Here is a 53920-nt window from a genome sequence, read left to right on the forward strand (position 1 = left end):
GCGTGCCGGCCGCGCTGGCGATGGTCTGGACGATATTGTTCTCAAGAATCGACGATCCGCTGAATTGGCGCAGGATCGCCATAGAAATCACCGCTGCCGGAATCGACGTCGCGAAGGTGAGCCCGACCTTGAGGCCGAGATAGACGTTCGCCGCGGTGAAGAGCAGCGTGATGATCCCGCCCAGAATGACGCTGCGAAGCGTGAGTTCGGCGAGCGGCTTGGCAGGGTCGGTCATCCACCCGGTGTTGCACAATATTGCTGAAGCGCAAGGAAAAGACAGATGGCAAACTGCGCCAAACTTTGGCGTGACGCACTTTGGAAAACTCGCGCGTCGATACTCGGCAACGTGTAAGACACTCACAAATCAGGATAAACTGATTTGGCACGGTAGGTGCAGTGCGTTTGGCATGGCGGCGGAGGCCGTGCAAAACGATGGAGCCGAACATGACCAGCCAGACTACCAAGCTTGCCGCCCCCAAGGACAATCTGCTCGGCATCTGCAATGCGCTGGGGGAGGATTTCGGCTTCAACCCGCTCTGGCTTCGACTTGCGCTCGGCTGCGCCTTCGTCATTCAGCCGATCAACGTCGTGATCGGCTATCTGGCGCTCGGCCTCATCGTCCTCGTGTCGCGCCTGGCGTTCCCGGAAGCGCGCACGTCGACATTGCCAGAACGGGCACGCGGCGAGGCTCTTCCTGCATCGACCGATCCCGTCGACGAGGACTTCGTCTTCGCCAAGGCGGCGTAAAAAAAGGCCCGGCAATCCTTCGCGGTTGCCGGGCCAGTCACCCCCGCGCTTTGTTCGGGGGCTTGGGTCGCAGCCCCGTGATGCAATGGGCACACCCCGTCCGCATCCCCCGGGCGGGGGGAGGCGTCCAAATCTCGTCGATCGAGGCCTTGCACCGCCCTATCGACAGCGCTTCTTCGACCCCGTAGGCGCTTGGCCGCGCAGATCAAGGGGGCGGCATGGCGGACGCGTTGCGAGTAGCATTGGCGGGATTGGGCACCGTCGGCGGCGGCGTGATCCGCGTGCTTGAAGCCAACCGCGATCTCATCACCCGTCGCGCGGGGCGACCGATTGAGGTCGTCGCGGTATCGGCGCGTGATCGCCACAAGGATCGCGGCATCGACCTGTCGGGCTTCGAATGGGTCGATGATACGACGGCGCTCGCGCGGTGCGACGCCGACGTGGTCGTCGAGCTGGTCGGAGGTGCCGATGGCCCGGCACTGGCGCTGGCGCGTGCCACGCTGGCGGCGAACAAAGGTTTCGTCACCGCCAACAAGGCGATGCTGGCGCACCATGGGCTGGAACTGGCGCAGGCGGCGGAACGCGTCAGCGTGCCGCTCAAGTTCGAGGCGGCGGTCGCCGGCGGCATCCCGGTCATCAAGGGGTTACGCGAGGGCGCAGCGGCGAATGCGATCAGCCGCGTCTATGGCATCCTGAACGGCACGTGCAATTTTATCTTGAGCAAGATGGAGGCCGAAGGACGCGACTTCGCCGACGTGCTCGTCGAGGCTCAGGCGCGCGGCTTTGCGGAGGCCGATCCGTCGTTCGACATCGACGGGGTGGACGCCGCGCACAAACTGTCGATCCTGTCGTCGATTGCGTTCGGCACGCAGCCGGCCTTCGGCTCGGTAGCGGCAAGCGGCATCCGCCATGTCATCGCGGCCGACATCGCAGAGGCGGCGGCGCTGGGTTATCGCGTTCGTCTGGTTGGGATCGCGGAAGCGAACGGGCGCGGGTTGTTCCAGCGCGTCCATGCGCATCTGGTGCCCAACGATCATCCGCTGGCGCACGTCACCGGATCGACCAACGCGGTGGTAGCCGAGGGCAATTTCGTCGGCCGGCTGCTGTTTCAGGGCGCGGGGGCGGGTGACGGGCCGACCGCGAGCGCGGTGGTTGCCGATCTCATCGACATCGCGCGCGGCGAATACGGCCCGCCCTACGCGATGCCCGCCGCCTCGCTTGCCGACATGCCCGCGGCGGCGGAGGGCGAGCGTCGCGGGCGCGCCTATCTGCGCTTCACCGTCGCCGATCGCGTCGGCGTGCTGGCCGAGATCGCAGCGGCGATGCGCGACGCCAACGTGTCGATCGAGAGCCTGATTCAGCGCGCGGCCGCGGCGGACGGCACCGCGCTGGTCGCGATCGTCACGCACGAGGCACCCGAGGCGAACGTCGCGGTGGCGCTGGAACGGCTACGCGGGTCGCAGAGCCTGGCGGGTGAGCCGCTGTGGATGCATATCCTCGATTGAAGGTGGCCGCCGGGCCGATCAGCTGCGCCCGGCGAACATGAACGCCGCGGCGCCGACGAGGCAGGCGAACGCGCCCGCATGTCGCCAGCTGAGCTGCTCGCCGAGCACGGCGACCGAGAAGACGCCGAAGACCAGCAGCGTGATTACCTCCTGCGTGATCTTGAGCTGGCCGCCCGTCCAGCCGTGCGCGAAACCGATCCGGTTGGCCGGCACCGCAAAGCAATATTCGACGAAGGCGATGCCCCAACTGATCAGGATCACGATCGGCAGCGGTTTCGCCATCCCGCCTTTCAGATGCCAGTACCACGCGGTCGTCATGAAGACGTTCGATATGACGAGCAGCGCGAGCGTTGGCATCGCCGCGGCTTAGCGCGCTTCGCGGCGGCGGAACAGCGGCGCTAGAGGAAGCTGTAGGGATCGACGTCCACCGCGACACGTACCTTGGCGGGCCAGTTGAGCCCGCCTAGCCAGCCACGGATGACGTCCTGCACGTCGAGCGCGCGGCGCGCGTGGACGAGCAGCCGGAAGCGATGGCGACCGCGCAGCATCGCAAGCGGGGCGGGGGCGGGGCCGTAGACGTGCATGCCATCGACCTGCGGCGCGGCGCGGCCGATCGCCTGCGCGACGTCCTTCGCGCAGCCCTGATCCTCGCTCGACACGATGATCGCGGCGTAGCGGCCGAACGGCGGCGCACCGGCATCCTGCCGCGCCTCGATCTCGGCGGCGTAGAAGGCGTCGGCGTCGCCGGTAATCAGCGCCTGCATCACCTGCGCGCCGGGGCTGTGCGTCTGGATGAAGACTCGGCCCGGCTTCTCGCCGCGTCCGGCACGGCCCGATACCTGGCGGATCTGCTGGAAGGTTCGCTCGGCGGCACGCAGGTCGCCCCCCTCAAGCCCGAGATCGGCGTCGATCACGCCAACCAGTGTCAAATTGGGGAAATGATAGCCCTTGGTGACGAGCTGCGTGCCGACGACGATGTCGATCGCGCCAGCCTCCATCCGGCCGACGAACTCGGCGGCCTTGGCCGGCGACCAGATCGTGTCCGACGTGACGATCGCGACGCGCGCCTCGGGGAACAGCGCAGTCACCTCGTCGGCGATGCGCTCGACGCCCGGCCCGCACGCGACCAGGCTGTCCTCCTCGCCGCATTCGGGGCAGGCGCGCGGGATCGGCTCGATATGGCCGCAATGGTGGCACGCGAGCCGGCGCGTCAGCCGGTGCTCGACCATCCACGCGGTGCAATTGGGGCATTGGAAGCGATGGCCGCAGTGCCGGCAGAGGGTGAGCGGCGCGTAGCCGCGGCGGTTGAGGAAAAGCAGCGACTGCTCGCCGCGCGCGAGCGTCTCCTCGAGCGCGACGACGAGCGGCGGCGCGATCCACCGCCCACGATCGGGCTTGTGCTCGAGCAGGTCGATCGGCTCGATCGCAGGCAGTTCGGCCGCGCCGTACCGACCGGGCAGTTTGACTTCGGCGTAATTGCCGAGTGTGACCTGCTGGCGCGTCTCGATCGCCGGCGTCGCCGAGGCGAGGATGACCGGACATTCCTCGAACTTGCCGCGCATCACTGCGACGTCGCGCGCATGGTAATGGACGCCGTCCTCCTGCTTGAAACTCGTCTCGTGCGCCTCGTCGACGACGATAAGGCCGAGATTGGCATACGGCAGGAACAGCGCCGATCGCGCACCGACGGTGACCAGCGCCTCGCCGCTCGCGATCGCGCGCCACGCGCGGCGACGCTGGGTGGAGCGCAGGCCCGAATGCCACGCGACTGGCTCGCAACCGAAGCGATCGTGGAAGCGCTTGAGGAACGGCTCGGTCAGCGCGATTTCGGGCAGCAGCACCAGCACTTGGCGCCCGGCGCGGATCGCCTCCGCCACCGCTTCGAAATAGACCTCGGTCTTGCCCGATCCCGTCACCCCGTCGAGCAGCGTCGGCCGAAACGCGCGCGCAGCGACGTCACGGGCGAGCGTCTCGGCGGCAAGCTGCTGATCGTCGGACAGCGTCGGCGGCGCATGATCGGGATCGGGCACGGGATAGGGGCTGTCGATATCGACCTCGACCGGTTCGATCGCGCCGATCTTGCACAGGCCGCGGATGACGCCGTCAGACACGTCGGCGATCGTCGCCAGTTCGCGGATCAAGCCCTGGCGGTCGCCGATACGTTCCAGCGCCTGCGCGCGCTGCGGGGTCAGCCGATCGGGAACGAGGCCGGTCGCGCGATATTCGGTGACGACGCGCGCGCCTTCGAGCGCGGAGGTCGACGACAGCGCCATGCGCACCACCGCGGCGGGCGGCGCGAGATAGTAATCGGCGGTCCACTCGACCAGCCGGCGCAGCGCCGGGCGCAGCGGCGGCACGCTGGCGACGCCCATCAGGTTGCGCAGGCGGTTGTCGCCGACCTCCGCGTCCGACGGCAACCGCTCGGGCTCCCATACCACGCCGAGCAGCTGGCGCGGCCCGAGCGGCGCGACCACGATCGAGCCGGGCTCGACCGCCATGCCGTGTGGCACGCGATAATCGAGCGGACCGAGGGCGGAATTGAGAACGAGAACACGGGCGCGAGACATCGCACGGGCATATGGGGCGCAGGCGACTCGGAGGAAAGGCAATGGTAAACCCCGCCGCGTGGAAGATCTGCCCGACCTTTATGCTGCTCACTTGCTGCGCGATCGCCGCCGCTCGGTTCACACCGTCCGCGCCTATCGCGCCACCGCGGCGCGGCTGATCAGCTTTCTTGGTAACCACTGGGGGGGCGGCGTCGATCGCGCAGCGCTGTCGGCGACTACCGCGTCCGATCTGCGTGCCTTCTTGGCGCAACGGCGCGGCGATGGCCTGTCGAACGCGTCCGCGGCGCGCGAGCTGTCGGCGGCGCGCGATTTCCTCGGCTGGGCGAACGGAGAGGGCGGGCGGCCGGCGTTGAAGGGGCCACGCGTGCGCAAGGGCGTGCCGCGGCCGATCGCGCCGCACGAGGCGATCGCGCTCGCCGAAGAAGTCGCCGCCGGATCGCGCGTCGATTGGGTCGGCAAGCGCGACTGGGCGCTGCTGCTGCTCCTTTATGGTGCTGGTCTGCGGATCGGCGAGGCGCTCGCGCTCACCGCGTCGGTGCTGCCGCTCGGCGAGACGATCACCGTGACAGGTAAGCGCGACAAGATGCGCATCGTGCCGCTGCTGTCGCAGGTTCGCGAAACGATCGAGGCGTATGTCGCGGCGATGCCGTGGCCGCTGGCGCGCGATACCCCGCTGTTCCTCGGGCTGCGCGGGGGGCCGCTCGCGCCCGGCGTGGTGCGCGCGAGTGTGCGGACGGCGCGTGCGTCGCTTGGCCTCTCCGATCGCACGACGCCGCACGCGCTGCGCCACTCGTTCGCGACGCACCTGCTGGGGCGCGGCGCGGATCTGCGCGCGCTGCAGGAACTGCTCGGCCATGCCAGCCTCGGCTCGACCCAGATCTACACCGCGGTCGATGCGGCGCATCTGCTCGACGTCTATCGCGGCGCGCACCCGCGCGCGTGATCGGTCGCGCCCTCTGGCAAGCGCAGCACTGCGCCGCTATGTGGTTTCACCTGATACCAGGAGACAGTGATGCGCGTCGGCGTGAACAAGGAAATCAAGAATCACGAATATCGCGTCGGCCTAACCCCCGGTGCGGTGCGTGAATATGCCGCGCACGGCCATGAGGTGCTGGTCGAGACCGGCGCCGGCACTGGCATCGCCGCGGACGACGCGGCCTATGTCGCCGCTGGCGCGCGGATCGTGCCGACGGCGCAGGAGGTGTTCGCCGAGGCGCAGATGATCGTCAAGGTCAAGGAACCGCAGCCCAGCGAATGGGTACAGCTGCGCGAGGACCAGATCCTCTTCACCTATCTCCACCTCGCTCCCGATCCCGAGCAGGCGAAGGGCCTGATGGCGTCGGGCGTGACCGCCGTCGCGTATGAGACGGTAACCGACCGCTTCGGCGGGCTGCCGCTTCTCGCGCCGATGAGCGAAGTCGCCGGCCGCCTGTCGATCGAGGCGGCGGGCGCTGCGCTCAAGGCGTATAACGGCGGACGCGGCGTGCTACTCGGCGGCGTTCCAGGCGTTGCGCCGGCGCGCATCGTCGTGCTCGGCGGCGGTGTGGTCGGCACGCATGCGGCACGCATGGCGGTCGGCCTGGGCGCGGAGGTGACGATCGTCGATCGCTCGATCCCGCGGCTGCGCCAGCTCGACGAGCTGTTTCAGGGCCGCGTGCGTACGCGTGTTTCGACGCTGGAGGCGATCGAGCACGAGATCAGCGAGGCTGATGCCGTGATCGGCGCAGTGCTCATCCCCGGCGCCTCCGCGCCGAAGCTGGTGACGCGCGCAATGCTCGGTCACATGAAGCGCCGAGCGGTGCTGGTCGATGTCGCGATCGACCAGGGTGGCTGTTTCGAGACGAGCCATGCGACGACGCACGCCGACCCGACCTACGAAGTCGACGGCGTGATCCACTATTGCGTCGCGAACATGCCCGGCGCGGTGCCGCTGACGTCGAGCCACGCGCTCAACAACGCAACGCTGCCCTATGGTCTGGCGCTCGCCGACAAGGGTGTGGCGGCGTGCGACGACGATCCGGGATTGAAGGCGGGCCTGAACGTGCAGGGCGGCCGTATCGTCAACGAGGCGGTGGCCGAGAGCCTGCGCTGATCGCGGCATTCCTCACCGCTCTTCGACGGGCATTAAAAAAGCCTCGATCCGGCATGCCGGATCGGGGCTTTTTGCTGAGCCTGCTGTCGGCAGATCCGTTGGCAGCTCAAAGTGGCCCGGCCTTGCGCGCCGCCCGTCTAGCCACGGGCCGCTCGCCAAACCGGGCCTGAACTTAAACCCTTACCAGGGCTTCAGTTCGGTGCCGTAGATCAGCGCGAGAATGAAAGCGAGCATGACGAACTCCCTAGGTTTTTTAGCGCCGGTTGGCGCATATCTGAGTTAACAAGATATTTACCTTTTCGCAATCGGTTGTTCGCGCACGCCGCCGTGCCGCAGCGGGACGACGTGCTTAAGAGTATCTTCAATCTTCGCGCGCTAGCGTCGCTTCTATGTCGGTCCCAGGATCCATCGCCGTCGTCGCCGCGCCTCAGCGGCGTGCGGGCATCGCGCCGCAGAAAACCGCGGCCTATCGCCCGACGTGGCGATTCCTGGTGCTCGCGGCGATCGACAATTTCGCCGCGCTCCGGCGGCATGTCGGCTGCGCCCGCGCCGAGACCTTGGTGGGCGACGTCACCAATCGCCTCGGCGCCGCGATGCCGGGCTTGCGCTTCGCGCTGGCGGGACGCGATCTGATCGAGCTCTCGTTCGAGGGCGACTTCGCCGAGGAGGTTGATCGGACTATCGATGCGCTGCGCCGCGCGTGCGAGCCGCCATTCGACCTCGATGGCGAGCAGCATCGGCTCGAGATCGTCTTCGGCGCCGCGATCGGCCGCGCGACTCAGGTCGACGAGGTGCGGCTGATCGAGGAAGCCGAGGCCGCACTGTCGGAGGCGCGCGCACTGCAGTCGCCGGTTACGCACGACGTCACCGGACCGGGCGGGCGCGAGGCGCGCCGGCTCGTCGACGAGCTGCGCGTCGCAGTCGACGAAGATCAGTTGCTGCTCCTCTATCAGCCGAAGATCAACGTGCGACGCCAGGAGGTCTGCAGTGCGGAAGCGCTGCTTCGCTGGCGCCATCCGGAGCGTGGCCTGGTGCTACCGGGAGATTTCATCGCCGCTGCCGAAGATGGCGGGGTAATCGACCTCTTGACCTTGTGGACGATCCGCCGCGCGATCGCCGATCAGCGACGTCTGCAGGCGGGCGGCCACGATCTGCGGATCTTCATCAATATCTCCGGGCAGCTGCTCTCAGACGCCGCCTTCGTCCAGGCCGCCTGTCGGCTGGTGGCGGAGGCCGACGCCAAGCTCGGGTTCGAGGTGACCGAAACCTCGGTGATCCGCGATCCGCAATCCGCGATCGCGAACCTGCAGCGCTTCGCCGACATCGGCATCGTCATCGCGATTGATGATTACGGCGCCGGCCTGTCGAGTCTTGCCTATCTCAAGCAGCTTCCCGCGCGCGAGCTGAAGATCGACAAGCTGTTCGTCACGCAACTGACCAGTACGAATCGCGACCCGCTGATCGTTCGTTCGACGATCGATCTGGCGCACGCGCTGGAGATGGAGGTTGTTGCGGAAGGGGTAGAGACGCATGCATCGCTCGCCCTCCTCACCGTCATGGGCTGCGACATGGTGCAGGGCTTTCTGATCAGCCGACCGATCGCGATCGATGCGCTGGAAACCTTTTTGGACGAAGATCGGCACCACCAGGCGCCGCAGGACACGCGCGCTTCGTTTAATCGGCTCGCCACGGTATGGAAGCGCGGGTGAGGTCGCGCCGCCTGCGTCTGGCAGGTCTGCTAGTGATACCGCTATTGCTCGCGGCGGCCCCCGTTTCTCGCGCTGGGACGGACCAGCGCTTCGAGGCGATGACGGCGAAGATCAAAGCCCAAATGCTGGCCGATCCCAACCAGGCAATCGCCGGCGCGCGCGAGGCCCTGACGTACGGAAAGCGTGCTGGATCGCCGCAAATGGAAGCGACGGCATTGTGGCTGCTGGGCGAGGGATATAGCCGCATCGTCGAACTGGAGCGCGCCCGCCCTCTGCTTGCCTCGGCGCTGAAGCTGGTCGAAGTTGCCGCGCCCGGCTCGCAGCTGCATGCTGACATTCTCCTGTCCGAAGGCGGCGTGCTCAGCGCCGCTGGCGCGGTGGCGCGGGCGTTGGCTGATTTGCGGCAGGCTCATGACCTGTTCGTCCGCTCCGGCGACACGCGCAGTCAGGCCAAGGCGCTGATCATGATTGCGCTCGTCCACGCCAATGGCAACGACCACGAGGGAGCGCTGCGCTACTTCAGCGAGGCAATCGAGGCTTATCGCGCCGATCGCGGGCTGCTGGTGGCGATCCACAATGGTCGCGGCACGGCGCTCAAGGAACTCGGCCGCCTGCGGGAGGCGTCGATCGAGCTGGAGCGGGCTCTGGGCATCGCGCGCGAGATGAAGAGCCCGCTGCTCTACGCGCTGATCCTTAGCAACGTCGCCGACGTGCGGCTTGCGCGCCGCGACCTGCGTGCTGCCGACCGGACGATCGCGCAGGGGCTCGATCTCACCAATCGGCCTGACGCCGCGGCGTATCGGCCGATTTTTGTCGCGCTTGCAGCGCAGGCGGCGTTCGAGCGCGGGCAGATCGCGCGGGCGCGGCAGCTGATTGAGCAGCGCTTCGCCAAGACCGATCTCACCGCCACGCTGCTGCCCGATCGGCCGGCGCACGACGTCGCCTACCGCATCTATGCCGGGCTTGGGCTCAGCGATCGCGCCTTGCCGCATCTCGCCGCGTTGAAGCGGCTCGACGATCAGGCGACGGCCACCGTTCGCTCGACCGCCGCGGCGATCGCGGGCGCGCGCTTCGATTTCGCCAACCAGGAACTGCGCATCTCAGAGCTGAAAGCCGCGGACCTGCAGAAGAGCGTTGCCTTCGAACAGGCGCGTGCGCGAACCCAGCGCCTGATTTTCCTCGGCGTCGCGGGCGCGACGGCGCTGATCATTGCCCTACTCGGCTTCGGCCTTTTCACGCTGCGTCGCAGTCGCGACGCGCTCGCGGTGTCGAACACCAAGCTTGGCAAGGCGCTGGCGGCAAAGACCGAGTTCCTCGCCACGACGAGCCACGAGATCCGCACCCCGCTCAACGGCATCCTCGGCATGACGCAGGTGATGCTCGCCGATCCGAAGACCGACAGCGCGACGCGCGATCGCCTGTCGGTCGTCCACGGCGCCGGCGTGACGATGCGCGCGCTGGTTGACGACATCCTCGACGTCGCCAAGATGGAAACGGGGAGGATGACGATCGAGCAGGCGCCAGCCGACGTGCGCCGCACGATCGCGGAGGCGGCGCGGATGTGGGAGGATCAGGCACGCGCCAAGGGGCTGTCGTTCACGCTTGATCTGTCCGCCGGGCCCGACTGGGCGGTTACGGACCCGACGCGGCTACGGCAGATCGTGTTCAACCTCCTGTCGAACGCGGTGAAGTTCACCGCGGCGGGCACTATCGTCGTCCGGGGAGTGATCGACGGCGGTCGCTGGCGCCTGTCGGTGGCTGACACCGGAATCGGCATCGCCCCCGACAAGCACGAGCTGATCTTCGAGGCGTTCCGGCAAGCGGACGCCGGAACGACGCGGCAGTTCGGCGGGACGGGGCTCGGCCTGTCCATTTGCCGCAACCTGTCGCGTGCGATGGGCGGCGACGTTTCGGTGACGAGCCGCGAAGGCGAGGGAGCGACCTTCGTCCTCGATCTGCCGTACGAGGCGGTCGTCTCCCCCGATGTTGCGCCCGCCAATGACGCCGCCGGCATCCTCGTCGTCGACCGCAACCCGATCAGCCGCGCGATGTTCAAGGCGCTGTTCGGCCCCGTCGCCGGCAGCGTCACCTTTGCCGCGACGAAGGTGGAGATCGACGACGCGCTGCGCGTCGCCACGCCGCGGACGATCCTGTTCGACGATGCGACGCTGCGCGCCGGCGCCGATCCGGCCGCGTTGGTCGCCGATGTTGCTGCGCAGTACCCTCGAACGACGCTGGTCCTGCTCGGGCCAGCGCTCGACGGCGACGAGCGCGCGACGCTGGCCGCCGCCGGTATCGACCGCTTCATCGCTCGTCCGATTAGTAAAAATCTACTAGTGGATGCGGTGTTTGGCGACGAACCGAGTGAGTCATCGCTTGTGCACAAAGCGGCTTGAGACGATAATAGTGACGGCCATGAAACGAATAGCTGCTCCTGCCGGCCAACGGCGATGAACGTGCTCTTCATCGAGGACGATCGGATGAACCGCCGGGTCGTTCGCGATATGCTCGACGTGGCCGGCGCGTCGATGACCGAAGCGGAGAGTGCGGAGGAGGGGCTGCGGATCCTCGACACGCAAGATTTTGACATGCTGCTCGTCGATCTGCGCATGCCCGGCATGGACGGCATTACCGCGATCAAGCACATCCGCGCGCGCGGCGATGCCAAGGGGCGGGTGCCGATCATCGTGGTCACCGCCGATATCGCCGCGGATCTGCGCGAGCGGTGTCTCGCCGCCGGCGCGAACGACGTGATCTTCAAACCGGTGGCGATGGACAATCTGTTCGACGCGATGGGGCGCGTTCTCGCCGCCAGCGACGACGATATGCTCGCCTGATCGCGAACGACCGCGGCGATCAGTAGCCGCGGTCGAGATCGGCAACGTTCTCCATCGGCGCGCCGGCGCGGAACGCCTTCAGATTGCGCAGGAACAGCGCGGCGGCGCGCTGGAACATCTTGGTCTGGCTGCGTCCCGACAGATGCATGGTGATCATGCAATTGGGCGCCTTCCACAGCGGGTGATCCGCCGGCAGCGGCTCGGGCGCGGTCGGATCGAGGAACGCGCCGCCTATCGTGCCACCGTGCAGCGCTTCGAGCAGCGCGGCGTCGTCGATCATGTCGCCGCGCGCGATGTTGATCAGCCACGCCTCCCGCTTCATCGCGGAAAGCTCGTCGCGTCCGATCATCGCCTTCGTCTCGCCCGTGGATGGGGCGGCGAGGATCACCCAGTCATAGTCGCCAAGCGTCGCGCGCCACTTGTCCGGCGTCAGCGTGCCGTCGCTGCCCGACCGGGTAACGCCGGTCACCGTAATGCCGAAGCCTTGCAGACGCTCGCCGATCGCCCGGCCGATCGCACCGTAGCCGACGATCAGCGCGCGCGTTTCGTACAGTTCGATCTTGCCGGGCGAATCGGTGAGCCATTCCGCCCGATCGTGCGCGCGTACCACCTCGTCGAAGCGTTTTGCCGCGGCGAGCACGCCCAGCACCGCATATTCCGCCACGGCATAGGCGTTGATGCCGACACCATTGGTGACGATCGCACCCTTTTCACGCAGCACGTCGAGCGGAAACGCGTCCAGCCCGGCGAAGATCGTGGACACCCATTTGAGATTGGGGCCGGCGCAGCGAATCGCCGCGTTGACGCGCGCGGCGGTATTCATGTCGACCCAGGCGATATCGGCGTCTGCGATCATCGCGTTGGCTTCCTCCGCATTGCTGAACCAGCCGACCGACAGATCGTCAGGAAGATGCGGGGCGAGAAGCGGGCGCGCGAGCGCGGGAAGGACGGCTATCATGCGGCGACGATAGCGTGCCCGGCGACACTCGCCTATGGGCTGCTGCGTGTTTGCCGTTCTGCTGCTCGCCGCCGCGCCCGCGCCTTCCGCGGGTCTCGATGCTCCCGCGCTGGAGGCGCTGCGCGCGATCGATCTGCGGCTCGCGACGATCGCGCACCGGCTGATGATCGGCAATGTCACGCTGTGCCGTGATCGCGCCCCCGCCACTGGCCTCGTGCTTCACGCGGTCACCCAATATGACGCAGCGACAGTCGCCGCGGCGCGTGCGACCTTCGGCTTCGCGGCGCCGATCGCAGTCGAAGCCGTCGTCGCCGGTTCGGCGGCCGCACGCGTGGGTATCGCCGCGAACGATGGCATCGCTGCGCTCGGCGGGGACAAGCTCACCGCCACTGCCACGCCGCCGTCGAGCGTCGATCGCGATCGGGCGCTCGACATACTCGAGCGGGCGGACAGCCCGGTACGCGTTACCATCGATCGTGCCGGCGCGCAGCGTGCCGTCGCGATCGATGCGCCGCGGGCGTGCCGCGCCCGCTTCGAGGTGTTGCTCGGGCCGGAGATGACGGCGCAGTCGGATGGGCGCATCGTCCAGATCGGCGTGCGCTTCTTCGAACGCTATCGCGACGAAGAGGTCGCGGTGGTCGTCGCGCACGAACTGGCGCATACGATTCTGCGCCACCGCGTGCGGCTCGAGGCAGCCGGGGTGAAGGGCGGGCTGCTCGGCGAGTTCGGCCGCAACGCGCGGCTCGGCCAGCAGGCGGAAACCGAGGCTGACGAACTCGGCGTCGCACTGCTGCACAATGCGGGATACGACGTCGCGTCGGCGGCGCGCTTCTGGCGCGAGCGTGGCGGCGACATCGACGGCGGGCTGTTCCGCAGCCGCACGCATCCGGCGACGAAGCAGCGCATCGCCGCGATCGAGCGCGCCGCCGCCGCGGTACCGGCGCGCCGCCCCTATCTATCCGCGATACTCGCCGCGCGCGATCAGCCGTTCGGCAAGTAGCGGCGTCTCACAACGCGACGCGCCAGTCCCAGCCGAGCGGATCGCCGTCCATCACCTCGACGCCCTGCGCGATCAGCGTGTCGCGGATCGCATCGGAGGTTGCGAAGTCCTTCGCCTCGCGGGCCGCGCGCCGCGCCGTTAGGCTCGACTCGATTGCCGCTTCGTCGATCGCCGTGTGAGCAGGGCGGACGCGCAGATCACGCCGCGTCAGCCGGTCGAGCGGTAGCCCGAGAACCTCGGCGAAGTCCGCCAAGGCTGCCAGCCGCGTGCCCGGTGACAGCTTCTTGTCCGCCACCAGCGCGTCGAGGACCGGCAGCGCCTTGGGCGTGTTGAGATCGTCTGACACCGCCGCGTCGAGCTGCACGCGATAGGCCGTCGCGTCACCCTTCGCCGGCGCGTCGGCGCGCGCGCGCAGCCCCTCGATCGCCTGAACGAGCCGCTTCAGCCGCACCTGTGCCGCGGCAAGATTGTCCCACGAGAATTCGAGTTCACTGCGGTAATGCGCCTGAAGGCAGAGCATGCGATACGCCAAGGGGTGGAACCCGCGATCGGTCAGCGCCTTTAGCGTCAGGAACTCGCCTGAAGATTTGCTCATCTTTCCCGTGCGATCGACGAGGAAGTTGTTGTGCATCCAGAAGGCGGCGCCGCTGTCGGCGCAGCCGCAATGCGCCTGATTCTGCGCGATCTCGTTCGGATGGTGGATCTCGCGGTGATCGATGCCGCCGGTGTGGATGTCGAACGACGCGCCGAGATACTTCTGGCTCATCACCGAGCATTCGAGATGCCACCCCGGCGCGCCGCGGCCCCATGGCGAATCCCATTCCATCTGGCGATCCTCGCCCGGCGGGCTGGTGCGCCAGATCGCGAAATCCTGCGGGTGCCGTTTGCCTGCAACGGGATCGATCCGACCTTCGCCGGCATCATCTGCCGACCGGGCAAGCCGGCCGTAATCTGGCACGGTGCTGACGTCGAAGTAGAGGCCGCTCTCCAACCTGTAGCAGTGGCGCGGCTCGATCGCGGCGGCGAAATCGATCATCTCCGCCACGTGATCGGTGGCGAGCGGCAGATGCGTCGGCGCGCGAATGTTGAGGTCGTTCAGGTTCTGCTTGAAGGCATCGGTATAATGCCTTGCAATTGCCCAGATATCGCGGCCGCTACTTCTCGCCGCCGCTTCCATCTTGTCGTCGCCCGCATCCGCGTCGGATGTCAGATGGCCGACATCGGTGATGTTGATGACGTGGGTGAGCTCGAGCCCCTTCCACGTCAGGACCCGCGACAACGTGTCGGTGAAGACATAGGCGCGCAGATTGCCGACGTGCGCGTAATTGTAGACCGTCGGCCCGCAGGAATAGACGCGCGCGCCCAGCGCAGGATCGCGCGGCGAAAAGGGGCGGGACGTGCGCGAGAGACTGTCGTAGAGCATAATCGGCGTCATTTGCGAGGCTCTAGCTGGGGTGCGTGTGTATCGCAAAGGGGCTGCCCAGGCGCGAACGGGGGGGATTTGCTGCTGCGCCGCGCAGGTGAAGCTGCTGCTGGTGAAATACGACTGGCGGGGGTCGCGGTGATGGGCAAGCATTGGCGTCCCGTGTCAACGCTGCGCATCCTTAGGCGACTACGCGGGCATCGGGTTGCACTGGCGCCGGGGCGGTGTTAGGGGCCGATGGTTCACGGCGCGGGCGATCGTTCGCGGCCGCCGTTTGCCGTTCAAATTTCGGAGAAGTGTCGGTTTATGCAAATCATCGTTCGCGACAACAATGTCGATCAGGCCCTGCGTGCGCTCAAGAAGAAGCTGCAGCGTGAAGGCGTGTATCGCGAGATGAAGCTTCGCCGTCACTATGAGAAGCCGTCGGAGAAGCGCGCGCGTGAGCGTGCCGCGGCGGTTCGTCGGGCCCGCAAGCTCGACCGCAAGCGCGCGGAGCGTGACGGCGCGCGGTAAGCCGCGCCCCTACGCCTAATATCCAGCATTGGTTGCTTCTGCCGGGTGCGTCGCGCCCGGCCCTTACCGGGGATCGCCATGTCGACCGTCACCGCCGTTCCGATCGCCCCGGTAAAGCGTAGCTACGTCCTCTGGCTGATCGTCGGCATCGTCGCGGCGTTCGCCGCGGCGGCGGCGCTCGCGTTCCAGGGTGACGATTTCCTGACGCGGAACGCACGGCAGAAGGGCGTCGTGACGACGGCGTCGGGGCTGCAATATCAGGTGCTGACGCCGGGATCGGGCGCGAAGCCGACCGATAGCGATGTCGCGCTCGTGATGTACGAGGGCAAGCTGCTCGACGGCACCACCTTTGACAAGTCGCAGCAGCCGACGCCCTTTCCGGTGACGGGCGTGGTGAAGGGCTTCTCCGAAGGGCTGAAGCTGATGCCGAAGGGTGCGAAGTACCGCTTCTGGATCAAGCCCGAGCTTGGCTACGGCGCCGAGACGAAGGGGCCGATCCCCGGCAATTCGACGCTGGTGTTCGACGTCGAGCTGCTCGACTTCCTGCCCGAGGCGGTAATCCGCCAGATGCAGCAGCAGCAGATGATGGGCGGCGCGATGCCAGGTGCCGCCGGACCCGCCGCGCCCGGGGGACGCTGACCGCACTGCAACCGGCGACTGCCTCGCGCGAGTAGATTGCGCAGGGATCAAGATTTGCTAGCCTCCGGCGATCGGATCGTCGGGGGCTTTTTCATGCACTTGCTATCTACGCTGGCGGGAGTGCTGCTTCTATCCGGCGCGGCGAGCGCGCAACGGGCATTGAGCGATGGCGAGGTGGCGAACCAGTTGGGCGGCCGCTGGACCGTCGATCTGTCGACTGATCCAGGCCCTATACCAAGCCGCTAATCCTGCGCCTCGCGGCCGATGGCGCGGTGACCGGTAGCTTCTACGACAGCGATATCGAGGCCGGGCGCTGGAAGGCTGCCAACGGACGGAGCTGCGTCAGCTTCCGCACTAGCGACGGCATCGGGCCTTATCACAGTAGCGCGTGCGTCCGCGGCGACCATCTGGAAGGGCAGACGTGGGCCGAGCACCGCGCGTTTCTATTCAACTGGAGCGCGGTTCGCACGCGCTGAGCACGCGCGCCTCGTGGCGTGCAGCAATGCAAGCTGCTCTGCCGTTGCTGCCCGATCACGAACGACGCACAAAAAAATAGCGGCCCGAAGGCCGCTATTTCCTAACCAAGCTCAAAGAGCTCAGTTGCTGTCCGAATCGTCGTCCGAATCGGCGATGATCACGATGCCCGCGATCACGGCAGCAGCCGCGAGAACGGCCACGATGATGCCGCTGCCAGCAGCCTTTTCACCCTTGGCAACCGAGGTGCCCGAGCGAGCGGCCTTGGCGACCGAGAGGCTGGCGGCCGAGTTGGCCGGCGCCGCAACAGCCGGAGCAGCTGCCAGCGAGGCAGCGGCGACAGCCGCGAGATAACCACGAAGCTTCATTGCGAACTCCCTTTTTGTCCGTCGAAAAGCCTGTGGCAGAAGTTACGCTGCAACGCAACTCGTATTCCGAGGCGCGCAATTGATCTTCGCGCTGAAACAACTATCCGCCCAAGCAACATCACGCCGGAATGACGGCGCGATCAACGGTATCAAGTATCCAACGTCGATCGAGTTCCATGCCGAGTGCGGTCAGGCGACCGGTGCGGTAGGCGCCGGTATCGATACCGATTCGATTGCCGCGCAGGTCGACCGCGTCGGTGATCGTATGGCCGTGAACGACGAGCTTGGCATGGTTGGGCGCGTGATTGAGGAATGGATCGCGGATCCAGCGCAGATCGCGCGTCACCTGCCGCTCGATCGGGACGCCCGGCTGGATGCCGGCATGGACGAACAGATAATCGCCTTCGATGATGTAATCGTCGAGCGCGCGCAGGAAGGCGACGTCGGCAGCCGGCACGTCGCGCTGCATCAGCTCGACGAGCTCGGAGATCGACGCCGCGTCGATCTCCTCCAGGCCGAGCCCGTAGCTGAGTAGTGTATCGTAGCCGCCGACGCGCAGCAGCAGCCGGGCCATGTCGGCGTCTCCGTCATAGGCGCCCAGCAGGATCTCCTCATGGTTGCCCGCGAGGCAGCGCGTATCGGGCCGCTCGGCGCACAAGCTGCGCACGCGCGCGACCACGCCGGCCGATTCGGCTCCGCGATCGACAAGGTCCCCAAGAAACACGATGCCGGTCTGCGCCGGGCCGCGCGTCGCATCATCCGCCGCAATCAACGCGAGCAGATCGTCGAGCAGGTCGAGCCGGCCATGAATGTCGCCGACCGCGTAAATGCGGCGTCCCGCAGGCAGGGTGGCCTGAAACGGTTCGGGTTTGCGGCGGGACAGGAAACGCGAGAGCATGAAGTGGGCGCTACTATACGAAAGCGCGCGGCTTTACCGGCGTGCCGCCCCGCGCGCAACGCCGCGCCGATGAGGCGGGGGCGCTACACGGCGATGCGCAGCGGTGGCGCGATGCGTGGTGGCGGCTGATCCTGCCAGATACCGCGCGTGTCGAGCACCTGCTTGCCGGCGCGCTCCGCGAGTGGGACCGACCGGAAGATGTCGTGATCGACGAGGACGATCATGAGCGGGCAGCTCTCGATCGCTGTGTCGATGTCGATCAACGTCGCGCCGGTGCGCTCGAACGCGGCCGGCAGTGCCGCGGCATAGGGTTCGACGATCCGCAACCGCGAGCCGAAGCGCTCGGCCAGCGCGACCGCGACCTTCAGGGCGGGGCTCTCACGAAAATCGTCGATGTTCGCCTTGAACGCGAGGCCGAGCGCAGCGACCGGCATGCCCGGGTTGGCCTCGATCAACGCGCTGGCGCGGGCGATCACGCGATCAGTCTTGCCGTCGTTCACCTCGCGCGCGGTGCGAATCAACGGCGTGTTGCCGGGATCGGCGGCGACGAGAAACCACGGATCGACCGCGATGCAGTGGCCGCCGACACCGGGCCCAGGCTGCAGGATGTTGACGCGCGGGTGGCGGTTGGCGAGGCGGATCACCTCCCACACATCAACGCCCATCGTCTCGGCCACGAGGCTGAGTTCGTTGGCGAACGCGATGTTGACGTCGCGAAAGGCGTTCTCGGTGAGCTTAGTCATTTCCGCCGCGCGCGCGGTGGTGGTGACGCAGGCACCGCGCACGAAGCGGCGGTAGAAGGCGAGCGCCTTTCGCGCGCAGCGCGGCGTGATCCCGCCGATCACGCGATCGTTGTCGATCAGTTCGACGAGGATGCGGCCGGGCAGCACACGCTCGGGGCAATAGGCGACCGCATAGTCCGCGCCGTCGCCAAGCCCTGGCGCGCGCAGGTCGGGGCGCAGCGTGCCGAGCATATCGCGCACCTGCTCGGTCGTGCCGACGGGAGAGGTCGATTCGACGATCACCGTGTCGCCGGCCTTCAGCACCGCCGCGATGCTCGTCGCCGCCTTGAGCACATAGCCGATATTGGGTGCGTGATCGTCAGAGAACGGCGTCGGCACCGCGATGACGAACACGTCCGCGGGCTCGATAAGCATCGACGCGCGCAGCAATCCGCGGGCGACGACGCCCGAGACGAGGCCGTCGAGGTCGACTTCCTCGATATGCACCTTCCCCGAATTGACCGTCTCGACCACCGACGGGTGAACGTCGATGCCGAGCACACTGGCGCCGGTCCGCGCGATCACCGCCGCGGTGGGCAGGCCGATATAGCCGAGCCCGAGAACGACGACCTTCAATTCACCATCGGTTACCATCGGCGACGACCCTTGCGATGCGTTCGCTCGCATGGCCGTCCCCGAACGGATTGTGGGCCCGGGCCATCGCGGCGTAGGCTGCCTTGTCGTCGAGAAGGGTGAAGACTTCGGAAACGATGCGTGCCTCGTCGGTACCGATCAGCTTGGCCGTACCCGCGGCGACCCCTTCGGGCCGCTCGGTCGTGTCGCGCATCACCAGCACCGGCTTGCCGAGTGCGGGCGCTTCCTCCTGCACGCCGCCCGAATCGGTGAGTGCGAGGTGGCAAAGGCCAAGCGCGCGGATGAAATGCGGATAGTCGAGCGGCTCGATCCGCGCGACCGCTGGATGATCACCGAGGATCGCGTCCATAACGGAGACGACGTTGGGATTGGGATGCATCGGGAACAGCACCGCGACGTTGTCGCGCGCCGCAATCTGCCGGATAGCGCGCGCGATCGCGCCCATGCCGTCGCCGAAATTCTCGCGACGGTGCGTCGTGACGAGGACGATGCGGCGGCCCGACAGTCGCGCGGCGATCGCATCGAGGCCGGTGGCGAGCGACGGGTCTTCGGCGATGCGCGCGCGTGTCCAGTGCAGCGCGTCGATTACAGTGTTCCCCGTGACGTGTACGCCGTGCGTCACGTTCTCGCGGGCGAGCGCGTCGGCAGCGGTCTGCGTCGGCGCGAAGTGGAGATCGGCGATCGGCGCGACGATGCGGCGGTTCACCTCCTCGGGCCAGGGATGGTAGATGTTGCCCGAGCGGAGCCCCGCCTCGACGTGTGCGACGGGGATCTTGCGGTAATAGGCCGCGAGCGCGCCGCTCATCGCGGTCGCCGTATCGCCTTGGACGATGACGCGATCGGGTCGTTCGCGGTTGAGCACCTCGCCGATCCCCGTCAGCAGCCGCGCGGTGAGTCGATCGAGCGACTGATCTGGCTCCATCAGGTCGAGATCGATGTCGGGGACGAGCCCGGCGATCGCCAGCACCTGATCGAGCAGCCCGCGATGCTGCGCAGTGACGCAGGTGCGCACGGTGATGTGCGGCACGGCGGCAAGCGCGCTGACGACAGGAAACAATTTGATCGCCTCAGGGCGGGTACCGAAGATAACCAGAATTTTCATGCGCGACCCAATAGCGCGACTGGTTTAAGGCTCGACTAATCAATTGCAGCCATTTGGCGACTTGTCGCGCCGGGGTACGTTGCTATGCCGCTCGCGCGTCCTAATGGAGAGAAGCACTTCATGCCGTCGATCAAGCCGCTGCGTAAGGCCGTGTTTCCCGTAGCGGGGCTCGGCACGCGTTTTCTCCCGGCGACCAAGTCGATGCCCAAGGAGATGCTGACGGTCGTCGACAAGCCGCTGATCCAATATGCTGTCGAGGAAGCGCTGGAGGCGGGGATCGAGCAGATCATCTTCGTCACCGGGCGCGGCAAGGGTGCGCTCGAGGATCATTTCGACATATCGTACGAGCTCGAGGCGACGATGACGGCGCGAGGCAAGAGCCTAGCGGTGATCGAGGGCATTCGGCAGCGGCCGGGATCGCCGGTGTACGTCCGCCAGCAGGAGCCGCTTGGGCTCGGCCACGCGGTATGGTGCGCGCGCGACATCGTCGGCGACGAGCCGTTCGCGGTGCTGCTGCCCGACGATCTGATGGTCGGCCGGCCGGGCTGCCTTAAGCAGATGGTGGGGGCGTACCAGAAAGTCGGCGGCAACGTGATCTCCGCCGAGGAGGTGCCCGACGACCAGACGCACCGCTACGGCATTATCACGCCGGGCGCACGCGACGGCCGACTGACCGAGGTCGCCGGGCTGGTCGAGAAGCCGGCGCCGGGAACCGCGCCGTCGAACCTGTCGGTGATCGGCCGCTACATCCTCCAGCCCGAGGTGATGCGCGTGCTGGAAGGGCAGGCGGCCGGCGCTGGGGGCGAGATCCAGCTGACCGACGCGATGGCGCAAATGATCGGCGATCAGCCGTTCCACGGCGTCACCTTCGACGGCGTACGCTACGATTGCGGCGACAAGGCGGGCTTCGTTCAGGCCAACATCGCGGTGGCGCTGGAGCGCGAGGACATCGGCCCGGCGGTTCGCAGCTTCGCCACGGGGCTGCTCCGCTGATCGCCTAGCCTGCGGCGGCTGGGCCGCAGGCAGGGCAGGCGGGATCCTTGGGCAGGCGGACACTGCGGAAGCGCAGGTCGAGCAGATCGAGGACGACGAGGCGGCCGGCGGGATCGTCGCCGAACGGCACGGTCGCGCGGATCGCCTCAAGCGCGGCCATGCTGCCGAGGATCCCGGTGACGGGCCCGAGAACGCCCTGCTCGGCGCAGCTTGCCTCGTCACGATCAGGCGATTCGCCGACGAGGCAGCGGTAGCACGGGCGATCGGCCTCCCAGCCGCGGTAGACCGCGATCTGCCCTTCAAACTGGCCCACGGCGGCGGAGACGAGCGGGATGTGCAGCGCGAGGGCGGCATCGGCCACGGCGAGGCGGGTCGCGAAATTGTCGCTGCCGTCGATCACCACGTCGCTGTCCGCCAGCAACGCCGCTGCGTTGGCAGCGTTGATGCGCGTCCGCTGCACACTGACGCCGACGTGCGGGTTGATTCGGTCGATCGCCCGCGCCGCGGCGTCACCCTTTGGCAGGCCTGCGACGCTGGCGTCGAACAGGATCTGGCGGTGGAGGTTCGAGGCTTCGACCACGTCGTCCTCGATAATGACGAGGTGGCCGATGCCGGCGGCGGCAAGATAGGCGATTGCCGGCGAGCCGATCCCGCCGGCACCGATCATGGCGACGCGCGCAGCCTTCAGCCGCCGCTGCCCGGCGCCGCCGATCTCCTTCAGGATGATCTGCCGGGCGTAACGCGCGCGCTCGTCGGCCTCCAACGTCACCGCCACGTGAAGAGGAGCGTCGCGCGGTACCAGCGATCCTCGCCGGGCGGGGGAACGTTGCTGCGCGCCATGCGCAGCATCAAGCCCGAGGCATATTGCTCGACCGTCGGGCAGTTGATCGCGCGCGGGCGGATGCGGCGAATTTGGCCGTTGCCCGCGACATGCACGGCCAAATCGACGCGTAGCGCTTGTCCCTCCGCCGCGCAGCGCCCGTCGCGCACCTCGTCGCGAACATAGGCGGACAGGCCGGATACGGCTGGCGGCCGGCGTCGGAAGGGGAGTTCGGGCATCGCCGACCAATCGGCCGGCGGCAGTGCAAGAACGACCGGCGCCGGCGCCGGCGCCGCGCCCTGAAGCGCTGCCATGATCGTCAGGAGTGCATTCATCGGCCAGTCGATCCGAAACCTCCGCTGCCGCGCGAAGTATCGTCCAGCGCGTCGCATTCGTCCAGCGTCGCGCGCAGCACGGGCGCGGGCACCAGCTGGGCGATCCGCTCGCCGCGCGTGACGTGGAAATCCTCGCTGCCGAGGTTGGCAAGGATCACCTTCACTTCGCCGCGATAGTCGCTGTCGATCGTACCTGGTGTGTTGAGGCAGGTGACGCCGTGCTTGAGCGCAAGGCCCGAGCGCGGACGCACCTGCACCTCGTGCCCCTCGGGGATTGCCATCGCGAAGCCCGTCGCCACTGCGTGCCGGCCGCCCGGCGCGATCGTCACGTCCTCGGCCGAAACGACGTCCATCCCGGCGGCACCGGCAGTGGCGTAGTGCGGCAATGGCAGATCTGCGCCGTGCGGCAGGCGAAGGAGGCGGATCGCGATCATGCCGGTTGCTCCAGTGCTTCGGCGATACGCTGTGCGAGGCGGCGCGCGACCTCGTCCTTCGGCATCCGCTGCCACGTTTCCACCCCCTCGGCGCGGACCAGGTGGACGGTGTTGGCATCGCCGCCCATCACGTCACCTGATACGTCGTTGGCGACGATCCAGTCGGCGCCCTTGCGTGCGAGCTTCGCCTGCGCGTGCGCGACGACCGTCTCCGTCTCGGCGGCGAAGCCGATCACCAGCTCGGGGCGCGACGGGCCAGTGGCGAGCGCCGCGAGGATATCGGGATTCTCGACGAGGTGGAGCGCGGGGATGCCGCCGCCGACCTTTTTTAGCTTCTGCCCGGCCGCATCGGCCACGCGCCAGTCGGCGACGGCGGCGACCATCACCGCGGCGTCGGCGGGCAGCGCGGCGTCAACCGCGGCGTTCATCTCGCGCGCTGTCTCGACGTCGATTCGCGTCACCCCGTGCGGCGTCGGCAGCGCGACGGGGCCCGCGACGAGCGACACGCGCGCGCCGAGTTCGGCGAGTGCGCCCGCGATCGCGAAGCCCTGCTTCCCCGACGAGCGATTGGCGATGTAGCGGACCGGATCGATCGGCTCGTGCGTCGGCCCGGCAGTGACGACGACGTGGCGGCCGGTGAGTGGCCGCCGGGCGAACGCACCGCCCTGGTTCCCCGCGAGCATCGCCTCGATCTGGCGGACGATCGCTATGGGCTCGGGCAGGCGGCCGGGGCCGTACTCACCGCACGCCATTGCACCCTCGTCGGGTGCCATCACGGTGACGCCGTCGCCGCGCAGCTGCGCGACGTTGCGCTGCGTCGCCGCGTGCTGCCACATGCGCACGTTCATCGCCGGCACGGCGAGCACCGGCTTGTCGGTGGCGAGGAGCAGCGTCGTCGCAAGATCATTCGCCAGGCCGGCGGCCATCCGCGCGAGCAGATCGGCGGTCGCCGGCGCGACGACGACGAGATCAGCCTGCCGGCTGAGCTGGATATGCCCCATCTCGGCCTCGTCCTTGAGATCCCACAAGGTGGTGTGGACCTCCTCCTCCGACAGCGCCGCGAGCGTCATCGCGGTGACGAAGTGGCTTCCCCCTTCGGTCAGGACGCAGCGCACGCCGTGGCCGGCCTTGCGCAGCAGGCGGATGATCTCGCACGCCTTGTAGGCGGCGATGCCCCCGCCGACGATCAGCAGTATCCGGCTCATGCTGCGGTCCTTGTCACGCGCGCCCGTCGCCTGTCGAGCGCGCTACGGCCGAGATCGCGCAGCCCGTCGGGCACGAAGGCCAGCCCGACGAGGACGATCGGCGCCACCATCAATCCCCAGTAGAAGTTGTTGAGCCGCGCGAAGCAGGCGATCAGCACGCCATAGGCGGCGAGGATCGTCGCCATGCGCAGCGCCAGTGGATGCGCCGGTACCGTCCAGCCGAACAGCGCGAGCGCGAGGATCGGTGCCGCGAGGAGGAAGGGCATCACCTCGAGGATCGTCGCGTGGCGCAGCGTCATGGCGAAGAACCAGGCGCCGTTAAGTCCGGTCCAGCCGTCGGACGCGGTATCGAGCGGCCCTGTCACGCGGTGCACCGCGCCGGCATGAACCGCGACCGCGGCGGCGAGCACGGCGAGCGTCAGCGCCCAGCCCGCCGCCTCGCGCCGCTGCCCGGTGACGACCGCGAGCCCACCCATAACGAGGACGTAGAGCGCGGCCGTCTCACGGATCAGCATCGCGATCGTCGCCAGCGCGAGCGCGAGCGTGACATTGCCCGGGCGGCGCACCGCGAGCGACCAGGCGATCAGCAGCGCCGCCCAAATCTCGTGCGAGGCGGTGAGTGCAGGCTGGACGAAGGCGACGAGCCCGCCGGCGAGGAGCAGGCCGGCGATGAGGCGTGGCGCGAGGCGCGGCAGCAGCTCGCGCAGCCGGCCCATCCACGCAGTGGCAGCTGCGGCGGCGAGCAGCCACAGCAGCAGCAGTGTCATCGCCGGCGAAAGCAGCGCCTGCAGCCGCGCGAGCAGCGGCAGGCGGAAGGTGACGAAGGGACGCAGCGGATAGCCCGGCCGCGCGCGAAGCTCCTGCGCGGTCGCCTGGTAATAATCCTCACCGTGGCGCACGTCGTCGACGATCGCCTCGTACAACGCGAGATCCGATTCGCTGCCCTTGTTCTCGATCGCCGGCGGCGTGCCGGGCGGCGGGGCGGGCCGGATCGGCTGGATCGTGAATGCGGCGATCAGCAGGACGAGAACCGCGAGCGCACCACGCGCGCGGCGCCGCGACCACCCGGCGTAGCGGGACGGCGCGGCGAGCCAGATCGTCTCCGCGGCGGCGGCGGCGCGCACGTCAGCCGATCACGAGCCACGTCGCGGCGACGCTGGCGACGGCGGTGGCGATCGCGACGGCGGCATAGCGCCAGCCGCCGCCGATGCGGACGATCTCGATCTCGCGCAGCGGCGGGGCGGGCGGCGCGCCACCCGGCGCGGGGAAGCGTGCCTCGATCCGGCGTACCAGATCGGGCAGGCGGTACAGCGTCTTGACGTCGGCGACGATCCGGTCGGCCACCGCGGCTTCGGGGCCTAGCTCGGTGCGGATCCACTCCTCGACGAACGGCTGCGCGGTATCCCACAGGTTGATGTCGGGATCGAGCGCGGTGGCGACGCCCTCCACCATCACCATCGTCTTCTGCAGCAGCAGGAGGTGCGGCTGCGTCACCATGTCGAAATCGCGCGTGATCGAGAAGAGGCTGTCGAGCATCATCCCGATCGACATCTCCTTCACCGGCAGCCCGCGCATCGGCTCGCCCACCGCGCGCAGCGCCGTCGCGAACTCGGCGACGTCGTGGTGCGCGGGGACGTAACCTGCCTCGAAATGGATCTCGGCCACGCGGCGGTAATTGCCGGTGATCAGGCCGTAGAGGATCTCGGCCAGCCAGACGCGCGCGCGCCGATCGATCCGCCCCATGATGCCAAAATCGATCGCGGCGATGCGATTGACCGGCAACGCGAACAGATTGCCCTGGTGCAGATCGGCGTGAAAGAATCCTTCGGCAATCGCCTGACGCAGAAAGGCGTGAACCAACGTCTTGGCGAGCAGCGGCAGATCGTAGCCGGCCGCCACCAGGGCGGCGCGATTCGACAGCTTGATTCCGTCGATCCACTCGAGCGTCAGCACCTTGCCCGATGTGCGCGCCCAATCGATCGCGGGGACGTGGAACGCGGGCTCGGCGGCCATCGTCTCTGCCAGCTCACTCGCCGACGCCGCCTCCCGCCGCAGGTCGAGCTCGCGGGCGGTCCAGCGCTTGAACGTCGCGATGACGAGGCGCGGTTGCAGGCGGCCGATCTCGCCGCCGCCCGCCGCGCGGTCCTGCGCCTCGATCTGCGCCGCGGCCCATTCGTAGGTGTCGATCGCGCGGGCGAACTCCTCCTCGACGCCGGGGCGCAGCACCTTGACCGCGACGGTGCGCCCGTCGGTCGTGACCGCGCGATGGACCTGCGCGATCGACGCCGCGCCGACGGGCTCGACCTCGAAATGCGCGAACAGGCTCTCGATCGGGCGCCCGAGGCTGGCCTCGATTTGCGGGCGGATCGTCTCGAACGGCAGCGGGGGCAGCGCGTCCTGCAGCCGGTAGAGATCGAGCGCCGCCTCCTCGCCGACGATGTCGGGGCGGGTCGCCAGCGTCTGGCCGAACTTCACCGCCGCCGGGCCGATCGCCTCGAACGCGTCGGCGTAGCGCGGACTGGCGGGAACGCGCGCGCCGACACGCGCCAACCGCACCAGCCGACGCAGCCGCGCGGGCGCATTGGGATCGCGCTCCAACCCCTGGAGCGCGCCGTGCCGTGCCAGCGTGCGGGCCCATTTCAGGAGCCGCCAGGTGTGGACGATCACGTGCGTCAAATCTTCCAGCCGCTATGGATCGCGACCAGCCCGCCGAGCAGCGGCTCGACCCGCGTCTGCGCGAAGCCCGCGTCGCGGATCATCGCCTCGAAGCGCGGCATGTCGGGGAAGCGGCGGATCGATTCGATCAGATAGCGATAGCTGTCCGCGTCGCGCGCGAGCAGCTGGCCGAGCCGCGGCACCATGTGGTGCGAATAGGCGTCGTACGCCTCCTTGAAGCCGGGCCACGTCGTGGTCGAGAATTCGAGGCAGAAGAAGCGGCCGCCGCGCCGGAGCACGCGGTGCGCCTCGCGCAGTGCTGCGGGAATGTCGGTGACGTTCCGGATGCCGAAGGCGATGGTGTACGCATCGAAGAAGCGATCGGGGAAGGTCAGCGTCTCGGCATTCGCCTCGGTCCACACCAGCCCGTCGATGCCGCGCTCCGCCGCGCGCTTCATGCCGACATCGAGCATCGCGGGATTGATGTCCGCCACGGTGACCGACGCGCCCGACGGTTGCAGCCGGAAGGCGATGTCGCCCGTGCCGCCCGCCATGTCGAGGATCTGCTCGCCCGCGTGCGGCTTCACGCGGCGCACGAAGCGGTCCTTCCACAGCCGGTGCATGCCGCCCGACATCGCATCGTTCATCAGATCGTAGCGGCTAGCGACGTTGCGGAAGACGCCGCCGACGCGCGCGGTCTTTTCGGAGGCGGGGATGTCTTCGTAGCCGAAGGAGACGGTGTCGCTCATGCCCCGGCTCTAGCGGTGCGCCGGGCGGGGGGCTAGGGGGTGTCGGTGCCCGAGCTCCCCGAAGTCGAGACCACCGTGCGCGGGCTGCGCCCCGTACTCGACGGCGCGGTCGTCGCCGCAATCGAGACGCGCCGCGGCGACCTCAGGCGCCCATTCCCGCCCGAGCTGCGGCAGGTGATGACGGGCGCGCGGATCACAGCACTTGGGCGGCGCGCCAAATACGGGCTGATCGACACCGATCGCGGGCAGACGATGATCTTCCACCTTGGCATGTCGGGGCGCTGGCGGCTCGATCCAGGCGAGCTGCTGCCGCACGACCATCTGGTGATCGACACCGAAGCGGGACATCGCATCGCGCTCAACGATCCACGGCGCTTCGGCTCCGTCGATCTGTGGCCGAGCGATGAACTTACTCGCTTCCCAGCCTTCGCCGCGCTCGGTCCCGAGCCGCTCGGTCCGGAACTGACCGGGGCTTATCTTCACGCAGCGCTCGCCGGGCGGCGTGCGTCGATCAAGCTGATGCTGCTCGACCAGCGGATCGTCGCCGGACTCGGCAATATCTACGTCTGCGAGGCGCTGCACCTCGCCCGGATATCGCCGCGGCGTGCGGCGGGGCGAATCGGGCTGGCGCGCCTCGACCGTCTGGTGGAGGCGATCCGCGCGGTGCTGCTGTCGGCGATCGAGGCGGGCGGATCGAGCTTGCGCGACTATGCGCGGCCCGACGGCGAGCTCGGCTATTTCTCCAAGCAGTTCGCCGTCTATGGCCGCGAGGGCCAGCCGTGCGGCTGCGGCGGCACCGTCGCGCGCTACGCCGAAGGCGGACGTTCGACCTTCTGGTGCCCGGCCTGCCAGCGTAGTTGACGCTTTCGCCGAAGCGCTTTATGGGGCGCGGCTTCCAGGGCGATGGGTGTTCCCGCCGCCCTTTTTTCATCGACCGAGATTCGAGGACTGTAAATGGCGAACACGCCGCAAGCGAAGAAGCGCATCCGCCGCAACCAGCGCCGGGCCGAGATCAATGGTGCGCGCGTCGGCCGCATCCGCACCTTCGTGAAGAAGGTGGAGGCAGCGCTCGCGGCGGGTGACAAGACGGCAGCGACGGCAGCGCTCGCGGCGGTCCAGCCCGAGCTGGCGCGCGGCGTCGCGCGCGGTGTGCTCCACCGCAACACCGCCAGCCGCAAGTTCTCGCGCCTGACCAAGCGGCTCTCCGCGCTCGCGTAACCCGCGCGATCAGCGCCGGGATCGAAAGACCCGCCGGTTCATTCCGGCGGGTTTTTTGTTGTCCGCGCCCCCCGATCAGGGAACCCAAGGATTTCCCGCGATTCGCGCGTGGCCGACGGCGCCGTGTTTCAGAATCCTGCAACGATCACAGTGACTTGTGAGATTTTCGACGGATTTGCGCGGCTGGAATCGAGTCAAGGCGGTATATTTCGGATTTGTGGCACGTCCCGGCCTTGATCGACTCATCGGCCTGTTCCTAAACCTTGGCGTGTCGCGACGGCTTCCTGCCTGACGCGCCCAAATGAACCATCGTCGTAGCCGACCGTGGCGGGGGCCACATCGGGGGACTGTTTTTGCCGAATGCGAACAGGGTTGCGACGCACGTCGCGGCCTGAGGAGAGCCGCGCGTGCCATTGAGCCAGTATCGAGTACCGCACGCGGAAAGCGACATCGCACGGGCTTGGGTGCGAGTTCGCACCAACCTGCGCGAGTCGGCGGGCGCGCGACTGTTCGATCAGTGGCTGAAGCCGATCGCGCTGGCGGAGACGGGCGAGAGCGATCGCGTGCGGCTGACGCTTCCGTCGGCGTTCATGACGAACTGGGTGCGCAACCACTATGCCGAGCGGCTGGTGCACGAGTTCCGTGCCATCGTGCCGGCGGTGCGCAGCGTCGTGATCGAGACGGCGAGCGAGGCGCCTGCGGTAGTTACGCTTTCCGCAGTCCCGGCGGCGCCTGCCGAGCCGGTTGCGGCAGCGGCGACGGCGACTGTGCTTGCGGCGCCGGTGGCAGGCCCCGTGGCGGCGCTGCCCGATGCGGAGCCCCCAGTGCTCGATCCACGTTTGACGTTCGACCGCTTCGTGGTCGACGCGTCGAACAAGGTCGCCTTCAACGCCGCGCGGCTGCTCGCCGAGCCGGGGCCGGTCCGCTTCAGTCCGCTGTTCCTCCATTCAAGCACCGGCCAGGGCAAGACGCATTTGATGCACGCAATCGGCCACGCGTTCCTCGCCGCCGAGCCGGGCGCGCGGGTGATCGCGATGTCGGCCGAGCGGTTCATGTTCGATTTCGTCGCTGCGCTACGCGCGCGTGACACGTTCGCGTTCAAGGCAAGGCTGCGCTCCGCGGATCTGCTGCTGATTGACGACCTCCAATTCATCGCCGGCAAGGACGCGACGCAGGAGGAATTCTTCCACACCGTCAACGAGATAATGTCGGCAGGCAAGCGCCTCGTCATCTCTGCCGATCGATGCCCGCAGGCGCTCGAGGGCATCGAGCAGCGCATCGTGGGACGCATGGCGATCGGGCTGGTCGCCGACATCAAGGCGCCGTCGATCGATCTGCGCCGCGCGATCCTGCAGCGCAAGATCGCTGACCTGCCCGACGCGCGCGTGCCCGAGGACGTGCTCGACCTGCTCGCCGGACGGATCACCGGCAACATTCGCGAGCTCGAAGGCGCGCTCAACCGGATCGTCGCCTATGCGCAGCTGACCGGCGAAACGCTCGATCTCGATTTCGCGATCGCGACACTCGGCGACGTGCTGCGCGGCAGCCAGCGCCGCGTGACGATCGACGAGATCCAGAAGCTGGTTTCCACGCACTTCGACTTGACGCCGATGGACCTCATCTCCGCCCGTCGCGCCCGTGCGGTGGCGCGACCGCGGCAGATCGCGATGTATCTCGCCAAGCGATTGACGACGCGCTCGCTGCCCGAGATCGGGCGCAAGTTCGGCGGGCGTGATCATTCTACGGTGATCCATGCGGTGCGGCGAATCGAGGAGCTGCGCGACAGCGACCGCGATGTCGACGGCGCGGTGCGCACGTTGATGCGCGAGCTCGAGGGCTGACGCGCCGCTTATGTTTAATGCGGTCCGCGCCTGCTCAGCGCGGCCTTAGAAACATGCTCCCTGGCCGGGCAGCGATTGCATCGTAGAGTATCTGATCGAGCGCATTATAGGCGTCAATCGCCTCACGATCCTCGTCCGACAGCGCTTCGTCGTGGCGCGACACGTTGAAGCGCGGCACAGTGCCGATGGTATCGAGGCCGATCGCGGCGCCGAAGCCGGCGAGATGCTCCGCTAGTCGATCCTGCAATCCGACGAAGACGAAGTCGCGTTCGATGATGGCGAGCGCGCGGTCGACCTTCGCCCAATCGCGATCGGGATCAAGCTCTGGCAAGGCGGCAAGTGCGCGCGTGTCGCCGTGCCACAGCGCCGGCGGTAGCCGGAAGCCGGCATAGCGGGGGAAACGACCATCGATCGCCGACCAGGGCACAGTCTCGGGCGGCTCGCCGAGGATTTTGGCGAGCATCAGATTGGCAGGAATGACGCCCCGACGCACGAGCGCGGCGAGCGGCAGATCGGCAAGGGGGGTATCCTTGAGCGGGGCGTTGGGCGGCTCGACGAGGAAGCCGTGGTGCGAGCGCACGCGCTCCCGCGGATCGCGTAGCACCGTCGCATAGTCGCAGGTCCAACCGACCGCGTCGCCGAAGCCGTGGCTGATATGCGCGACCAGCAGCTCCGCATTTGCGAGCCGCGGGCGTAGCCGGGCGGCCGTCGCGGCGTCGCCCGCCTGTCCCTCAACGAGGGCACGCGCGCCCAGCGTCAACACCGCTCGATCCGGCAGGACGCGTGCGAAGACTTCGCGTACGCTTGTTCCGGCCGTCTTGGGCGTGTGGATGAAGGCGATCGGCCGCGCATCAGCGCGAGCGTAGCGCCGGGCACCGCCGCGCGCGCCCTGTGGCCTGCGTGCGAGCAGGCTCGCGGGGCCGCGGCGGCGCGTCGCCTCCGCCACGACGCTGCCCCAGCGATCGTCGATCGCCGTTTCGAGATAACGCCCCTCGAACCAGCCGAGATGTTGCAGGAAGCGCGCGCCTTCCGTGTCGCCGCGCAGCCGTCCGCGTGTCGCGCTCTCCTTGTGGATCAATTCGACGTGCGGCGAGCAGATCGATGGCAGTGCGAGCCGCTCGGCGACACGCAGGCAGAAATCGATGTCGTTGAAACCGAGCGGGAACAGCTCGTCGAAGCCGCCGACCGCCTCGAACACGTGGCGGCGCACCATCAGGCACGCGCCCGTTACTGCCGACTGAGTGCGCAACGAGCGCAGATAGAACCCCGCCTCGCCGCGCGGCGTACCGCGGAACGGGTGCAGCGGGCTGCCGCGCGCCGAGAAGGCGACGCCGCCGTGCTGGATCGTGCCGTCGGGAAACCACAAGGTACCGCCCGCGACGCCGACATCGGCGCGGGTCGCCAGCGCGACGAGTTCGGCAAGCCAGCGTTCGGACACGATCTCCATGTCGTTGTTGAGAAAGCAGAGGAGATCGGCGTCGGTAACGGCGGCGGCCAGATTGTTGAGACGCGACCAGTTGAAGGGGCCGTCATCGCGGAGCACGCGCACCATCCCGTTCGCCGAGAGCCAATCGAGATAGTCGAGCGTCTTGGCGTCCTGCGATCCATTGTCGACGACGATCAGTTCGTATGATCGATAGTCGGTCCGCTCCAGGATCGATCCGATGCAGCTGGCAAGAAGATCCCGCCGGTCGCGCGTCGGCACGATCAGTGCCACGCGCGGAGGAACGGGCGGCGGCAGGGCATGCACGGCGAAGCCCGGGGCATCGTGCAGCTTGATCGTTCGCCAGCCGTTCGGGGAGGGCGGGACAGGGGCGGCTAACGGCGCATCGAGCGCGTCATGTGACACGGTGCGGTGAAACAGGACGTGCGGGATATGCGCGATCGCGCCGGCTGGCAGCTGCGCCGTCAGCCGAGCTGCGATATCATGGCGGGCAAGATCATCGAGCGTCCAGCCCAGATCGGTGAGAAGCGAGGCGCGTAGGGCAGGAACTGTGGCCAGCGCTGGCTGCGCACGCGCGAAGAAGGGGTCGGGCTCAGGCAGGAATACGCGTTCGTAGCGCGCTCCCGCAGACCCGCAGTGATCGAAATCGGCATAAACCCATGCGGCAGTCGGATTGCGCATCAGTTCTCCTGCCAGGAACAGGAGCGCATGATCGGCGAGACAGCCGATCCGTTCGTGCCATGGCACGACGATCTCGCAATCAGGCGGGATCGTGCCCGCGCCGTTACGGTCGGGTTCGACCATCGTCCAACGTGGATACGGCTGGCGCACTAGCCATTCTCGCGCCGCTTCGGCATCTCCGCCGGTGAGCAGGATGGCGATTCGCGGAACATGCCGCCACGCCTCCAGGCCCACGCTGGCAATCGCCTCCGCCGGGGTTACGAACGTGTCCTGAGCGCGCGCCCAGGCGGCGTAGGCCGTACGATTAATCTGTTGCGCCTCGTCCGCCAGAACCGATCGAAGTGCCTGCTCGGCGTCCTTGTCGAGCGTGAGCGGATCGAGCACGTCGAGCGTCACGGCGGTGCTCTGGGCAACCTCACCGCGGCTGCGCTGCGCATCGCCGAGCAGATCAGCGATGATGTCGAGCGTGTATCGCCCGGCAACCTCCGGTGGGCTGATATCAAGCGCGACGACGCAGGACTCGCCGGGATCGAGCGGGTAGGGGAGAGGGGCGACCACGCCGTCGCGGATTGCCGTGCCGTCGCGCGGCTGGCGGCGCCAGCGCGCACGCAGTTGCATACGGCCCGGCCCGCTTGCCTCGAGCCGAGCGCCCCCTTCGTTGTGAACCGTGACCGAGCACACCGACGCCAGCCCGGCGATCAGCTGGGTACCTGGTGGCGTGATGTCGATGCGCCAAGGTGCGCGTGTGACGTTTTTCGGGCGACGGACAACGATCGCGAAGGTTCGCCGCGCGACGCGGAACGTGCGCCCGCGTGCGAAGGACAGACCGGGTCCGAGCGTTGGGACGCACGTGGCCGCGATATCCCCCGGTGCGTCGGGAACGACCACCCTTAACGCTATGGACGCGCTGCCCCCTGGCGCAATCGAGGCGGGGAGGCTGAAGGTGTGTGCCGTGCCGCCAAGGTCGAGCCGCAGCATCAAGCCATTGGGGCCAGACGACCATTGGTGACGCGAAGCATTGTTCAGCGTGATGTTGAGTACCGTCTCGGCGCCCGCAACAAGATCGTCGGCTGGATCGTCAAAGCTGATCGAACCGAGCGCATAATCGGTGAGCTCGGGTGCGATTGCCGGGAGGTCGACGGCGAAGTCGGGGGCGCCACCGGACGTGTAATCGATCCGCACGGCGTGTAGCCCGTGTGGCGGTGGCGGCAAACGCTTGCGGATCCGACTTGGGGGGGCGCCCGTCAAATCGTACTTAGCGACCATCGTGACCGACGTACCGGCAACGTAGGCGATGCGGAGCCGACCGACACCGCCTGCGCGTGCAATGAAGCTGAGCAGCGCTTCGGGCGGCTCCAGATCAAGAACACGCTCGTAGCCGCTCGGCACGACAATCGTGGCGTCCATCGATCCCCTTCGTCCGGCTGCTTGCCCGCGTTGCTAGGCGCTTACCGTCAGCACGTCCACATCGCGGCATGGCGCGAGATCCGCCGCTGAATGGTGGCGAGCGGCGCTGCTGTCTTGACTTCGCGGCCCGACGCCGCGGAAGAGCGGGGCGGGGCCGGGCCGGTTGGCGCGGCGGGGAAGGACGGTTGGTGGCAGAACGGGCGCCGGGGCAGCGGGACAGGAGCGAAATTCGCCAGTGGATGGTGGATCGGTTCGACGCCGCTTTCTATCGCCGCCAGCTTCGCGCGGCGGGGATGACGGCGCCGCCTGCGCGCGCGCTGAAACATTATCTGGAGCAAGGATGGCAGGACGGGTTCGATCCGGCTCCCGACTTCTCCACCAACGCCTATCTCGAACAGCATGCAGCGGCACGCGCGGCGGGTTGCTCGCCCTTCGAGTTTCACGCCGCGATCGGGCGATTCGAGGAGTATCCGGTTGTGCCGTCCCGACACGGACGCGACGGCGAGGACGCTGATCAAGCCGAACGCGTCATGGCCGAAGTACGCGCGCTATTCGACGAAGCGTTCTACCGCGCGCAATTGGCCGAAACGATCGAGGGCGACCCGCTCGATCATTACTTGCAGCACGGCTGGCGGCAGGGGCTCAATCCCTCGCCGTCGTTCGACACCGCTTATTACCTGAAACACAACCGCGACGTTGCGGAAGCTGGCCTCAATCCCTTTCTTCACTTCGTCCGCCACGGTCGCGCCGAGCGACGGCCGACGATGGTCGTGAAGGCTGAACACGCATCGCTCTCCGACCCGGTCTCGCCGGTTGCGCTCGTCCTCGACGATCCGGGCGTGCCCAGCAACGATCCCGCCGGCGAGTTCTTCGATCCGCTGCATTATGCGTCGCAGCTCGATGCGGCGCCCACCGGCATGTCGCTCTACCGCCACTACAACGAAATCGGGTGGCGGCGCGGGCTGGACCCATCGGCGGCGTTCAGCACGCGATATTATCTCGATACCAATCCCGAAGTCGCCGCGGCCGGGATAAACCCGTTCCAGCATTGGGTGAACTACGGCCGGCACGAGAAGCGGCCGGCAGTCGCCTACTTCCGATCCCTGACGTTCGCGCCGCTGGTTTCGGTGATCGTCCCGAATTTCAATCACGCGCGGTTCCTGCCGCAGCGGTTCGGATCGATCTTCGCCCAGACCTATCGCAACATCGAGCTGATCGTGCTCGATGATGCGTCGACGGACGATAGCCTCGCCGTGATCAATCGCGAGCTGGCGGATTGCCCGTTTCCCTACCGTACGGCCTTCAACGACATCGGCACCGGCAACCCATTCCGCCAATGGGAGCGCGGCATGGAGATGGCGAAAGGCGAGCTGATCTGGATCTGCGAGAGCGACGATTACGCCGAGCTCGATTTCCTCGAGCGGTTGGTGCCCGGTTTCGCTGAATTGTCGGTCAAGATGGCGCTGGGGCGGATCGAGTTCTGCCGCAGCGACGGCACGCCCATGGCGGGCATGGCCGGCTTTCGCGAGGCGGCGGAGCCGGGCATCTGGGACGAGCCGGTCTCGCGCCCCGCGGCGCACTGGTTCCACGGCGCCTTCGCCAAACGCAATATCGTTGCAAACGTCGGCGGGTGCGTCTTTCGTCGCCAAGCGGTTCCGCCTGCGATCTGGAACGAGGCGAGCAGATTCCGCATCGCGGGCGATTGGTATCTCTATATCCATCTGCTGGGCGGCGGGAAGCTTGCCTACTCGCCCGACGCGGTGAGCTATTTCCGCCAGCACGATGCCAACACGTCGGCGCGCAATTTCGACAAGCTGCATTATTACGATGAATGCTGGCAGGTGCAGCACGAGATCCGACGCCATTGGCTCGTCGGCGCGAATGCGACGGAGAGTTTCGTTGCCGATCTGGCGCACCAATATGCGCATTTCGAGGTCGCGGCGGAGCACGGCCCGTTCGACGCACGCTATGACCCGCGGACGTTACCGGCCGAGCCGGAGCCGCGGGCACGCCATGTTGTCATCGGTTTCCTCGGCTTCGAAACCGGTGGGGGCGAACTCTTCCCGCTGCTGCTGGCGAACCAATTGGCCGAAGATGGCGTGCCGGTCTCACTGCTGGCGGTAAACCTGACCGATCGTAACGCCGACATGGTCGCGCGGCTCGACCCGCGCGTCGCGGTCTATGCGCGTGACGACGTCATCGCCGCTGGCCCGGCGGCATTTCTGCGCCGCGTCGGCGCCGCCGTGGTCCACTCGCACAGCGTGCTCATCGAGAATCTGTTCTTTGAGCGCGGCGCGATGCTTGATCAGCCATACGTCGTTTCAATGCACGGGTCGCACAATCTGCCGGGCGGGGTGCTCGACACGCTGCTTTTCCGCGCGCTGCGCAACGTCGATTATTGGGTATATACGGCGGAGCGCAATCTGGATGTATTCGCCGGGATCCCACTTGACCGGGACAGGTTCCTCAAGCTGCCGAACGGGATGCCGCAGGACACGCGCGAGGGGGATGTATCGCGCGACAGCCTGGGTATCGGGGCGGACGCGATCGTCTTCACGTTCGTCGCGCGCGGTATCCAGCGCAAGGGATGGCGGGTCGCGGTCGAGGCGTTCAAGCTGCTGCGCGACCGGCACCCCGAGCGCGAGATGCACCTGCTGATGATCGGTGAGGGACGCTCGGCGGAGACGGCAAAGCGTCTCGCCGATGGCGCTGCTGCGATCCACTTCCTCGGCTACCAATCGTGTATCAACGCGATCTACCGTTTCTCCGACTGCGCGCTGGTGCCGACACGGTTCGAGGGTGAATCGTTCCCGTTGTGCGTGATCCAGGCGTTGCAGGAGGGATGCCCGGTGCTCGGCAACGACGTCGGCGAGATCCGCGATATGCTGACCTCGCCCGACGGAATCGCCGGTGCGGTGACGACGTCCATCCGCAACACGCGGGCGTTCACCGCGACCGTCGCCGACACGATGGCGCTGTTCCTCGATGCCGCGTTCCGGGAACGCGCGGCAGCGCTGACGCGCGCCGTCGCCGGTCGGTTCAGCATGGAAAAATGCGCGGCGACGTATCGCGACCTCTACGATCGCGCGATCGCCGCGCACGATAGCACCTCCGCGCGCGGTGCCGCATGAGGGCAGGTCGCGAGGCGGTCGTGCACATCGGCCACAAGAAGACCGGCACGAGCTTCATCCAGCATCATTTCCATCGAGCGGCAGACGCGCTGCGCGCGCTCGGCGTGCTCTATCCGTTGCGGGAAGCGAACCACTCCTTCGCGCTGTCCGGCCTCTTCCGGCGTCACACTGCCGTGCGCGCACCGTCACCGCTCGACGGCTACGTCGCCGAGCGCAACGCCGGGCTGCTTGCATTCGAGCGCAGCCTCGGCGGCGACGACTGGCAAACCCTTCTTCTGTCAGCCGAAGCGCTGGCCGGTTTTTCGATCGCCGAGCTGACCGAATTGCGCGGCGTTCTGGTGCGGCACGTCGACCGCGTCCGCATCGTCTTCGTCATTCGCGATCCGGTAGATTGGGCAGTGAGCGTCGCGCAGCAGTATCTGCGCTCGCGTAGCGACATCGATGCCGTCCTGTCGCAGCCCGAGCCGGTGCGGTGGCGCGCGATCATCGGCCGAATGCGGCACGTGTTCGGCGCGGGCGCGGTCGAGGTCCTCGCCTATGAGGAACTCGCGGCGGAGCGCGACGCGTTCGCCGCGCGATTCGCGCATGCGGCCGGCCTGCCGCTCGTGATCGCGCCGCTGCTCCGGGGCGAGCGCGAAACGGTGAACGAATCGCTGTCGATGGAGGCCGCGCTGATGCTCGGCCGGCTCAACGTCCGCGTGCCGGAGGCGATCGATGGTGCGCGCAACCCGGCGCGCAGCGGCAGCGAGGCAGGCATCTTCGCCGGATTGCCGGGGCAGCGCTTCGATCTGCCCGACAATGCCCGCCGACTAGCCTATGCCGAAAGCCGTGACGATGTGGCATTCGTCGGCCGACAATTCGGCATCACCCGTTACGATTACCCGCCCGAGCGGCTCGCGGCGAGCCGCTACACGGAACAGGTGTCGAGCGAATTTCTCGATGCACTCGCCGATCGGCTGTACGCGTTCAATGCCGAGGCGACCGCGAGCCGGCTGCTGCTCGATTCGCAGCGCCTGCGCGATCGCGGCGAAACCAAGCGGGCGGACGCACTGCTCCGCCAGGCCGGCGTACGCTTTCCCGAGGATCGGCGCGTCGCGCGCGCCACGGCACACCGCGCGCGCGGCTGAGCCGCCCTGGCTCAGACGTTAAAGCGGAACAGCATCACGTCGCCATCGTGGACGACATATTCCTTGCCTTCCTGGCGCAGCTTGCCGGTCTCGCGCGCGCCAGCTTCGCCGCCGCACGCGACGTAGTCGTCATAGGCGATCGTCTCGGCGCGAATGAAGCCGCGTTCGAAGTCGGTGTGAATCTCGCCCGCCGCCTGCGGCGCCTTCGATCCCGCGGCGACGGTCCACGCGCGCGCTTCCTTCGGCCCGACGGTGAAGAAGGTAAGCAGATCGAGCAGCTTGTAACCGGCGCGAATTACCCGCGCGAGGCCGGTTTCCTCAAGGCCAAGCTCGGCGAGGAACTCGCCACGGTCCTCTGGCGGCATGGTCGCGATCTCGGCCTCGATCGCGGCCGAGACGACCACCGCTTCGGCGCCCTCTGCCTTCGCCTTCTCATGCACGCGCGCCGACAGCGCATTGCCGTTCGCCGCGTCGCCCTCGTCGACGTTGCACACGTAGAGCACCGGTTTTGCGGTGATGAGCTGCGCCTGCGCGAAGACGCGCGCTTCCTCGGCGTCCCTGGGCACCGTCAGCCGCGCGGGCTTGCCCTCGCGCAGCAGCTCGAGCGCCTGGCCGAGCACGCTGGCGCCGATCTTGGCCTCCTTGTCGCCCTGCTGCCCCTTCTTGACGAGGTTGGGCACGCGCTTCTCGAGGCTCTCGAGGTCGGACAGCATCAGCTCCGTTTCCACCGTCTCCGCGTCGGCGATCGGATCGACCTTGCCCTCGACGTGTGTGACATCGCCGTTCTCGAAGCAACGCAGCACGTGGACGATTGCGTCCACCTCCCGGATGTTGCCGAGGAACTGGTTGCCGAGCCCTTCACCCTTGGATGCGCCGCGCACGAGCCCCGCGATGTCGACGAACGCCAGTTGCGTCTCGATGATCTTGGCCGACTTGGCGATCTCCGCCAGCTTCTGCAGCCGCGGATCGGGCACGCCGACGTTCCCGACGTTGGGCTCGATCGTGCAGAACGGATAGTTCGCCGCCTGCGCCGCCGCCGTCTCGGTCAGCGCGTTGAAGAGGGTGGACTTGCCGACGTTCGGCAGGCCCACGATGCCGCAGCGGAAACCCATGATCGATCCTTGAGACTAGATGTGGCGGCGGCCTTAATGCGCGGGCGCGGGGGGCGCCACCCTTTGTGCCGCGCGATCACCAGCGATAGTTAAAGCTGACGGTGATCCGGTCCGCCTTGGCGGTGTTGGGCATCACCTCGTGCCGCAGCCAGCTCTCCCACAGGAAGATCGTGCCGGCGGCCGGCTCGGCGTGGAAGAAGCTGCCCTCGCGCGGCGGCGCGGCCATCATCAGCCCGAGCCGCGGATCCTCGAGCCGCAGCGCGCCCGACCCCGGCGGCACGGCGACGTACATCGTGCCCGATACCACGCTGTGCGGATGAATATGCCCCGAATGCGCGCCGCCGGGTTTGAGCAAATTCACCCACAGGCTGTCGAGCTTCAGCTTGCGGCCGCCGAGCGCGAAGCCGCACGCTTCGGCATAACGCGCGACGTGGCGGTCCAAATGGCGCTTAAGATCGGCGAAGGCCGGATCACGCAGCGGCAGATCGTTCAGCGACGCATAGGAGGTGTAGCCGCGATAGCCGTGCGCCTTCGACCAGCGTTTGCCTGCAATATCATCCTGCGCCAGCGCGCGTACCGACGCTTCGAGTTCTTCGACGAGCGCGCCGTCGGCGATCGTGTCCTCGTAGAACAGGGTCGGAAAGAGCGATCGGACGGCCATCGCGGCCGGGTAGGGGCACCGCGCGTGCTTGCCAAGCGGCTCAGCCGCCGACCAAGCGGTGGATCAACGCCAGCCCGGCGATCAGGAGCGTGAGGACACCGAGGATCAGTAGCAACACGACGTACAGCACACCCCAGGTGCCAACGTCATCGTCGCGTCGACCGACCCAGTAGATCGACGCCAGAATCGCGACCAGCAGCGCCAGCCGCGGTGCAACGATAGCGAGCGCTGCCAGTGCCGCGGCGCTGGCGACCCGCGCCGCCGCAGCGCCGGTCAGACCGGCGACCATTCCACCGGTTCCGCACCCTCGTCGTCGGCGGCAACCTGGGCGTGATCGGGGCCAATCGCCTCAAGTAGCCGGTCGAGCACCCAGTCGACGCCGACGCCACTCGCGCCCGATACCGGGATCACCGCGGCACCGCTCGCTTCCTCGAGCTCAGCCGACAGCGCGGCGACGAGTTCGTCGTCGAGCGTATCGATCTTGTTGAGCGCGACGACGACCGGCTTGTCCTCGAGCCCGCCGCCGTACGCGGCGAGCTCGTCGCGCACGATGCGGTAACTCTCCGCGACATCGGGATCGTTCGCGTCAACGAGATGAAGCAACACGCGGCAGCGCTCGATATGACCGAGGAACCGGTCGCCGATGCCCGCCCCGTCGGCCGCGCCTTCGATCAATCCCGGGATGTCGGCAACGACGAATTCGTTGCCCTTATGGCGGACGACGCCGAGCTGCGGACGCGTGGTGGTGAAGGCATAGGCGCCAACCTTTGCCTGCGCGTTGGTAACGGCGTTGATGAAAGTCGACTTGCCGGCGTTCGGCAGGCCGACGAGGCCGGCGTCGGCGAGCAGCTTCAGCCGCAGCCAGACCCAGGCCTCCTCATTGGGCCAGCCGGTGCCGTGCTGGCGCGGCGCACGATTCGTCGATGTCTTGTAGCTGGCATTGCCGCGCCCGCCGTCACCGCCGCGCAGGAACAGCTCGCGCTGGCCGACCTCGGTCAGATCGACCAGCAGCGTCCGCTCGTCGTCGTCAGCGAGGATCTGCGTACCGACGGGTACCTTGATGACGAGATCCTCGCCACCCGCGCCGGTGCGGTTCGATCCCGATCCGCCATGGCCGCGTTCGGCGCGGAAATGCTGCGTGTAGCGGAAGTCGATCAGGGTATTGAGCCCGGCGACTGCTTCGAAGATGATGTCGCCGCCCTTGCCGCCGTTGCCGCCGTCCGGGCCGCCATATTCGATGAACTTCTCACGGCGGAAGCTGACGGCGCCGGGGCCGCCCGCGCCCGAGCGGACGAAGATCTTTGCTTGGTCGAGAAAATGCATGGCTCGCCGCTTAGCGCCTAAGCGCGCGCAAGGCGAATGGTACGGATATTGTCAGCCGGAGCGCAGTGCGGCGGGACGTGCCTATTTGCCGCGATCGGCGAGCAGCATGCGGCGCGCGAGCAGCCGGGCGGTCTCACGCGGGAGGCCCAGCGTCCGCGCCATCGGGGCGCCGAGCAGCGCGTCGCCGAGCGCCATCAGCACCAATTGCAGCGTCTCCTCGCGGATCGGCATCCCTGTCGCCGTCTGGTCCTGCGCCAGCTCGTCGACAAGGTCGTGGATCGCGGTGAGGATCGGATCGAGCGCATTCTCGTTGCCGCTCAGGATCATCCAACTGGCGAGCGCGCCTGCGCCGTTGCGGCCGAACGCGTCGAAGGTGAGATCGACGACCTCGGCCGGATCCTCACGCTCGCGCGAGCGAATCACCGCCTGCTTGATCGTGCCGACGATGCGTCCGGCGAGGTGCGCGATCAGCGCCTTCTGCAATTCCTCCGCCGAGCCGAAATGATGCAGCAGATTGGCGTGCGTCCGACCGATCCGCGCGCCGACCGCCTTGAGCGTCACCGCCTGCGGGCCGACCTCAATCAGCAGCTCGCGTGCCGCCTCGAGCGCGGCGGCACGCGATTCTTCGGGGCTCAGGCGGCGGCGTAGCGGGGTGACGGACATCGCACCGGCTCTCGTCGGTCCGGCAACGTTTTGCAATCCTTCGCAAAGGCGCCGCTACGCCGCGATCGGCATTCGATTTGGGTCGCTGTCCGCCTCAAGATCGAGCACCAGCGATGCGCTGGCCGATCCGCCGCCGTGCGGAAGCGCGGCGCCGCGGCCTTCGTCCCGGAAACCGAGCTTGGCGAGCACGCGCAAAGCCGCAGCGTTGCCGACGTGCGGGTTCGCCTCAAGCCGCCGCAGCGGCAGCGCATCGCGCGCCATGTCGATCACCGCGTTCGCCGCCTCGCTCGCGATGCCGCGCCCCCGCGCGGCCGGCATCAGCCAGCAGGCGAGCTCGGCTTTATCGCGCGCGCGCGCGATGAGGCCGATCCCGCCGACTGTCGTCGGATAGCCGCACTCGTGCGAGAGGATCAGGAAGCGCGCGTCGGTGGCGCCGTGCGGCGCCGCCAGAAAGGCAGCGGCTCGTTCGGGCAGGCGCGGGCAGGGGAGGCCCGCCTGCAGCGCCGCGGCGCTCTCGCGCATGATCGCCGCCATGATGGCGTTGGTTTCCTCGGGCCAGCCGGGCCGCAGCGTCAGTCTCTTCGTCCGCGCGAACATCGTCGCTTCTCCTCCCGGCGCGCCATAGCGGCCGTCGATGACGACCCGGCGACGCGCTGTTGCGGGAGCAAGAAAAAAGGGAGCCTGGGCGGACCCGGCTCCCTCGTCGTTGGCTGGCCTCCCAAGTGGAGGCACCGGATCGCCCAGTGGGCAACCCGGTTGGTTACCCGATGTTATTCGGCCGCCTCGGCCATAATGTCGACCGAACAGAATTTACGGCCAAGCTTGCCGTCGTGGAACACCACGCGGCCGTCGACGAGCGCAAAAAGGGTATGGTCCTTGCCGATGCCGACGTTGCGGCCCGGGTAGAACTTGGTACCGCGCTGACGCACGAGGATGTTGCCCGCGATCGCTTCCTGACCGCCGAACTTCTTGACGCCAAGGCGACGGCCGGCCGAATCACGACCGTTACGCGACGAGCCGCCTGCTTTCTTATGTGCCATTGTGCTTGCTCCTTACGCTTCGCGGATCAGGCCGACGCGCCGATCGACACGATCTTCAGGATCGTGTGATTCTGGCGGTGACCGTTGCGGCGGCGATAGTTGTGACGGCGGCGCTTCTTGAAGACGATGACCTTCTCGCCCTTCGCCTGCGCGACGATCTCGGCAGCGACGGTAAGACCGTTCGTGGGCTTCAGGTCCGAACCCTCGCCCGCCAGCAGAATGTCGCTCAGCGTGACCGATGCGCCGGCATCGCCCTCCAGCTTCTCGACGACGATCTTGTCTCCGGCGGCAACGCGATACTGCTTGCCGCCTGTGCGCACGATTGCGAACATGGCCCTGTCACTCTACCCAAATGTCTGTGCCCGGACCGGACAGCCGGACCAGGAGGAACGGCGCAGCTAGGGGAGGGGGCTGCGCTTGTCAACGCTTCGGCAGGTAGGAGCGCCGAAAAACGCTAGACTCAGTGGCGATGTTCGCGGCGGAGATTGTAACGGCCGTCGACCAGTCCGGTGAACAGCCCAGCGATCGCGGGATGATCGACCGGCTCGTCGCTTTCGTCGTGCACCAGGTTCTGCTGGCTGACGTAGGCGACGTAGGTCGATTCGGCGTTCTCGGCGAGCAGATGATAGAAGGGCTGGTCCTTACGCGGCCGGATGCCTTCAGGGATCGACTGATACCATTCGTCGGTATTGGCGAACACCGGATCGACATCGAAGATCACGCCGCGGAAATCGAGCATGCGGTGACGAACCACATCGCCGATGGTGAATCGGGCGTGGGCAATCGGCGGCGCGACGGGTGCATCATCGACGGTCGTTGGGCTGGTAGCAGCGGACATAGGCGTCAATCTAAGCGCTCTTCGACGCGGCACAAGCTGCCGCTTGCGCACCATCCACTTCCACGATAGAGGCGCCCCCTCGATCGCCCGGACCGGCCTTTCTCGCCGCTCCGGAGCCTCTGCGGAGAGGTGCCAGAGTGGTCGATTGGGACGGTCTCGAAAACCGTTGTGGGTTTACGCTCACCGTGGGTTCGAATCCCACCCTCTCCGCCATTTAGCGTGTGAAGCTAGATCAGACCTTCGCGCTGTCGACCGCTCTGATGGTCGCGTCGATACTAGCCGTCACAGCGCTCTATCACCGCTTTCTTGCCACCTTGTTGCTGCTTCGACTGAGTCTTTGAGTGGTCGCGTTTGCCGGTGATCAGCTCGCTGGCTCGCTCGAGGTTTGCAGGCAAGCTTGGCTAACCATGGCCAGCGGCCACCGCACGATGTTTGCCGAGAATGCCGCCTCGATGCCCGCGCTTCAATCAGCTCCCGTGTATTGCAGGTGAGGCGAGCAGGTGATCAGGCGGTCGAACATTCACGTGAAACGATCGGCGAACGGCGGGACTGAGAGACGTTCGGGGACGGGCCGTCGAGGTGATCTGTGCAAACGGAGCTACGCGTAGAGCGTCAAGGCATCCCGCGATCCCGGCGAGCGGCGTCCAGATTAGGGATCGGGTCGTAGCCGGTATCCAACGCCCAATTCGTTGGCGATGACGCTTCCCACCGGCCTAGGCGCTTCAAGTTTCTGACGCAGATTGCGGATGACGATGCGCAGATATTCGACGCGTGGATCCTCTTCCGCCCCCCAACATGCCGCGAGCACGCGTTCGTGGGTCACCACGCGCCCGATATGGCGCGCCAAGACGCCCAGCACCTCGTGCTCCTTGCGCGTAAGATGCACTTCTTCGTCATCGCGGCAGACGATCCGCCGGTCGAGGTCGATGCTCAGATCGCCTCGGCGCACGATCTTCTGCGTCGTCTCCGACGATCCATGATGTCGCAGCGCGACCCTGAGGCGGGCAAGAAGCTCTTCGGTATCGAACGGCTTGGTCACGAAATCGTCGGCGCCAAGATCGAGCGCGGTTACCTTCTCGTCGACTGCGTCCCGCGCAGAAACCACTAGGATGACGATGCCGTCGTGCGCGCGGAGCTGCGGAATGATGGCCAGACCATCGCGGTCCGGGAGACCGAGGTCGAGCAGAACCGCGCTGGGGTGCTCAACGGCGGCCTGGCGAAGCGCCCCCTTGGCATCATCGGCTTCGACGACGGTATAGTCCGCCCGGATCAGCGTGTTACGCAGCAGGCGACGGATCGCCGCGTCGTCATCGACCACGAGAATTTTGCCCGGCATGTCAGAAGGCGCTTTCGGCGATGTTGTCGCGGACGATCAAGGCAGGTGGGAAAACCAGCGTGAAGGCGGCACCGCTACCGTCCGGCCGGTTGGCGGCCTCGACGGTCATGTCCATCGCTTCGGCAAAGGCCTTGACGATGGCGAGGCCGAGCCCGGTGCCGCCGATCGCGCGATCGGACCCCTCAAGGCGCCTGAAAGTCTCGAACACCTCGCTCTCACGACCGGGCGGAAGACCGGGGCCGTGATCGAGCACGGCGAGCCGCAGTTCGCCGAAATGGTTGCGGCCTTCGATCACGACATCCGTTCCCGGCTCGCCATAGCGGCCGGCGTTATCCAATAGGTTGAGCAGGCAGTGATGCAGCAGTTGCGGATCGGCCCGCACCAACGGCAGATCGGGCGGAACATCGAGCCGCACGGCATGGCCCTCCAACGCGCGTCGCGCATCGTGCGCGGCACTGGTCACCGCGTCGCTCAGATCGGTCGCCTCAACGTTCAATTTCAGCGCTCCGGCCTCGACGCGGGCCATGTCCAGCAGGTTGGCAACGAAGCGGTTCAGCCGTTGCGCTTCGCCCTCGATCGTGCCGATCAGCTCCGGCGTCGCGCCATGGTGCAGTTGTGCCGCAGCGGCGATCACGGCAGTCAACGGCGTGCGCAGATCGTGGCTGACGGAGGAGAGCAGCGCCGCCCTCAGCCGGTCGCGCGTGCGGACCGCATCGACGTCGCGCATCTCGGCTTCCAAGCGGAGGCGTTCCAGGACGAGTGCCGCTTGATCGATCAGGCTGCCGAGCAGCGGCAATTGATCCGCACGAACCGGGCTTCCGGCCTTGTCGCTGGCGACACCCAGCACGCCCAGTACCCGATCACCTGCCGTCATGGGTTGGAACAGCCACTCCGATGCGGCGAGCGTGCCGGACCCCTTTCCCGCAGGCTTGCCGGTGTCCAATGCCCAGCTGGCGGCGGCATGGTCCATGGCCTCCAGCCGATAGGCGGGATCGCTCGCAGCGAGTATCTCCAATTCGGCACCGTCCGTCCGCCGAAGCAGTACGACTTGGACGTCGAGCAGGCGACGCACGTCGTCGCATATCATCTGCGTCGCGACGCCGAGATCGTTGACGCCGGCAATCTGACCCAGGAACCCGGCCAAGATAGCGTTGGTGCGCGCGCTTGCCGCGGCGAGATCGGCCTGCGCGCGAACACGTGCGGTCAGTTGGCTGGTCGCGATCGCAATGCCGAGCAGGACCATCACCGAAATTAAATTTTCCGGATCGCTGATCGTCAGCGTGCCGGTTGGGGGCAGGAAAAAGAAATTATAGCCGAGGCTGGACGCGAGCCCGGCATAGAGCCCGGTGCGCAAACCGAAGAATGTCGCCGCCGCCATGACCGGCAGCAGGTAGAGTAGCGCCACGTTTCCAAGATTTAAAATCTGGAACAGGGTACTCGCCACAGCGGTCACCGCCGCCACCATCGCCGTCGTTGCGGCATAGCCTGCCGGGGTACCCCAGCGTCCCGACGGCCGCCGAGCGTCTCGTCTTGGCGGCGAAGAAGCGGGCATCGGCAGGACGTGGACCGTGACGTCGGGCGTATCGCGGACCAGCTTGTCGACGATCGACCCGTGGAGAAGTTCGAACCAGCGCGTACGGTTCGACTTGCCAAGCACCAACTGCGTGGCGCGCAGATCGATCAGCACCGACTGGATGCCGCTGACGACATTTTCGGCGGGTACGGTCGCCACCGCGCCACCCAATTGGGTCGCCAGGTTCATCGTTGCGGCGACACGCGCGTGCTGCTCGGCGGTGAAATGGGCGGCGCGGGGCGTCTCGATGAACACTGCCGTCCACGGGCCACGCAGGCCATCGGCAACGCGCTTTGCAGCGCGCACCAGCGCGTCGCATCCCGGCAGCTCGCTGATCGCCACCACGATGCGGTCGCTACCGGCCCATGTACCGCCGAGGCCGAGTGCTCGCACGTCGTCGAGCATCCGTACGTCAACCGCTTGCGCGGCGCGGCGCAGCGCAAGTTCGCGCAGGGCCGACAGGTTCGACTTGGAGAAAAAGTGGCCGAGTGCGCGGGTCGCCTCGGCCGGCAGATAGACTTTTCCTGTTTTAAGGCGCTCGATCAGCTCGTCGGGGGGAATATCGACGACTTCGATCTCCGCCTGCTCGAGGATATTGTCGGGCACCGTCTCGCGCACGCGCACGCGCGTGAAGCTCGCAACGACGTCGTTCAGGCTTTCGACGTGCTGGATGTTGACGGTCGAGTAGACGTCGATACCTGCCGCCAACAGCTCCTCGATATCCTGGAAGCGTTTGGGATGGCGGCTGCCGGCCGCATTGGTGTGCGCGAGCTCGTCGACCAGCGCGAGCCGCGGACGGCGGGCAAGGATGCCATCCAGATCCATCTCGCGCAGCGTGCGGCCTTCGTAGGGCATGTCGCGGCGAGGGATGATTTCATATCCACGGACCAGCGCCTCGGTCTCGGCGCGGCCGTGGGTTTCGACCACACCGATGACAACGTCGACGCCGTCACGCTGCTTTGCCGCGCCTTCCGACAGCATTTCAAAGGTTTTGCCCACGCCGGGCGCTGCACCCAGGAAGATCTTTAGGCGACCTCTGCCGTCCTGCGTGGCGGCGCGCAGGAGGGCGTCGGGATCGGGACGGCCCACATCCGGTCCTGATCCCGCCCGCATCAGCGCGCGGGCGTCATGGCGTCGAGCGCGCGGTTGAGCGCAAGGACGTTGACGTGGGCATCGCCAAGCAGCGAGGTTCCAGTCTTCTCTGCCACGAGCGCGCGAACGCGATCGGCTGGCATTCCGCGAACGCGCGCGATGCGCGGTGCCTGTGCCAGCGCGGCGGCGGGCGACAGGTCAGGGTCGAGACCCGAGCCGCTCGCGGTGACCAGATCGGCCGGCAGCGGCCCGGTCACGCCTTCGGCCTGTCGCTTGGCGACGTCGGGCTTCACGCGATCGACCAGCGCCTGCGCCGTCGGCCCGAGGTTCGAACCGGACGAGGCAAGCCCATCATAGCCCTTCCCCGCCGCGGACGGCCGCGTCTGGAAGTAGCGATCGGCGGTGAACGCCTGTCCGACCACCGACGAGCCGATCACCGTGCCATCGGCGCCGCGCACCAGGCTGCCGTTGGCCTGGTTCGGGAAGATCGCCTGCCCGATGCCAGTCATCGCCAACGGATAGGCGAGCCCGAGAAGCGCGGCGAACAGGATCGTCATTACGATCGCCGGACGCAATGCGGAGGAGAAATCCTTACCCATCGTTCTATTCCCTTACGCGAGGCCGAGGCCGCCGACCACGAGGTCGATGATCTTGATGCCGACGAACGGCGCGAGAAGGCCGCCGAGGCCGTAGACGGCGAGGTTGCGCGCGAGCAGCGGCCCTGCCGCCATCGGCTTGTAGGCGACGCCCTTCAACGCCAGCGGCACCAGCAGCGGGATGATCAGCGCGTTGAAGATGATCGCCGACAAGATCGCGCTCTCCGGCGTCGCCAGCCCCATCACGTTGAGCACGCCGAGGCCGGGATAGAGCGCGACGAACATCGCCGGGATGATCGCGAAATATTTCGCGACGTCGTTCGCGACCGAGAAGGTGGTCAGCGCGCCACGCGTCATCAGCAGCTGCTTGCCGAGGCCGACGACCTCGATCAGCTTGGTCGGATCGCTGTCGAGATCGACCATGTTGCCCGCCTCGCGCGCGGCCTGCGTGCCGGTGTTCATCGCGACGCCGACGTCGGCCTGCGCCAGCGCGGGCGCGTCGTTGGTGCCGTCGCCGCACATCGCGACCAGCTTGCCACCGGTCTGCTCCTTGCGGATCAGCGCCAGCTTGTCCTCCGGCGTCGCCTGCGCGAGAAAATCGTCGACCCCGGCCTCAGCCGCGATCGCCGCGGCGGTCAGCGGATTGTCGCCGGTGATCATCACGGTGCGGATGCCCATCGTGCGCAGTTCGCCGAAACGCTCGCGGATGCCCGCCTTGACGACGTCCTTGAGGAAGATCGCGCCGAGCAGGCGACCGTCCTTCGCCACCGCCAGCGGCGTGCCGCCGGCGCGCGCGATCTCGTCGGTGATGCGCCGCAGCTCGGTCGCCGCCGCGGTCTCGCCCGATCCGGCATTGGCACGCAGAATTGAATCGACCGCGCCCTTCTGGATCAGCGTGACACCTGCCTTGATCCCCGACACGCGCGTCTGCGCGGTGAAGGCGATGACCTCCGCGCCGTCGGGCATCGGCCGCTGGAGGTTGAACCTGTCGCGCGCCAGGAGGACGATCGAGCGCCCCTCGGGTGTCTCGTCGGCGAGGCTGGCGAGCAGCGCCGCCTCTGCGAGCTCGGCATCGCTCGTCCCGCCGACCGCGCGGAACTCGCTCGCCTGGCGATCGCCGATCGTGATCGTGCCCGTCTTGTCGAGCAGCAGCACGTCGACGTCGCCCGCCGCCTCCACCGCGCGGCCCGATTTGGCGAGCACGTTGAAGCGCACCAGCCGGTCCATCCCCGCGATACCGATCGCCGAGAGCAGCGCCGCGATCGTCGTCGGGATCAGCGTGATGAGCAGTGCCGCTAGAATCGCGACGGGGATGCTGCCCCCCGCGTAGGACGCGAAGCCCGGGATCGTGCCGACCGCGATCAGGAAGATGATCGTGAGCCCCACCAGCAGGATCGTCAGCGCCACTTCGTTAGGCGTCTTCTGCCGCTCGGCCCCCTCGACCAGCGCGATCATACGGTCGAGGAAGCCCTTGCCCGGCTCCACCGTCACCTTGACGCGGATCTCGTCTGAAATGACGCGCGTGCCCGCCGTCACCGCCGATCGGTCACCGCCCGCCTCGCGGATCACCGGCGCACTCTCGCCGGTGATCGCCGCTTCGTTGACCGACGCGACCCCAGAGACGACCTCGCCATCCGACGGGATCAGGTCGTTCGTCTCGACCAGCACGATGTCGCCGACCTTGAGCTGGCTGGCGGGCACGTCGTCGAAGGCGCGGCCGTCACCCTTCAGCCGCTTGGCGCTCAGCTCCGCCTTGGTGGCGCGCAGGCTCGCCGCCTGCGCCTTGCCGCGCCCTTCCGCCAGTGCCTCGGCGAAGGTGCCGAACAGCACCGTGAGCCACAGCCACACGGCAAGCTGCGCCTTGAAGGCGACGCTGAGTTGGTCCTGCCCGATGACGAGCAGGATCGTCATCAGCGCCGCCACCGCAGCGGTGACGAGCATGACGGGGTTGCGGACGAGCTCCTTCGGATTGAGCTTCAGGAACGATGCCTTGATCGCCGGCACGACGAGGTCGGCCGTAAACAGGCTCTTGGTTTCGGACTTTGCCATCGTGGCCTCTCGTCAGAACAGCTGGCCGCGGATCATCGCGAGATGATCGGCGATAGGACCGAGCGCGAGGCTCGGCAGGAAGGTGAGACCGCCAAGGATCAGGATGATTCCCACGAGCAGGCCCACCCACAGGCCACCGGTGGTCGGGAACGAGCCCGCGCTCTCCGGCGTGTACTTCTTCGCCGCGAGGCTGCCGGCGATCGCCAGCATCGGCACGATCACGAAGAATCGGCCGAACCACATCGCGACGCCCAAGAGGCCGTTATAGTAGGGCGTATTGGCGGTGAGCCCGGCGAAGGCCGATCCATTGTTCCCCACCGCGCTGGTGAAGGCGTAGAGGATCTCCGAGAAGCCATGCGGCCCCTTGTTGAGCGGCCCGGCGAGCCCCTGCTGCAGCACGCTGGAGAGCGCGGTGAAGCCGAGGATGACGAGCGGCAGCACCGCGATCGCCAGCACGGCGAGCTTCACCTCGCGGCTCTCGATCTTCTTGCCGACATATTCGGGCGTGCGCCCCACCATCAGCCCGGCGACGAACACCGCCAGGATCGCGAACAGAAGAAAGCCATAGATCCCGGCGCCGACGCCGCCGATCACGACTTCGCCCAATTGCATGTTGAACAGCGGGATCATGCCGCCGAGCGGGGTAAAGCTGTCGAGCATGCCGTTAACCGCGCCGCATGATGCCGCGGTGGTGACGACCGAGAAAAGCGCGCTCGCGGCGATACCGAAGCGCACCTCCTTGCCCTCCATGTTGCCGCCGGCGACGCTGAGCTGCTGGAGCACGGGATTGCCCGCCGCTTCCTGCGCATAGGTGACGGTGACGCCCGCGAGGAACAGGATTACCATCGCCGACAGGATCGCCCAGCCCTGGCGCGTGTTGCCCACCGCCTTGCCGAACGTCCACGTCAGCCCGAAGCCGATGAGGAAGATCGACAGCATCTGGACGAGGTTGGTGAGCGCTGTCGGATTCTCGAACGGGTGCGCCGAATTGGTGTTGAAGAAGCCGCCACCGTTGGTGCCCAGCATCTTGATCGCTTCCTGGCTCGCGACCGGGCCGGTCACCAGCGTCTGCGCGGCGCCTTCCAGCGTCCGGATCGCGATCGTGGCGTCCATCGTCTGCGGTACCCCGCTAGCGATCAGGAACAGCGTGTAGACGATGCAGATCGGCAGCAGCAGGTAGAGCGTGACGCGCGTCACGTCCGCCCAAAAGTTGCCGATGGCCTTGGCCTCGCGCCTGGCGAACCCGCGGAACAGCGCGAAGGCGAGGGCGATGCCCGTCGCCGCCGACAGGAAGTTGTGGATCGTCAGCCCCAGCATCTGGCTGAGGTTCGACATGGTGCTCTCGCCGCCGTAGCTCTGCCAGTTGGTGTTGGTGGTGAAGCTGACCGCGGTGTTGAACGCGAGATGCGGCGACAGTCCCGCCAGCCCCTGCGGATTACCCGGCAACACGCCCTGCAGGCGCAGTACCGCATATGTCAGGATCAGCAGCGACACGTTGAACAGCAGCATGTGCACCGCGTAGCGGCGCCAGCCTTGCTCCTGGCCGGGATCGATGCCGGCGAGCTTGTAGAAGCCGCGCTCGACGGGGCCGAGCACGACATGCAGCGGCGTATGCCGCCCTTCGTACAGCGCGTGGAGCCACAGGCCCACGGGTTTGGTCAGCGCCAGCAGGATGCCGACGAAGAGGAGGATCAGGAACCAGCCCTGAAGTGTCATCGCACCGCTCCCTTCAGAAGCGTTCGGGGCGGATCAGCACCGCCACCAGGTAGACGAGCAGGCCGATCGCGGTCAGCGCCGCGAGCCAGAGGTCGAGTGTCATCGCCGCGTTTCCCTCACGCCCGGATGGTCAAGCATTGTCGCACAGGCGGGCGTAGGCGAGCGTGAGCGCGCACAGCCCGATGATGATGCCGATCCACAGCAGGTCCTGCATTGCTATCCTCCGGTGATTAGAAGGCGGCCGTCAGCGAGACCACGAGCGTGCCGCCGGCGATGTTGCCGGTGCCGTCCTGGCCCGTGCTGAAGCTGGGGCGAAGGTAGGTCGCCTCTTTGGTGGAGATGTCGGTGTCGACGTAGCTGACGTTGAAGGTCAGGTTCTTGTACGTGGCATCGACGCCGAGCGACCAATCCCAGTATTCGCCGGTTGGCGACACCGCGGTCGCATTGGGGCCAAGCCCGTTCTGTCCCCAGCTGTGGCCGACATGCGCCTTGGCGGTGAATGGCATGCCCGCCAGCGCCAGCGCCCCGTCGCCCCACAGGTAGAGGTTGTCGTCCTTGTCGCCGGGATTGGTGTAGACGCCGGTCGCCGCGTCCGCGCCGGTGTTGTACCATTTTCCTATCGCCTGCTGCTCGGGCGCATAGGCAGCGCCCGCGGTCAGCGTCGCCGCGCCGGCGGTGCCGGTCAGCTTGATGTAGGGCTCGGCGAAATCGGTCTTATCGGCGCCGCCCGGATACATGTACCACGTCAGCCCGACGTCGAGCGCGGCATTGTCGGCGAGCTGCGCCTTGTAGCCGCCGATCAGGTCGAGCTCCATGTTGGCGCCGCCGAAGGTGCCCCAACCCGCGAGGTTCGATGCCCAGGCACCGGCGTAGGGTCCGCTCGCGTGCGAGACGGTGATGCCGCCCTGCACCGCCATGTCCTTGTCGGACTGCGATACGCCGCGGAAGCGATAATCGGACGCGATCGCCGCCGAGCCGCTGACCGTGAGGGCAGGGGGCGGTGCCGTTTCGGCGGCCGGTTCGGCCTTGTCATTCGGCGTTGATTGCGCCTCGACCGCGATCGGCAGCGCGAAGAAGGCAACCGAGACGGCTGCTTGATACCACTTCATTCCTTCATCCCGTATTGGGCAATCATCACATGACGACCACCATCAGGGATGCGCGATTAGGCCCGCGCCGCGTTTCATTTCGAGAGCGATTCCAGCTAATCGCATAGTGCGCGCATATAGATGTCGTTTTTCGAGGGACTGCACGGTTGATGGCGCATTCCAGCCGCTCGAAGTGCGCCCGTCGCCGGCCCGTCGTACCGGCTCACGAAGTATTGAAGGCATATCATCCCATCCGAAGAAGCCTCTCACCGGGGCGGGGGAGACGCTGAGCGACCGGGCATCCGGCGGCTCTTTCGCCGCTTCGTGAGTACGGGTGATCGAAATCGGGTCGGCTGTTTGCGACCTGCCGTTCAATACCGGGTTGGTATTGCCAGCGAGCCGTCGGTCTAACTTCGTTCTATCTAAGGCCGCTCGGTAAAACGGCCAGGCATCCCGCGAACCACGGCTCTGACCAGTCGCGCCGAAACGAAGTTGGGAGCAGATTCAGGGAACAGCTCAACGCCACTGGACCATTTGTGCGGTGATTTGGCTTCCTGATCGCCAGATGACGGCGTTGCGCACTTG

General features: G+C 67.3%; 50 protein-coding genes and 1 tRNA gene (1 of these 51 only partly in view). 18 read left to right on the forward strand and 33 right to left on the reverse strand.

Annotated features, from left to right (window positions below):
• On the reverse strand, window positions 1–235 hold the beginning of the coding sequence (locus B7L05_RS05585; protein ID WP_085809275.1) for an OPT family oligopeptide transporter. It extends 1733 nt beyond the left edge of the window; the window shows 235 of its 1968 coding nt (coding positions 1–235); its start codon is at window positions 233–235; its stop codon lies off the left edge, out of view.
• Window positions 236–444: 209 nt separating this feature from the next.
• Here B7L05_RS05585 and B7L05_RS05590 point away from each other — a divergent pair, with 209 nt between their 5' ends.
• Window positions 445–747: a PspC domain-containing protein gene (locus B7L05_RS05590; protein WP_144037151.1), complete on the forward strand. Its 303-nt coding sequence runs from the start codon at window positions 445–447 to the stop codon at window positions 745–747.
• Between the two features lie 218 nt (window positions 748–965).
• Window positions 966–2252, forward strand: coding sequence for a homoserine dehydrogenase (locus B7L05_RS05595; RefSeq protein ID WP_085809278.1), 1287 nt, complete (start codon window positions 966–968; stop codon window positions 2250–2252).
• Between the two features lie 18 nt (window positions 2253–2270).
• Here B7L05_RS05595 and B7L05_RS05600 read toward each other — a convergent pair whose 3' ends face one another.
• Window positions 2271–2609, reverse strand: coding sequence for a DMT family protein (locus tag B7L05_RS05600; RefSeq protein WP_085809279.1), 339 nt, complete (start codon window positions 2607–2609; stop codon window positions 2271–2273).
• A 41-nt stretch (window positions 2610–2650) separates the two neighbouring features.
• Window positions 2651–4819 (reverse strand): primosomal protein N', encoded by a 2169-nt coding sequence (locus tag B7L05_RS05605; RefSeq protein WP_085809280.1) that lies wholly within the window; start codon window positions 4817–4819, stop codon window positions 2651–2653.
• A gap of 58 nt (window positions 4820–4877) precedes the next feature.
• On the opposite strand from B7L05_RS05605, the gene B7L05_RS05610 reads away from it, so the two are divergent.
• The 5 genes from B7L05_RS05610 (at window position 4878) to B7L05_RS05630 (ending at window position 11457) form a co-directional block, all read left to right on the forward strand.
• A complete protein-coding gene (locus tag B7L05_RS05610; protein ID WP_085809281.1) occupies window positions 4878–5762 on the forward strand; it encodes a tyrosine-type recombinase/integrase in 885 nt (294 codons plus the stop codon).
• Window positions 5763–5831: 69 nt separating this feature from the next.
• The gene (gene ald / locus B7L05_RS05615; RefSeq protein ID WP_085809282.1) at window positions 5832–6911 is read left to right on the forward strand and encodes an alanine dehydrogenase; all 1080 of its coding nucleotides are present in this window, start codon (window positions 5832–5834) and stop codon (window positions 6909–6911) included.
• 389 nt (window positions 6912–7300) lie between these two features.
• A complete protein-coding gene (locus B7L05_RS05620) occupies window positions 7301–8620 on the forward strand; it encodes an EAL domain-containing protein (protein ID WP_085809284.1) in 1320 nt (439 codons plus the stop codon).
• 98 nt (window positions 8621–8718) lie between these two features.
• Window positions 8719–11016 (forward strand): ATP-binding protein, encoded by a 2298-nt coding sequence (locus B7L05_RS05625; protein WP_179187132.1) that lies wholly within the window; start codon window positions 8719–8721, stop codon window positions 11014–11016.
• Window positions 11017–11070: 54 nt separating this feature from the next.
• Window positions 11071–11457 carry a response regulator gene (locus B7L05_RS05630; protein ID WP_085809285.1) on the forward strand — a complete coding sequence of 129 codons (387 nt, stop codon included), beginning with the start codon at window positions 11071–11073 and terminating at the stop codon, window positions 11455–11457.
• 19 nt (window positions 11458–11476) lie between these two features.
• Here the strand turns inward: B7L05_RS05630 and B7L05_RS05635 are convergent, their stop codons facing one another.
• A complete protein-coding gene (locus B7L05_RS05635; protein ID WP_085809286.1) occupies window positions 11477–12415 on the reverse strand; it encodes a D-2-hydroxyacid dehydrogenase in 939 nt (312 codons plus the stop codon).
• A gap of 46 nt (window positions 12416–12461) precedes the next feature.
• Between B7L05_RS05635 and B7L05_RS05640 the strand changes: the two genes are divergently transcribed.
• Window positions 12462–13415, forward strand: a complete 954-nt coding sequence (locus B7L05_RS05640; protein WP_256926625.1) for a M48 family metallopeptidase — start codon at window positions 12462–12464, stop codon at window positions 13413–13415.
• 7 nt (window positions 13416–13422) lie between these two features.
• On the opposite strand, the gene cysS is transcribed toward B7L05_RS05640, so the two are convergent.
• The gene (cysS, locus tag B7L05_RS05645; RefSeq protein WP_085809289.1) at window positions 13423–14850 is read right to left on the reverse strand and encodes a cysteine--tRNA ligase; all 1428 of its coding nucleotides are present in this window, start codon (window positions 14848–14850) and stop codon (window positions 13423–13425) included.
• A gap of 294 nt (window positions 14851–15144) precedes the next feature.
• Between cysS and rpsU the strand changes: the two genes are divergently transcribed.
• The 3 genes from rpsU to B7L05_RS17585 all read left to right on the forward strand — a co-directional run bounded on the left by rpsU (window position 15145) and on the right by B7L05_RS17585 (window position 16466).
• The gene (gene rpsU / locus B7L05_RS05650; RefSeq protein ID WP_022686405.1) at window positions 15145–15351 is read left to right on the forward strand and encodes a 30S ribosomal protein S21; all 207 of its coding nucleotides are present in this window, start codon (window positions 15145–15147) and stop codon (window positions 15349–15351) included.
• Window positions 15352–15429: 78 nt separating this feature from the next.
• On the forward strand, window positions 15430–15990 hold the full coding sequence (locus B7L05_RS05655) for an FKBP-type peptidyl-prolyl cis-trans isomerase (RefSeq protein WP_085809291.1): 561 nt from the start codon (window positions 15430–15432) through the stop codon (window positions 15988–15990).
• A 272-nt stretch (window positions 15991–16262) separates the two neighbouring features.
• Window positions 16263–16466, forward strand: a complete 204-nt coding sequence (locus B7L05_RS17585) for a hypothetical protein (RefSeq protein ID WP_218775990.1) — start codon at window positions 16263–16265, stop codon at window positions 16464–16466.
• Window positions 16467–16586: 120 nt separating this feature from the next.
• Here the strand turns inward: B7L05_RS17585 and B7L05_RS05665 are convergent, their stop codons facing one another.
• The 4 genes from B7L05_RS05665 to wecB all read right to left on the reverse strand — a co-directional run bounded on the left by B7L05_RS05665 (window position 16587) and on the right by wecB (window position 20208).
• On the reverse strand, window positions 16587–16832 hold the full coding sequence (locus B7L05_RS05665; RefSeq protein WP_085809293.1) for a hypothetical protein: 246 nt from the start codon (window positions 16830–16832) through the stop codon (window positions 16587–16589).
• Window positions 16833–16950: 118 nt separating this feature from the next.
• Window positions 16951–17730, reverse strand: coding sequence for a metallophosphoesterase (locus B7L05_RS05670; RefSeq protein WP_085809295.1), 780 nt, complete (start codon window positions 17728–17730; stop codon window positions 16951–16953).
• 83 nt (window positions 17731–17813) lie between these two features.
• Window positions 17814–19106, reverse strand: a complete 1293-nt coding sequence (wecC, locus tag B7L05_RS05675; RefSeq protein WP_085809296.1) for a UDP-N-acetyl-D-mannosamine dehydrogenase — start codon at window positions 19104–19106, stop codon at window positions 17814–17816.
• A complete protein-coding gene (gene wecB, locus B7L05_RS05680) occupies window positions 19090–20208 on the reverse strand; it encodes a non-hydrolyzing UDP-N-acetylglucosamine 2-epimerase (protein ID WP_179187133.1) in 1119 nt (372 codons plus the stop codon). The genes wecC and wecB overlap by 17 nt, the downstream gene beginning before the upstream one ends.
• 120 nt (window positions 20209–20328) lie before the next feature.
• On the opposite strand from wecB, the gene galU reads away from it, so the two are divergent.
• Window positions 20329–21201, forward strand: a complete 873-nt coding sequence (gene galU / locus B7L05_RS05685; protein ID WP_085809298.1) for a UTP--glucose-1-phosphate uridylyltransferase GalU — start codon at window positions 20329–20331, stop codon at window positions 21199–21201.
• Between the two features lie 4 nt (window positions 21202–21205).
• On the opposite strand, the gene B7L05_RS05690 is transcribed toward galU, so the two are convergent.
• From B7L05_RS05690 to B7L05_RS05720, 7 genes are read right to left on the reverse strand one after another with little or no spacing between them, the layout of a single operon-like run.
• Window positions 21206–21970 (reverse strand): HesA/MoeB/ThiF family protein, encoded by a 765-nt coding sequence (locus tag B7L05_RS05690; protein WP_085809378.1) that lies wholly within the window; start codon window positions 21968–21970, stop codon window positions 21206–21208.
• Complete coding sequence (locus tag B7L05_RS05695) at window positions 21967–22356, reverse strand: hypothetical protein (protein WP_144037153.1); 390 nt, start codon at window positions 22354–22356, stop codon at window positions 21967–21969. Before B7L05_RS05695 ends, B7L05_RS05690 begins: the two co-directional genes overlap by 4 nt.
• A complete protein-coding gene (gene dut / locus B7L05_RS05700) occupies window positions 22353–22790 on the reverse strand; it encodes a dUTP diphosphatase (RefSeq protein ID WP_085809300.1) in 438 nt (145 codons plus the stop codon). Before dut ends, B7L05_RS05695 begins: the two co-directional genes overlap by 4 nt.
• Complete coding sequence (gene coaBC, locus B7L05_RS05705; protein WP_085809302.1) at window positions 22787–23995, reverse strand: bifunctional phosphopantothenoylcysteine decarboxylase/phosphopantothenate--cysteine ligase CoaBC; 1209 nt, start codon at window positions 23993–23995, stop codon at window positions 22787–22789. Before coaBC ends, dut begins: the two co-directional genes overlap by 4 nt.
• Window positions 23992–25119 (reverse strand): hypothetical protein, encoded by a 1128-nt coding sequence (locus tag B7L05_RS05710; RefSeq protein WP_085809304.1) that lies wholly within the window; start codon window positions 25117–25119, stop codon window positions 23992–23994. Before B7L05_RS05710 ends, coaBC begins: the two co-directional genes overlap by 4 nt.
• Before the next feature lies 1 nt (window position 25120).
• Window positions 25121–26671 (reverse strand): 2-polyprenylphenol 6-hydroxylase, encoded by a 1551-nt coding sequence (gene ubiB / locus B7L05_RS05715; RefSeq protein WP_085809306.1) that lies wholly within the window; start codon window positions 26669–26671, stop codon window positions 25121–25123.
• A complete protein-coding gene (locus B7L05_RS05720; RefSeq protein WP_085809308.1) occupies window positions 26668–27399 on the reverse strand; it encodes a class I SAM-dependent methyltransferase in 732 nt (243 codons plus the stop codon). The genes ubiB and B7L05_RS05720 overlap by 4 nt, the downstream gene beginning before the upstream one ends.
• Before the next feature lie 45 nt (window positions 27400–27444).
• Here B7L05_RS05720 and mutM point away from each other — a divergent pair, with 45 nt between their 5' ends.
• The 3 genes from mutM to dnaA all read left to right on the forward strand — a co-directional run bounded on the left by mutM (window position 27445) and on the right by dnaA (window position 30458).
• Window positions 27445–28260, forward strand: a complete 816-nt coding sequence (mutM, locus tag B7L05_RS05725; RefSeq protein ID WP_085809380.1) for a bifunctional DNA-formamidopyrimidine glycosylase/DNA-(apurinic or apyrimidinic site) lyase — start codon at window positions 27445–27447, stop codon at window positions 28258–28260.
• A gap of 93 nt (window positions 28261–28353) precedes the next feature.
• A complete protein-coding gene (rpsT, locus tag B7L05_RS05730) occupies window positions 28354–28617 on the forward strand; it encodes a 30S ribosomal protein S20 (protein WP_085809310.1) in 264 nt (87 codons plus the stop codon).
• A gap of 464 nt (window positions 28618–29081) precedes the next feature.
• Entirely contained in the window at window positions 29082–30458 is a 1377-nt protein-coding gene (dnaA, locus tag B7L05_RS05735) for a chromosomal replication initiator protein DnaA (protein ID WP_256926626.1), read from the forward strand.
• 34 nt (window positions 30459–30492) lie between these two features.
• Here dnaA and B7L05_RS05740 read toward each other — a convergent pair whose 3' ends face one another.
• Entirely contained in the window at window positions 30493–33990 is a 3498-nt protein-coding gene (locus B7L05_RS05740) for a glycosyltransferase family 2 protein (RefSeq protein WP_085809312.1), read from the reverse strand.
• A gap of 188 nt (window positions 33991–34178) precedes the next feature.
• Here B7L05_RS05740 and B7L05_RS05745 point away from each other — a divergent pair, with 188 nt between their 5' ends.
• Entirely contained in the window at window positions 34179–37121 is a 2943-nt protein-coding gene (locus tag B7L05_RS05745; RefSeq protein WP_179187134.1) for a glycosyltransferase, read from the forward strand.
• Window positions 37118–38248, forward strand: coding sequence for a hypothetical protein (locus B7L05_RS05750; protein ID WP_085809314.1), 1131 nt, complete (start codon window positions 37118–37120; stop codon window positions 38246–38248). Before B7L05_RS05745 ends, B7L05_RS05750 begins: the two co-directional genes overlap by 4 nt.
• Window positions 38249–38259: 11 nt before the next feature.
• On the opposite strand, the gene ychF is transcribed toward B7L05_RS05750, so the two are convergent.
• The 9 genes from ychF to hspQ form a co-directional block, all read right to left on the reverse strand.
• Complete coding sequence (ychF, locus tag B7L05_RS05755; RefSeq protein WP_085809316.1) at window positions 38260–39360, reverse strand: redox-regulated ATPase YchF; 1101 nt, start codon at window positions 39358–39360, stop codon at window positions 38260–38262.
• 76 nt (window positions 39361–39436) lie between these two features.
• The gene (locus B7L05_RS05760; protein WP_085809317.1) at window positions 39437–40021 is read right to left on the reverse strand and encodes a TIGR02466 family protein; all 585 of its coding nucleotides are present in this window, start codon (window positions 40019–40021) and stop codon (window positions 39437–39439) included.
• 40 nt (window positions 40022–40061) lie between these two features.
• A complete protein-coding gene (locus tag B7L05_RS05765; protein ID WP_085809318.1) occupies window positions 40062–40310 on the reverse strand; it encodes a hypothetical protein in 249 nt (82 codons plus the stop codon).
• Entirely contained in the window at window positions 40295–41344 is a 1050-nt protein-coding gene (gene obgE, locus B7L05_RS05770) for a GTPase ObgE (protein WP_085809320.1), read from the reverse strand. The genes B7L05_RS05765 and obgE overlap by 16 nt, the downstream gene beginning before the upstream one ends.
• Window positions 41345–41425: 81 nt before the next feature.
• Complete coding sequence (locus B7L05_RS05775; RefSeq protein ID WP_085809322.1) at window positions 41426–42007, reverse strand: TetR/AcrR family transcriptional regulator; 582 nt, start codon at window positions 42005–42007, stop codon at window positions 41426–41428.
• A gap of 54 nt (window positions 42008–42061) precedes the next feature.
• Window positions 42062–42604 carry a GNAT family N-acetyltransferase gene (locus tag B7L05_RS05780; protein WP_085809324.1) on the reverse strand — a complete coding sequence of 181 codons (543 nt, stop codon included), beginning with the start codon at window positions 42602–42604 and terminating at the stop codon, window positions 42062–42064.
• A gap of 173 nt (window positions 42605–42777) precedes the next feature.
• Window positions 42778–43047, reverse strand: a complete 270-nt coding sequence (rpmA, locus tag B7L05_RS05785) for a 50S ribosomal protein L27 (protein ID WP_085809326.1) — start codon at window positions 43045–43047, stop codon at window positions 42778–42780.
• 26 nt (window positions 43048–43073) lie between these two features.
• Window positions 43074–43379 carry a 50S ribosomal protein L21 gene (gene rplU, locus B7L05_RS05790; protein WP_085809328.1) on the reverse strand — a complete coding sequence of 102 codons (306 nt, stop codon included), beginning with the start codon at window positions 43377–43379 and terminating at the stop codon, window positions 43074–43076.
• 128 nt (window positions 43380–43507) lie between these two features.
• Window positions 43508–43885, reverse strand: coding sequence for a heat shock protein HspQ (gene hspQ, locus B7L05_RS05795; protein WP_085809330.1), 378 nt, complete (start codon window positions 43883–43885; stop codon window positions 43508–43510).
• A 123-nt stretch (window positions 43886–44008) separates the two neighbouring features.
• On the opposite strand from hspQ, the gene B7L05_RS05800 reads away from it, so the two are divergent.
• Window positions 44009–44098: transfer RNA gene (locus tag B7L05_RS05800), tRNA-Ser, on the forward strand.
• 436 nt (window positions 44099–44534) lie between these two features.
• On the opposite strand, the gene B7L05_RS05805 is transcribed toward B7L05_RS05800, so the two are convergent.
• The 7 genes from B7L05_RS05805 to B7L05_RS05835 form a co-directional block, all read right to left on the reverse strand.
• Complete coding sequence (locus B7L05_RS05805; RefSeq protein WP_085809332.1) at window positions 44535–45221, reverse strand: response regulator transcription factor; 687 nt, start codon at window positions 45219–45221, stop codon at window positions 44535–44537.
• Window position 45222: 1 nt separating this feature from the next.
• A complete protein-coding gene (locus tag B7L05_RS05810) occupies window positions 45223–47907 on the reverse strand; it encodes a sensor histidine kinase KdpD (protein ID WP_085809334.1) in 2685 nt (894 codons plus the stop codon).
• Window positions 47907–48485, reverse strand: a complete 579-nt coding sequence (kdpC, locus tag B7L05_RS05815; RefSeq protein ID WP_085809335.1) for a potassium-transporting ATPase subunit KdpC — start codon at window positions 48483–48485, stop codon at window positions 47907–47909. Before kdpC ends, B7L05_RS05810 begins: the two co-directional genes overlap by 1 nt.
• A 12-nt stretch (window positions 48486–48497) precedes the next feature.
• Window positions 48498–50531 (reverse strand): potassium-transporting ATPase subunit KdpB, encoded by a 2034-nt coding sequence (gene kdpB, locus B7L05_RS05820; protein WP_085809337.1) that lies wholly within the window; start codon window positions 50529–50531, stop codon window positions 48498–48500.
• Between the two features lie 12 nt (window positions 50532–50543).
• Window positions 50544–52247, reverse strand: a complete 1704-nt coding sequence (gene kdpA / locus B7L05_RS05825; RefSeq protein WP_085809338.1) for a potassium-transporting ATPase subunit KdpA — start codon at window positions 52245–52247, stop codon at window positions 50544–50546.
• Between the two features lie 13 nt (window positions 52248–52260).
• On the reverse strand, window positions 52261–52350 hold the full coding sequence (gene kdpF / locus B7L05_RS05830) for a K(+)-transporting ATPase subunit F (protein ID WP_019517694.1): 90 nt from the start codon (window positions 52348–52350) through the stop codon (window positions 52261–52263).
• A 127-nt stretch (window positions 52351–52477) separates the two neighbouring features.
• Window positions 52478–53356 carry a TorF family putative porin gene (locus tag B7L05_RS05835; RefSeq protein WP_085809340.1) on the reverse strand — a complete coding sequence of 293 codons (879 nt, stop codon included), beginning with the start codon at window positions 53354–53356 and terminating at the stop codon, window positions 52478–52480.
• Window positions 53357–53920 lie beyond the last annotated feature (564 nt).

The sequence above is a fragment of the Sphingomonas sp. TZW2008 genome (genome assembly GCF_002117915.1).
In the GTDB taxonomy this organism is placed as follows: domain Bacteria; phylum Pseudomonadota; class Alphaproteobacteria; order Sphingomonadales; family Sphingomonadaceae; genus Sphingomonas.

Coding starts and splice junctions, on each gene's coding strand:
- B7L05_RS05590 (WP_144037151.1), top strand. CDS start 445: ATGACCAGCCAGACTACCAAGCTTGCCGCCCCCAAGGACAATCTGCTC.
- B7L05_RS05595 (WP_085809278.1), top strand. CDS start 966: ATGGCGGACGCGTTGCGAGTAGCATTGGCGGGATTGGGCACCGTCGGC.
- B7L05_RS05600 (WP_085809279.1), bottom strand. CDS start 2,609: ATGCCAACGCTCGCGCTGCTCGTCATATCGAACGTCTTCATGACGACC.
- B7L05_RS05605 (WP_085809280.1), bottom strand. CDS start 4,819: ATGTCTCGCGCCCGTGTTCTCGTTCTCAATTCCGCCCTCGGTCCGCTC.
- ald (WP_085809282.1), top strand. CDS start 5,832: ATGCGCGTCGGCGTGAACAAGGAAATCAAGAATCACGAATATCGCGTC.
- B7L05_RS05620 (WP_085809284.1), top strand. CDS start 7,301: ATGTCGGTCCCAGGATCCATCGCCGTCGTCGCCGCGCCTCAGCGGCGT.
- B7L05_RS05625 (WP_179187132.1), top strand. CDS start 8,719: ATGACGGCGAAGATCAAAGCCCAAATGCTGGCCGATCCCAACCAGGCA.
- B7L05_RS05630 (WP_085809285.1), top strand. CDS start 11,071: ATGAACGTGCTCTTCATCGAGGACGATCGGATGAACCGCCGGGTCGTT.
- B7L05_RS05635 (WP_085809286.1), bottom strand. CDS start 12,415: ATGATAGCCGTCCTTCCCGCGCTCGCGCGCCCGCTTCTCGCCCCGCAT.
- cysS (WP_085809289.1), bottom strand. CDS start 14,850: ATGACGCCGATTATGCTCTACGACAGTCTCTCGCGCACGTCCCGCCCC.
- rpsU (WP_022686405.1), top strand. CDS start 15,145: ATGCAAATCATCGTTCGCGACAACAATGTCGATCAGGCCCTGCGTGCG.
- B7L05_RS05655 (WP_085809291.1), top strand. CDS start 15,430: ATGTCGACCGTCACCGCCGTTCCGATCGCCCCGGTAAAGCGTAGCTAC.
- B7L05_RS05665 (WP_085809293.1), bottom strand. CDS start 16,832: ATGAAGCTTCGTGGTTATCTCGCGGCTGTCGCCGCTGCCTCGCTGGCA.
- B7L05_RS05670 (WP_085809295.1), bottom strand. CDS start 17,730: ATGCTCTCGCGTTTCCTGTCCCGCCGCAAACCCGAACCGTTTCAGGCC.
- wecC (WP_085809296.1), bottom strand. CDS start 19,106: ATGGTAACCGATGGTGAATTGAAGGTCGTCGTTCTCGGGCTCGGCTAT.
- wecB (WP_179187133.1), bottom strand. CDS start 20,208: ATGAAAATTCTGGTTATCTTCGGTACCCGCCCTGAGGCGATCAAATTG.
- galU (WP_085809298.1), top strand. CDS start 20,329: ATGCCGTCGATCAAGCCGCTGCGTAAGGCCGTGTTTCCCGTAGCGGGG.
- B7L05_RS05695 (WP_144037153.1), bottom strand. CDS start 22,356: ATGAATGCACTCCTGACGATCATGGCAGCGCTTCAGGGCGCGGCGCCG.
- dut (WP_085809300.1), bottom strand. CDS start 22,790: ATGATCGCGATCCGCCTCCTTCGCCTGCCGCACGGCGCAGATCTGCCA.
- coaBC (WP_085809302.1), bottom strand. CDS start 23,995: ATGAGCCGGATACTGCTGATCGTCGGCGGGGGCATCGCCGCCTACAAG.
- B7L05_RS05720 (WP_085809308.1), bottom strand. CDS start 27,399: ATGAGCGACACCGTCTCCTTCGGCTACGAAGACATCCCCGCCTCCGAA.
- rpsT (WP_085809310.1), top strand. CDS start 28,354: ATGGCGAACACGCCGCAAGCGAAGAAGCGCATCCGCCGCAACCAGCGC.
- B7L05_RS05740 (WP_085809312.1), bottom strand. CDS start 33,990: ATGGACGCCACGATTGTCGTGCCGAGCGGCTACGAGCGTGTTCTTGAT.
- B7L05_RS05750 (WP_085809314.1), top strand. CDS start 37,118: ATGAGGGCAGGTCGCGAGGCGGTCGTGCACATCGGCCACAAGAAGACC.
- ychF (WP_085809316.1), bottom strand. CDS start 39,360: ATGGGTTTCCGCTGCGGCATCGTGGGCCTGCCGAACGTCGGCAAGTCC.
- B7L05_RS05760 (WP_085809317.1), bottom strand. CDS start 40,021: ATGGCCGTCCGATCGCTCTTTCCGACCCTGTTCTACGAGGACACGATC.
- B7L05_RS05765 (WP_085809318.1), bottom strand. CDS start 40,310: ATGGTCGCCGGTCTGACCGGCGCTGCGGCGGCGCGGGTCGCCAGCGCC.
- obgE (WP_085809320.1), bottom strand. CDS start 41,344: ATGCATTTTCTCGACCAAGCAAAGATCTTCGTCCGCTCGGGCGCGGGC.
- B7L05_RS05775 (WP_085809322.1), bottom strand. CDS start 42,007: ATGTCCGTCACCCCGCTACGCCGCCGCCTGAGCCCCGAAGAATCGCGT.
- B7L05_RS05780 (WP_085809324.1), bottom strand. CDS start 42,604: ATGTTCGCGCGGACGAAGAGACTGACGCTGCGGCCCGGCTGGCCCGAG.
- rpmA (WP_085809326.1), bottom strand. CDS start 43,047: ATGGCACATAAGAAAGCAGGCGGCTCGTCGCGTAACGGTCGTGATTCG.
- rplU (WP_085809328.1), bottom strand. CDS start 43,379: ATGTTCGCAATCGTGCGCACAGGCGGCAAGCAGTATCGCGTTGCCGCC.
- hspQ (WP_085809330.1), bottom strand. CDS start 43,885: ATGTCCGCTGCTACCAGCCCAACGACCGTCGATGATGCACCCGTCGCG.
- B7L05_RS05805 (WP_085809332.1), bottom strand. CDS start 45,221: ATGCCGGGCAAAATTCTCGTGGTCGATGACGACGCGGCGATCCGTCGC.
- B7L05_RS05810 (WP_085809334.1), bottom strand. CDS start 47,907: ATGCGGGCGGGATCAGGACCGGATGTGGGCCGTCCCGATCCCGACGCC.
- kdpC (WP_085809335.1), bottom strand. CDS start 48,485: ATGGGTAAGGATTTCTCCTCCGCATTGCGTCCGGCGATCGTAATGACG.
- kdpB (WP_085809337.1), bottom strand. CDS start 50,531: ATGGCAAAGTCCGAAACCAAGAGCCTGTTTACGGCCGACCTCGTCGTG.
- kdpA (WP_085809338.1), bottom strand. CDS start 52,247: ATGACACTTCAGGGCTGGTTCCTGATCCTCCTCTTCGTCGGCATCCTG.
- kdpF (WP_019517694.1), bottom strand. CDS start 52,350: ATGACACTCGACCTCTGGCTCGCGGCGCTGACCGCGATCGGCCTGCTC.
- B7L05_RS05835 (WP_085809340.1), bottom strand. CDS start 53,356: ATGAAGTGGTATCAAGCAGCCGTCTCGGTTGCCTTCTTCGCGCTGCCG.